Source organism: Microcoleus sp. F4-D5 (genome assembly GCF_036704885.1).
Lineage (GTDB): Bacteria > Cyanobacteriota > Cyanobacteriia > Cyanobacteriales > Microcoleaceae > Microcoleus.
The window spans coordinates 1-45,699 of record NZ_JAUBSX010000065.1 but is presented as its reverse complement, the minus strand read 5'-3'; the positions used below and the strand labels follow the sequence as shown (position 1 = coordinate 45,699).

The 45,699-nt window shown below is 45.2% G+C and carries 44 protein-coding genes and 1 tRNA gene; 30 read left to right on the top strand and 15 right to left on the bottom strand.

Going from position 1 to position 45,699, the window contains the following annotated elements; genetic code table 11:
* The first annotated feature begins 948 nt into the window (after nucleotides 1–948).
* The 4 genes from QUA80_RS24810 to QUA80_RS24795 all read left to right on the top strand — a co-directional run bounded on the left by QUA80_RS24810 (nucleotide 949) and on the right by QUA80_RS24795 (nucleotide 3,966).
* Nucleotides 949–1,518, top strand: a complete 570-nt coding sequence (locus tag QUA80_RS24810) for a sigma-70 family RNA polymerase sigma factor (protein ID WP_333427670.1) — start codon at nucleotides 949–951, stop codon at nucleotides 1,516–1,518.
* Nucleotides 1,519–1,544: 26 nt separating this feature from the next.
* On the top strand, nucleotides 1,545–2,285 hold the full coding sequence (locus QUA80_RS24805) for a cupin domain-containing protein (RefSeq protein ID WP_333427669.1): 741 nt from the start codon (nucleotides 1,545–1,547) through the stop codon (nucleotides 2,283–2,285).
* Between the two features lie 189 nt (nucleotides 2,286–2,474).
* On the top strand, nucleotides 2,475–2,948 hold the full coding sequence (locus tag QUA80_RS24800; protein WP_333427668.1) for a DUF732 domain-containing protein: 474 nt from the start codon (nucleotides 2,475–2,477) through the stop codon (nucleotides 2,946–2,948).
* A 199-nt stretch (nucleotides 2,949–3,147) separates the two neighbouring features.
* Nucleotides 3,148–3,966 carry a hypothetical protein gene (locus QUA80_RS24795; protein WP_333427667.1) on the top strand — a complete coding sequence of 273 codons (819 nt, stop codon included), beginning with the start codon at nucleotides 3,148–3,150 and terminating at the stop codon, nucleotides 3,964–3,966.
* Between the two features lie 100 nt (nucleotides 3,967–4,066).
* Here QUA80_RS24795 and QUA80_RS24790 read toward each other — a convergent pair whose 3' ends face one another.
* A complete protein-coding gene (locus QUA80_RS24790) occupies nucleotides 4,067–4,609 on the bottom strand; it encodes an acireductone dioxygenase (RefSeq protein WP_333427666.1) in 543 nt (180 codons plus the stop codon).
* 220 nt (nucleotides 4,610–4,829) lie between these two features.
* The gene (locus QUA80_RS24785) at nucleotides 4,830–4,928 is read right to left on the bottom strand and encodes a hypothetical protein (RefSeq protein WP_333427665.1); all 99 of its coding nucleotides are present in this window, start codon (nucleotides 4,926–4,928) and stop codon (nucleotides 4,830–4,832) included.
* Between the two features lie 183 nt (nucleotides 4,929–5,111).
* On the opposite strand from QUA80_RS24785, the gene der reads away from it, so the two are divergent.
* The 8 genes from der (at nucleotide 5,112) to proC (ending at nucleotide 11,850) form a co-directional block, all read left to right on the top strand.
* Nucleotides 5,112–6,473, top strand: a complete 1,362-nt coding sequence (gene der, locus QUA80_RS24780; RefSeq protein WP_333427664.1) for a ribosome biogenesis GTPase Der — start codon at nucleotides 5,112–5,114, stop codon at nucleotides 6,471–6,473.
* A 107-nt stretch (nucleotides 6,474–6,580) separates the two neighbouring features.
* Nucleotides 6,581–6,952, top strand: coding sequence for a four helix bundle protein (locus tag QUA80_RS24775; protein ID WP_333427663.1), 372 nt, complete (start codon nucleotides 6,581–6,583; stop codon nucleotides 6,950–6,952).
* A gap of 347 nt (nucleotides 6,953–7,299) precedes the next feature.
* Nucleotides 7,300–8,295, top strand: coding sequence for an energy-coupling factor transporter transmembrane protein EcfT (locus QUA80_RS24770; protein WP_333427662.1), 996 nt, complete (start codon nucleotides 7,300–7,302; stop codon nucleotides 8,293–8,295).
* Nucleotides 8,296–8,460: 165 nt separating this feature from the next.
* Entirely contained in the window at nucleotides 8,461–8,919 is a 459-nt protein-coding gene (gene acpS, locus QUA80_RS24765) for a holo-ACP synthase (RefSeq protein WP_333427661.1), read from the top strand.
* Between the two features lie 42 nt (nucleotides 8,920–8,961).
* Nucleotides 8,962–9,231 carry a transcriptional coactivator PipX gene (gene pipX, locus QUA80_RS24760; RefSeq protein WP_333427660.1) on the top strand — a complete coding sequence of 90 codons (270 nt, stop codon included), beginning with the start codon at nucleotides 8,962–8,964 and terminating at the stop codon, nucleotides 9,229–9,231.
* 93 nt (nucleotides 9,232–9,324) lie between these two features.
* The gene (locus QUA80_RS24755) at nucleotides 9,325–10,011 is read left to right on the top strand and encodes a YggS family pyridoxal phosphate-dependent enzyme (RefSeq protein WP_333427659.1); all 687 of its coding nucleotides are present in this window, start codon (nucleotides 9,325–9,327) and stop codon (nucleotides 10,009–10,011) included.
* Between the two features lie 67 nt (nucleotides 10,012–10,078).
* Complete coding sequence (locus tag QUA80_RS24750) at nucleotides 10,079–10,699, top strand: cell division protein SepF (protein WP_333240041.1); 621 nt, start codon at nucleotides 10,079–10,081, stop codon at nucleotides 10,697–10,699.
* 305 nt (nucleotides 10,700–11,004) lie between these two features.
* Nucleotides 11,005–11,850 (top strand): pyrroline-5-carboxylate reductase, encoded by an 846-nt coding sequence (proC, locus tag QUA80_RS24745; protein ID WP_333427658.1) that lies wholly within the window; start codon nucleotides 11,005–11,007, stop codon nucleotides 11,848–11,850.
* Nucleotides 11,851–11,886: 36 nt separating this feature from the next.
* On the opposite strand, the gene QUA80_RS24740 is transcribed toward proC, so the two are convergent.
* Nucleotides 11,887–14,289 carry a protein kinase domain-containing protein gene (locus QUA80_RS24740; RefSeq protein ID WP_333427657.1) on the bottom strand — a complete coding sequence of 801 codons (2,403 nt, stop codon included), beginning with the start codon at nucleotides 14,287–14,289 and terminating at the stop codon, nucleotides 11,887–11,889.
* A gap of 408 nt (nucleotides 14,290–14,697) precedes the next feature.
* Between QUA80_RS24740 and QUA80_RS24735 the strand changes: the two genes are divergently transcribed.
* The gene (locus QUA80_RS24735) at nucleotides 14,698–14,928 is read left to right on the top strand and encodes a hypothetical protein (RefSeq protein ID WP_333427656.1); all 231 of its coding nucleotides are present in this window, start codon (nucleotides 14,698–14,700) and stop codon (nucleotides 14,926–14,928) included.
* On the top strand, nucleotides 14,925–15,446 hold the full coding sequence (locus tag QUA80_RS24730; protein WP_333427655.1) for a hypothetical protein: 522 nt from the start codon (nucleotides 14,925–14,927) through the stop codon (nucleotides 15,444–15,446). The genes QUA80_RS24735 and QUA80_RS24730 overlap by 4 nt, the downstream gene beginning before the upstream one ends.
* On the opposite strand, the gene plsY is transcribed toward QUA80_RS24730, so the two are convergent.
* Entirely contained in the window at nucleotides 15,377–16,060 is a 684-nt protein-coding gene (gene plsY, locus QUA80_RS24725; RefSeq protein WP_333427654.1) for a glycerol-3-phosphate 1-O-acyltransferase PlsY, read from the bottom strand. The two genes, QUA80_RS24730 and plsY, sit on opposite strands and share 70 nt — an antisense overlap.
* 8 nt (nucleotides 16,061–16,068) lie before the next feature.
* Between plsY and QUA80_RS24720 the strand changes: the two genes are divergently transcribed.
* Nucleotides 16,069–16,242: a hypothetical protein gene (locus tag QUA80_RS24720; protein WP_333427653.1), complete on the top strand. Its 174-nt coding sequence runs from the start codon at nucleotides 16,069–16,071 to the stop codon at nucleotides 16,240–16,242.
* On the opposite strand, the gene QUA80_RS24715 is transcribed toward QUA80_RS24720, so the two are convergent.
* From QUA80_RS24715 to QUA80_RS24705, 3 genes are all read right to left on the bottom strand, one after another.
* Entirely contained in the window at nucleotides 16,229–17,560 is a 1,332-nt protein-coding gene (locus QUA80_RS24715) for a DUF3086 domain-containing protein (protein WP_333427652.1), read from the bottom strand. The two genes, QUA80_RS24720 and QUA80_RS24715, sit on opposite strands and share 14 nt — an antisense overlap.
* Nucleotides 17,561–17,619: 59 nt before the next feature.
* Nucleotides 17,620–18,012, bottom strand: a complete 393-nt coding sequence (locus QUA80_RS24710) for a DUF3119 family protein (RefSeq protein WP_333427651.1) — start codon at nucleotides 18,010–18,012, stop codon at nucleotides 17,620–17,622.
* Nucleotides 18,013–18,214: 202 nt separating this feature from the next.
* Nucleotides 18,215–19,009 (bottom strand): MlaE family lipid ABC transporter permease subunit, encoded by a 795-nt coding sequence (locus tag QUA80_RS24705; RefSeq protein ID WP_333427650.1) that lies wholly within the window; start codon nucleotides 19,007–19,009, stop codon nucleotides 18,215–18,217.
* A 186-nt stretch (nucleotides 19,010–19,195) separates the two neighbouring features.
* Between QUA80_RS24705 and QUA80_RS24700 the strand changes: the two genes are divergently transcribed.
* From QUA80_RS24700 to QUA80_RS24630, 15 genes are all read left to right on the top strand, one after another.
* A complete protein-coding gene (locus tag QUA80_RS24700) occupies nucleotides 19,196–19,483 on the top strand; it encodes a hypothetical protein (protein ID WP_333240055.1) in 288 nt (95 codons plus the stop codon).
* 253 nt (nucleotides 19,484–19,736) lie between these two features.
* Entirely contained in the window at nucleotides 19,737–20,177 is a 441-nt protein-coding gene (locus QUA80_RS24695; RefSeq protein ID WP_333427649.1) for an Hsp20/alpha crystallin family protein, read from the top strand.
* Nucleotides 20,178–20,388: 211 nt separating this feature from the next.
* Nucleotides 20,389–20,751: a hypothetical protein gene (locus QUA80_RS24690; RefSeq protein WP_333427648.1), complete on the top strand. Its 363-nt coding sequence runs from the start codon at nucleotides 20,389–20,391 to the stop codon at nucleotides 20,749–20,751.
* Nucleotides 20,744–21,184 carry a hypothetical protein gene (locus QUA80_RS24685; RefSeq protein WP_333427647.1) on the top strand — a complete coding sequence of 147 codons (441 nt, stop codon included), beginning with the start codon at nucleotides 20,744–20,746 and terminating at the stop codon, nucleotides 21,182–21,184. The genes QUA80_RS24690 and QUA80_RS24685 overlap by 8 nt, the downstream gene beginning before the upstream one ends.
* Before the next feature lie 304 nt (nucleotides 21,185–21,488).
* Entirely contained in the window at nucleotides 21,489–21,890 is a 402-nt protein-coding gene (locus QUA80_RS24680) for a fasciclin domain-containing protein (RefSeq protein ID WP_333427646.1), read from the top strand.
* Nucleotides 21,891–22,224: 334 nt separating this feature from the next.
* On the top strand, nucleotides 22,225–27,330 hold the full coding sequence (locus QUA80_RS24675) for a PAS domain S-box protein (protein ID WP_333427645.1): 5,106 nt from the start codon (nucleotides 22,225–22,227) through the stop codon (nucleotides 27,328–27,330).
* 311 nt (nucleotides 27,331–27,641) lie between these two features.
* Nucleotides 27,642–27,869: a hypothetical protein gene (locus QUA80_RS24670; RefSeq protein ID WP_333329575.1), complete on the top strand. Its 228-nt coding sequence runs from the start codon at nucleotides 27,642–27,644 to the stop codon at nucleotides 27,867–27,869.
* A 305-nt stretch (nucleotides 27,870–28,174) separates the two neighbouring features.
* Nucleotides 28,175–29,260 (top strand): amino acid ABC transporter substrate-binding protein, encoded by a 1,086-nt coding sequence (locus QUA80_RS24665; RefSeq protein ID WP_333427644.1) that lies wholly within the window; start codon nucleotides 28,175–28,177, stop codon nucleotides 29,258–29,260.
* Between the two features lie 188 nt (nucleotides 29,261–29,448).
* Nucleotides 29,449–30,663: an ABC transporter permease subunit gene (locus tag QUA80_RS24660; protein ID WP_333427643.1), complete on the top strand. Its 1,215-nt coding sequence runs from the start codon at nucleotides 29,449–29,451 to the stop codon at nucleotides 30,661–30,663.
* Nucleotides 30,664–30,713: 50 nt separating this feature from the next.
* Nucleotides 30,714–31,313, top strand: a complete 600-nt coding sequence (locus QUA80_RS24655; RefSeq protein WP_333427642.1) for a hypothetical protein — start codon at nucleotides 30,714–30,716, stop codon at nucleotides 31,311–31,313.
* A 16-nt stretch (nucleotides 31,314–31,329) separates the two neighbouring features.
* Entirely contained in the window at nucleotides 31,330–32,529 is a 1,200-nt protein-coding gene (locus QUA80_RS24650) for an amino acid ABC transporter permease (protein ID WP_333427641.1), read from the top strand.
* Nucleotides 32,530–32,600: 71 nt separating this feature from the next.
* A complete protein-coding gene (locus QUA80_RS24645) occupies nucleotides 32,601–33,353 on the top strand; it encodes an amino acid ABC transporter ATP-binding protein (RefSeq protein WP_333427640.1) in 753 nt (250 codons plus the stop codon).
* Between the two features lie 494 nt (nucleotides 33,354–33,847).
* The gene (locus QUA80_RS24640; protein WP_333427639.1) at nucleotides 33,848–38,005 is read left to right on the top strand and encodes a Calx-beta domain-containing protein; all 4,158 of its coding nucleotides are present in this window, start codon (nucleotides 33,848–33,850) and stop codon (nucleotides 38,003–38,005) included.
* 417 nt (nucleotides 38,006–38,422) lie between these two features.
* The gene (gene uvrC, locus QUA80_RS24635) at nucleotides 38,423–40,471 is read left to right on the top strand and encodes an excinuclease ABC subunit UvrC (protein WP_333427638.1); all 2,049 of its coding nucleotides are present in this window, start codon (nucleotides 38,423–38,425) and stop codon (nucleotides 40,469–40,471) included.
* 152 nt (nucleotides 40,472–40,623) lie between these two features.
* Nucleotides 40,624–40,694 (top strand) — tRNA-Gly (locus QUA80_RS24630).
* A gap of 167 nt (nucleotides 40,695–40,861) precedes the next feature.
* Here the strand turns inward: QUA80_RS24630 and QUA80_RS24625 are convergent.
* From QUA80_RS24625 to QUA80_RS24590, 8 genes are all read right to left on the bottom strand, one after another.
* Complete coding sequence (locus QUA80_RS24625) at nucleotides 40,862–41,140, bottom strand: flagellar alpha dynein (RefSeq protein WP_333427637.1); 279 nt, start codon at nucleotides 41,138–41,140, stop codon at nucleotides 40,862–40,864.
* A 32-nt stretch (nucleotides 41,141–41,172) separates the two neighbouring features.
* Complete coding sequence (locus tag QUA80_RS24620; RefSeq protein ID WP_333427636.1) at nucleotides 41,173–41,478, bottom strand: hypothetical protein; 306 nt, start codon at nucleotides 41,476–41,478, stop codon at nucleotides 41,173–41,175.
* 130 nt (nucleotides 41,479–41,608) lie between these two features.
* Entirely contained in the window at nucleotides 41,609–41,896 is a 288-nt protein-coding gene (locus QUA80_RS24615) for a hypothetical protein (RefSeq protein ID WP_333427635.1), read from the bottom strand.
* Between the two features lie 139 nt (nucleotides 41,897–42,035).
* Nucleotides 42,036–42,779, bottom strand: coding sequence for a hypothetical protein (locus tag QUA80_RS24610; RefSeq protein ID WP_333427634.1), 744 nt, complete (start codon nucleotides 42,777–42,779; stop codon nucleotides 42,036–42,038).
* A 228-nt stretch (nucleotides 42,780–43,007) separates the two neighbouring features.
* Nucleotides 43,008–43,691, bottom strand: a complete 684-nt coding sequence (locus tag QUA80_RS24605; RefSeq protein WP_333427633.1) for an ISL3 family transposase — start codon at nucleotides 43,689–43,691, stop codon at nucleotides 43,008–43,010.
* Between the two features lie 17 nt (nucleotides 43,692–43,708).
* Entirely contained in the window at nucleotides 43,709–44,161 is a 453-nt protein-coding gene (locus QUA80_RS24600; RefSeq protein WP_333427632.1) for a transposase family protein, read from the bottom strand.
* 471 nt (nucleotides 44,162–44,632) lie between these two features.
* Entirely contained in the window at nucleotides 44,633–45,013 is a 381-nt protein-coding gene (locus tag QUA80_RS33955) for a hypothetical protein (RefSeq protein ID WP_445302292.1), read from the bottom strand.
* A 77-nt stretch (nucleotides 45,014–45,090) separates the two neighbouring features.
* On the bottom strand, nucleotides 45,091–45,408 hold the full coding sequence (locus tag QUA80_RS24590; RefSeq protein WP_333427631.1) for a hypothetical protein: 318 nt from the start codon (nucleotides 45,406–45,408) through the stop codon (nucleotides 45,091–45,093).
* Nucleotides 45,409–45,699 lie beyond the last annotated feature (291 nt).

Below are 45,699 nucleotides of genomic sequence, written 5' to 3'. Positions count from 1 at the left end.
TTGATTGTCTATCCAATGTCTAAGAGTTTTATTTCGCACAAATTGAGCCGTCCGAATCATGTCGTCGATGATTCGATTTTGCTCCGCCTTGCCTTTTAATTTCAACTCTAAAACTATCATTGGAATAGTCGATCATTTTTACTACAACTTTTACCCAAAATATCTACCTATTTGATAATTACTTACAAAAGGTAGAAATTAAAGCTGTCCTATAAGGACGGGGCTTTAGACCCAATTTATTGGTAAAAAAGTGGGTAATTAAGGATTTACTCGTTCCCGGACTATGCTTGGGAATGCCTGCTCGGAGACACGGCTTCCCTCGATCCAATGGAGCCAGAGCATCGCTTATATGGGTTCCCAGGCTCTTCTTGGGAGCTATCGAACAGAGCTTATGAACGAGTTAATGGCGCGGTTTTGACCGAAAGCATCCAGGATACAAGCCCCCGGATTCATCCGTCCAGAAATAAAAAACCTGTATCCGATGAAACTTGCGCCCCGAATTTATCTGTGGGGTCAGTCGATTTTAGATTTTAGATTTTAGATTTACCCCACAGATAAATCTGGGATCTTGAACCTTAGTCTAAAATTTTTATCTTTCCACGACAGGAGTACGTGGCAGCGTATCCGCTTTTGGGCTGGGTCAATGCTTCAACTCTTTAATCTAAAATCTAAAATCTAAAATCTAAAATCGATTGACTGTTCAGGCTCATGGCATTTCTTTGTTTGCATAAAGCGGATTGCTAAGTGTCAAAAAAATTACTAATCAGGTGGTAAAATTCAAGATAACTTGGGATTTTTACAATTCAAAGCACGATAAAATTACCCGGAAAAGGCATACTCCCGCTTGTACCCCCAACTTCAAACTTACAATTATGTTCTGTAGTGATATACGCCGAATTGTTAATTTTGGATCTGTGCCGTCAAAACAAAAATTTTGGGTACACTGAAATGACAGGCCAGAAGTCAGGCGATGAATCGCTGCTTTTAGTGCAGATTGCCCGGAAAGACCAAACGGCATTAGCTAAACTTTACGATCGCTACGGTCGCCGAAGTTACGCTCTCGCTTACAAAATCCTGGGCTCGGTAGAAGAAGCTGAAGAAGTTGTACTCGATGTTTTTTCCCAAATTTGGCAAAAAGCAGCAACTTACGATCCTTCTCGCAGTCGAGCAGATACCTGGTTGTTCATGCTGACCCGCAGTCGTTCCCTCGATCGGCTCCGAGCGATGCAGCGAACAGTCCGGGCTGCTGAAGCTTGTCTGGAAGATGCGAAGGTACCCATCTCTAGCGTTGCAGAACCGATGGAAGATGCAATGTTTAAAGAACGCAGCGAACAAGTCAAAGCAGCCTTAGAAAAACTGCCAAAGGAACAGCAAGAGGCGATCGAACTCGCCTACTACCAAGGGCTGACTTGCGCGGCGATATCAGCTAAAACTGGTATTCCGACAGGTACAATCAAAACCAGAATTCGGTTGGGTATTTCCAAATTGCGTCAAGCTTTGAGCGAACAATTTTTTTAGATTGATGTTAAAAAACAAAATTTAAGTTGTTTAACATCAATCTAAAATTATGGCATCTCCTATCATCCATCTTGAGTGCGAGGGCAACAGAAAATCTCAAATTTAAAATCAACTTAGGTGGAATTACAATTATTGGCGGAAAACAGATGGAAATGATGCCAGACGAGGAGTCTATCATCCTTGCAGCCCTTCACGCTCTCGATATCCTCGACGAGTCAGAACGCGGCGCATTTGCAGAGAAATTGAAAGAGTTCGCAGAACTTAAAAGTGAATTAGCGGCTGTGGAATCAACAATTGCCGCGATCGCCTACACAGCCCCCCCAGTTCCCGTCGCACCAGACCTCAAAAACCGCCTGTTTCAGCGCATAGCCGAACTGCCTCCCACCCATGCAGAATCAGTCAATTTAAAGCCCGTTGTTACGTCCCCAACGGAGAACAATGCTCCATCTTTAATCGTGCGATCGAACGATGTAAAATGGAAATCTTATGGAGTTCCGGGCGTCTCGTTTGCCAAGCTTTATATTGACAAAAAAAAGCGCGAAATTACCTGCTTGATGCGACTAGAACCGGGAGCAACATTTCCCCTGCACCGACACGCTGCTTCGGAGGAAGTGTTTGTATTAGAAGGAGACTTAATGGTAGAAGGGGAAATTTGCCATCAAGGCGACTACATTCGCTCGCTTCCCGGTTCCATACATTCCTCCCTCACACAAGGGGGATGTTTGCTGTTAATGAAAACTTCCATAGACAACGAAATGCTCGTCTGATATTATGTTTTTTAAATTTTCGACAGTTTGGAGGGCGGGTTTATGTAGATTTTAAGTTATAATTGCAGATTGTTGGTAAAACCTGCCCTACAATTATTTTGGTTAATTTACCGGACGCTATCTGGCTCAAAAGTACCGTTTTGCTCCGCATAAGGCGCTAAAAAATCCCAAATATCTCATGTAATTCCAATGCTAAAATACTCGCTTTTAACTGCTGTGTTGTCCGCCATTATTATACAATTGATCGCCAGCGATAAAAGCGCGATCGCCCAAGAACGCGAAGGATGTTTTCTTGTCAATTCAGCGGGAGAAGTAATTAACTTAAATTTGTTGTGTTCGCCTCAAGAATCGGACATTAAACTCACAGGAAACGATGGGAAATTTCTGGAAGACTACAAACGCTTAGCAAAAAGCTACTCTCCAGAAGCCACGGACAATTTACTGCAAGCAATCCAAAGGGCTCCCGGTCAAAAAATTGCGGCCGCTAAAAGAATGTGTGCGGAAGCAAAATCGGGACTTTCTCTGCCGGAAGTTAAATTGAGAGCGATCGGGCAAGCTGCGAGTATCGAAAATCCAACTGTCAAAGAAAGTTTTCTCGCAGATGCGGATATTATTAGCACCCTTGCCGCCAACCATTATTGCCCGGAATTAGCCAGTAAGTAATATCATGAAATCTGTATAGACACGGTAAGGAATTATCTCAGTTTTGATTTTACAGGAGTGCTTGGGGGACGTTCGCACTCCTAAAAAACGCTTTTTACAAAACTGAGATTCTCCCACGCTAACGCCGCGTCTCTACTTGCAGTTACAATATTAATTGTCCTCTTGTCGCGCAACGATCGATGAAATTACCAGACATGAGATGAAGCATTTAAAATCAAGTTCCGCCGACTTGCGGGATTTATTCAAAGACAGCATTACAGTTAAATACCTTGCGGAACCGCTGAAATCTGTCCCAGCTTGCGAAGATGCAGCCAAATTGCGATCGTGGATGGAAGCCCGCGATTTTGACGTGCTCGGGATCGAAGAAAACGGCACGGTTTGCGGCTATGTAGAACGATCGCACTTAAAGACAGGCAAGTGCAGCGACTACCAGCAAATTTTTCACCCCTCACAATTAATTGCAGCCTCGACTCCTTTGATGGAATTGCTGCCGCTGCTGCGAGAAAAACCGAGATTATTTGTATTGGAAAGCAACAGGATCGACGGGATCGTTACCTGCGGCGATTTGCAAAAAGCACCGGTGCGGATGCTGCTGTTTGGATTGGTGACGCTTCTGGAAATGAATTTATTGCGGATCGTGCGGATTTACTTTCCCCAAGATTCTTGGCAAAAATTGCTTAAGGGCGATCGCATCTTAGCCGCCAAACACCTTTGGGAATTAGGGCGATCGCGAAACGAAGCAATTGACTTAATCGATTACCTGCAATTTTGCGACAAGCGAGATTTAATCCTGAGTTCGGCTGAAATAGTCGATCGGCTGGGGCTCAAATCCAAACGCTACGGGGAGCGTTTTTTAAAGTCAGCAGAATCATTGAGAAACAAATTAGCTCACGCTCAAGATTTAATTAACGGTTCTTCGTGGCCGGAAGTAATTTTTTTGGCTCAGGAAATAGAAGCACTTTTGCAGCGCTGCGAAGAAATTGAAATTGCCGAACCCAATGAATTAGATAGCATTTAATCCTTTATTTGTGAGTTTATTAGAGAGGTAATTTGTGTGTTAAATCGCCATTTAAGCCACCTATTTTTATCTATAAAGGTGCGCCTGGCGCACCATATATTTAGTTGGTAATTTTTAGTTTCCTGTTAGTATACTGAGGAACCCACCCTTGAGCAGTGGTGTAATACTGCACGGCTTTCAAGTACAGCGACGGAGTGAGATAAAACCAATGTTCGGTATTAGCCGGCACTTTAATGTATTCTTCAGCTTGCAACATTAATTGTACCTGAGAGCCGTTAGAATGCACAAACCCAAAAACACATTCCCCAGCTAAAATGTGAAGAACTTCTGGATCAGTGTGGGTGTGAGTGCGATTGCTTTGACTCATCAGCGCGTAAATCTGCGGCGAACCCGGTTGCAGCACTTTTAAGTCGCACCACTGACATCCGTCTGCACGTTTGAACTGTTCAAACTCGCTATTAAATGCGGCGAGAACCTGCTGTTTTTCTGTTACATTGAGGATGTCTTGGACTAGCAGTTCTCGAACCGCAGGACTTTCGTTCGTTGGCAGACGATCGATCTGAACATTTAAAACAGCCAGTTGGCTCGCGATCGCCTCAATATCCCTATATGTCCTACCGTCTTCTAGTTGCATAACAGCCATTGTAAACCACCTATTTATTTGGCTTTGAGGATAATTTAGTTTACTGCTTCCATCTAGTGTTACAGACTAAACTCCTGCTTATTTTCAATAATAGCCGATCGCTAAAAATAGATAGTTGGTCTAACAATTTATTAAACATTTATCACAGCTTCACTCTAAAATTTTAGATTTTAACTTTTATTTAATAACATTGAGAGTAGGGTTCGATGCACGCTGCACCTTAGTGGTTGAAAAACAGGGCGAATAAATCTCGAAAAAAATTAAAGACTGCCAAACCAGGAGCAGTTTTGAGAATCAAAATTGCAAAAATTAGCTGCAAAGCAATTCCCCACCCGTAGTGTGGCCGCTTAACAGCGCGCCGAACGACAAGAAAATGCGCAGGACAAACCGACAAAAACAGCTAACCCGAATAGATAAATAAGCCTTTCCATTTGAGTGACATTCCCTTATAATTAAAGATTAAAGCTCAAAATTACAGCGCAGCCTAATTGCTGCTACTTTTATGTCTCTACCTATAGTTGCTATTATTGGACGCCCCAATGTAGGCAAATCGACGATCGTCAACCGTTTAGCCAACACCCAAGACGCGATCGTCCACGACGAACCGGGAATCACGCGCGATCGCACTTACAGACCGGCTTACTGGGGCGATCGGGAATATCAAGTCGTAGACACCGGCGGGTTAGTATTCGACGACGAAACAGAATTTCTGCCTTTAATTCGCGAACAAGCAATGGCGGCCCTGGCAGAAGCCAGCGCAGCAATTTTCGTAGTAGACGGACAAACCGGCCTCACCGGCGGCGACGAAGCGATCGCATCTTGGCTGAGACTGCAAAAAGTCCCCGTCATTCTCGCCGTCAACAAATGCGAATCGGAAAATACAGGACTCACCCAAGCAGCCGACTTTTGGCAATTGGGACTGGGAGAACCTTACCCAATTTCCGGCATTCACGGCAACGGCACCGGCGAATTGCTAGACAAATTAATTACTTACCTTCCCACGGAAGTATTACCAGAAGTTGAGGAAATTAAAGTAGCAATTATCGGTCGTCCCAACGTCGGCAAATCGAGTTTGTTAAACGCATTTCTCGGAGAAAACCGCGCCATAGTCAGCCCGATTTCCGGCACAACCCGGGACGCGATCGACACCTTAGTAGAACGCAACGGTAAAACCTACCGCCTGATCGACACAGCCGGAATCCGCAAAAAGAAAAACGTCGAATACGGTGCAGAATTTTTCGGCATCAACCGCGCTTTCAAAGCCATCCGCCGTGCCGATGTAGTGCTGCTAGTAATTGATGCCATTGACGGCGTTACCGACCAAGACCAAAAATTAGCCGATCGCATCAGCCAAGAAGGTCGCGCCTGCATCATAGTCGTCAACAAATGGGACGCCGTAGAAAAAGACTCCGACACCATCTACGAGTACGAAAGAGAAGTAAGAACCCGACTTTATTTCCTCGATTGGGCAGAAATGATTTTTGTCAGCGCCATGACCGGACAGCGAGTTGAAAAAACAATTGAATTAATAGACAAAGCCGACAGCGAACACAAACGCCGCGTCACCACCGCCGTCATTAACGAAGTCATCGAAGAAGCAACAAGCTGGCACTCAGCCCCTGTCACCCGCCAAGGAAAACAAGGCAAAATCTATTACGGTACTCAAGTGCGATCGCAACCGCCAACCATCGCCCTATTTGTCAACGATCCCAAACGCTTTACCGAAAATTACCGCCGCTACATGGAAAGCCAATTCCGCAAACACCTCGGCTTTACCGGTACACCAATGCGGCTGCTTTGGAGAGGCAAAAAAGTTCGTGCCACAGAAATGAGTACAACAAATAGAGCACTGCGGGTCAAGTAATTGTAGATTTTAGATTTTAGATTTTAGATTGAAGAAAAAAAGGCGGTTAGATGATATAATTGCTTGCCAACTACAGCAATTTTTTTCATCTAAAATCTAAATATCGGATGAATGAACAAGAGTTTAAACAAAGAACGAAGCAGCTAGCATTAAGAGTTATTAAGCTAGTAAGTTCACTGCCCAAAAATACCGTTTCTGAGGTAATTGGCAAGCAGTTAATTCGTTCAGGAACTTCTGTAGGGGCTAACTATCGAGCAGCTTGTCGCGCTAGATCGACAGCAGACTTAATTGCTAAACTCAGAATAGTGGAAGAAGAAGCGGATGAATGTTTGTACTGGATGGAGTTGATAGTTGAAGCTAAATTAGTAGATGTCGCTAATTTGAGGAGTATCATGTCAGAAACGAATGAAATTTTAGCGATGACAGTTGCCTCGATCAAAACTTTAATTGCTAAAAACCCAACAGCAAATCGCAAATAAAATAATCTCAAATCCCACAAAATATGCCAAGCTAAAATCAAACAATCCCAACCATAAGTCAAACTACACCCAATCAAAGAATCAAATAATCCCCAATCGATCAATCAAACAATCCATCAAACAATCACAATCAAACAATACCTCAATCAAACAATCCCTCAATCAAACAATCCATCAAACAATCACAATCAAACAATCCCTCAATCAATCAAACAATCCCTCAATCAATCAAACAATCCCTCAATCAATCAATCCCTCAATCAATCAAACAATCCCTCAATCAAACAATCCCTCAATCAAACAATCCCTCAATCTAAAATCTAAAATCTAAAATCTAAAATCCCAAGATGGACTTACTTCGATCGCTCCCCATTGGACTTTACCTAGAACAACCCGTAACCTGGCTTCACCGGCTAGACTCCCGCGTAAAATTAGCCTGGTTGATGACATTTCTGATTGCGCCAATACTCGCCAATCCCATCTGGCGGTTGATTCTAGTAGGAATGTTAATCGTACTGACACTAACTGCAGCCATTCCCTTGCGCGTGTGGAAACAGCAAATGGGAATGCTGCTGCTATTCTGCCTATTAGTATTTTGCATCAGCGCGATCGCCCCCGACGCACTCCCATCAGAACACCAGCCCCGCCTCCCAGCCGACGAATTAACCTTTTCTCAACAGCCGACAACCCTCCCCCCGCCATCCCCCAAAAAACCCTGGTACAATCCCTTTAATTTAGGCGGGAAATCCCAAATCCAAAATCCAAAATCCCAAATCCAAAATTCCCTCCCCCAACCCACAAACTACAGTTACGTTTTATTCAAACAAGGCCCGATTAAAATCACCCGCAAATCCCTAGATTTAGCTATCAACGTCAGCACCCTATTTTTCACAGTCATTTACAGCACCAACCTCTACCTCCTTACTACAGCTAGTGAAGAAATCACCAGCGCGATAGAAAACTTAATGCAACCTCTGCGCCGCTTGAACTGGCCTGTTACTGAAATAGCACTAACATTAACTTTATCTTTGCGCTTTATTCCTCTAGTGTTGGAAGAAATACAAAATTTAGTGCGATCGGTCAGAACCAGAGCGATAAACTGGAAAAAACTCGGATTTCGCCGCGCCGCTCAAGTTTGGTTGATGATAGCCGAGCGGCTGTTAGAAAACTTGCTCCTGCGAGCCGAACAAATAGCCAGCGCCATGAAAGTTCGCGGCTTCACCAGTCCCGATCGACACCGTGTAGAATGGCACCAGTTGCAATTGAAAATCCGAGACTGGATCGCCCTCGGCTGCTTGATTCTCCTCTGGAGCGCCCGCTTGGTTTGGGGCTGGGACAGTTGAGATTTGAGATTTTAGATTTGAGATTTGAGATTGAATAATATTGAAAGATTGGAAACGATTGATTCGAGCGGCGTTTGGAACACCGGCCTGCATTTGAGTAAGTTGTGTCTGGTACGCGACAGTCCTGCTAAAGTAATGGAGACAAATATTTAGAGAACCAAGACCTTGAACATCTATCTTGGGACAGATATCGTATATGTTCCGCGGATACAAGCCGCATTAGACCGCTTTGGCGATCGCTTCCTCGAAAAAGTTTACACGCCGGCCGAACAAAGGGATTGCGGGTCACTAAATTCTCAACACAGCAGCATTAAAGGTAAAATGAATCGAGTTTCCTGCAACCAACTAGCGGGGCGGTGGGCGGCAAAAGAAGCTGTTGTCAAAGCTCTAGGGACGGGATGGCGGGGAATACGGTATGCAGATGTGGAAATTCGGCGCTCCGAAAACGGTGCTCCAAACGTGCAACTGCACGGAACCGCAGCAGCACGAGCCTCTGTTTGGGGAAATTGCCAGTGGCAATTGAGCCTCAGCCATGACGGAGACTATTGTATGGCTACGGCGATCGCCCTTTGTACCCCCCTCTCAAACAACCCCGTCCCCAAAAACACCGAAACTAAAATCTAAAATCGAAATCTTTAATCTAAAATTGACCGACTGTAAACCTGAATGACTACTGAAACTTACCTGAATCATCCAAACTTTGGCCTCCTCTTCAGGGTATCCCAGGTTGAAGACAGCCAAGAATTATTTACCACCCTATACGCCCAGCGCCTATTTTTTTTGGTAACAAACGGCCCTGGGGGTCTGAGATTTGAACCCATCAGTCGCTCCGACGCTCGCCTCATGGTCGAAATTCGCCTGCGAACCCTGCGTCGCAGCGGTCAATATCAGGAGTACGACCAATTGCAGGCGATTCACAAGCGCACATTTCTATAGCGAAAATCAGTAATTGGTAATCGGTAATTGGTAATTTGGTAATTAGTAACTGTCTTTATTTTCCCAACCTCTAGTTCCCAGCGTTGAGCACTCATGACCATTGCCTCTCGAATTAACAGCATTCGCCAACAGTTGCCGGAATCCGTGCGGTTAATTGCCGTTACCAAACAGGTACCGACTGATGCTATCCGCGAAGCATACGAAGCCGGCATCCGGGATTTTGGCGAGAGTAAGGTTCAAGAGACTGCCGAAAAACAAAGCCAACTGCAAGATTTGCCGGATATCAACTGGCATTTGATCGGTCACTTGCAAGCCAACAAAGCAGCCAAGGCCCTAGAGCATTTCCAGTGGATTCACTCTCTCGACAACTTAAAACTCGCTCAGCGGCTTTCGCGCTTGGCGGGCGAACGGTCCTGCTCTCCGGAAGTCTGCCTGCAAGTCAAAATGTTGCCCGACCCGGACAAATACGGCTGGAGCGTCCCACAACTGCTTGCCGACCTCCCAGAACTCAACAAATGTCAGCATATCAAAATTCAAGGTTTGATGACAATACCTCCGCTGGGATTAGATGACTCGCAAATCTTAAAATTGTTTAACAGCACCCGCGAACTTGCTGACAAAATCGACCGGCAAAATTTGCCCCGCATTCAAATGCAGCAGCTCTCGATGGGGATGTCGGAAGATTATCATTTGGCAATTCAAGCAGGTGCTACTATGGTACGGCTAGGAACAAGCTTGTTTGGCTCTAGAAGAGGACAACTTGGGTTAAAAATAGAGTAGTCAGCCACCCGCGACTAACCCGCAACGCGAGTTATAGTCGGGGCAGCACAGTCGTGAAGGAGCTTAAATGGTGAACATTTTTTCTAAGCTACGAGATTTTGTAGGCTTCCCCAATGAGCCTGAGTACGATTACGAGTACGACGAAACCGAAGGCGATCGCTTTCAGAACGTCTACCAACCGCCTGAACCGAACGCAGCCTCTGCAGCTGCAGCAGAAGAAGAACGTCGCCAAAATCGCAGAATGCGAGAGCGGTCAGTAGTAGGATCGACAGGTACGGATGTTGTTGCACCAACCGGGGGAGTAGGGTCAGTAATGAATAACGTGATTGGAATGCCTGGAGCTATGAACGGGATTTCGGAAGTAGTAGTCATGGAGCCGCGCACTTTTGAAGAGATGCCGGCAGCCATTCGAGCTCTTAAAGAACGGAAATCTGTGGTTTTGAACCTAACAGTGATGGACCCAGACCAAGCGCAAAGAGCTGTGGACTTTGTGGCGGGCGGTACTTACGCCCTTGACGGTCATCAAGAGCGCATTGGGGAAAGTATTTTCTTGTTTACGCCTAGCTGCGTGCAGGTGAGAACTCAGTCTGGTGTGGTTCACGAAGTGCCTCCGGCTCAAGGACGGCCCCGCGCTGCTGCTCCTGCACCGACAGTCTGGCCGGCAGAACAAGCTCAAATCGCTCAGTAGTCAGCAGTCAGCATTTATTAGTCATTAGTCATCTGTCTTTAGTCTTTAGTTATTAGCAAGTCAGCTTTTAACTAGCCAGCTCCTGAATTTTGTATTCCTTAGTTTTGGGCGCTTAACTCTTAGCTAAGACAGTTGACTGATAACTAATGGCAACTAATAATTAATGACTAATGACTAACATAAAATAGTAAGGTGCGTCGCTCTGAGATGTTCGATGAAACTTGCAGATTGTTTCGGACGACGCACCCTATAAATTAGCACTGTTGACTGATGACTGATGACTAATGACTAATGACAACTGACTAATGACTAACATAAAATTTGGTACGATCGGCGGCGGGGTAATGGGAGAAGCTCTCTTATCCCGTTTAATAGCAGAAAAAGTTTATTTGCCTTCAGAAATATTGGTGAGCGAGCCAGGGGTAAAGCGCCGCGAGTTTTTAACTGAGAAATACGGGATTGGAACAACAGCCAGCAATCTAGAAGTTGCTGCCGCTACAGAAGTGCTGTTTTTGGCAATTAAACCGCAAGTTTTTGATACGGTAGCTTTGGAGTTGGCCGTGGCGGCCGATCGCAAACAGGGAAATAATGGAGAAACGGCTAATTCCCAGCCAGAAGCGCTGGTAGTGTCGATTTTGGCTGGAGTGCCGCTCAGCAAGCTAGAACCGGCTTTTCCCGGGCGGGGAGTGCTGCGCGTGATGCCGAATACTCCGGCGACGGTGGGGGCGGGAATGAGCGCGATCGCTCCTGGAAAACTCGTTCAACCGGCTGATTTAGAATTGGTAAAGCGCATCTTTCAGGCGGTGGGAGAAGTGGTAGAAGTACCTGAGAGTATGCTGGATGCGGTGACGGGGCTTTCGGGTTCCGGGCCTGGTTATGTAGCAATTTTGATAGAAGCCTTGACAGATGGCGGAGTTTGTGTAGGACTGCCACGGGCGATCGCCTCTCAATTAGCAGTGCAAACAGTATTGGGTACGGCGAAACTATTGCAAGAAACGGGAATGCACCCAGCAGAATTGAAAGATCGAGTTACGAGTCCCGGCGGCACAACTATTGCCGGAATTGCTAAATTAGAGAGTAACGGCTTTCGTTCTGCGCTGATCGAAGCAGTGAAAGCAGCTTGTTTGCGTTCTCAAGAATTGGGCAAATAAGTCAGGAATTACGCACAGAAACAATCAGAAATGAGTTCAATCGCACTTTAAACCTGCCGCTTTTGCCGTCGGATACTTGACGGGAACAAATGTGACGCCAAACTTTTCTTTCTCACACTTGACAATATGCACTAACTCCGGTCGAAAATTTTTGCGATCGCCCTTGTCATCAAACTGAATAGTTCCGGTTGCTCCTGTGGCCCTAAAAGTCGGACTCGCAATAGTTTTCTGCATCCCTTCGCGACTGGGTTGCGGTTGTTTTTCTATTGCTGTAATTAGCGTCACAGTTGCATCGTAGGTTAAAGCACTGCGGTGGTTGACGTTTCCTCCCCAAAGCTTTCGAGCATTTTCGGCAAATGTGGGGTTGGGGTTGGGAGCAGCTAAGGGATGCCAAGAGGATGATGTCACCAGTTTCTCAAAAGACGGTAACTGGGAGGCAGTTTCTAACGTTTTCTGGCTGTAGATTCCCCCGGTTCCCACTACCCAATTGCGATCGCCATTGGCTTTAATTAGTGCCATCGCATTTTTGACTGCATCCGGGACATGACTCGTACTTAAGACGAGCGCTGTTTTCCCGGATCGCTCGATTTCTTGTAATGCTAGTTCAACGTTAAAATTTTTCTTACACAAATTGAATTCAGTGATGCTTAAAATATTTCCTCCTGTTTTTCTAAACTGTTTTCTGAATTCTTCCCACAATGAAGAAGTAGCTTGAATCTCAGGACAGTAGAAACCCGCCGCTTTTTTGGAACCTGCCTTTTCAATCAGATAGTTCTTGAAGTTTTCAGCAGTAATTTGATGTCTGGGGACTGTGCGAAAGAAAAATTTACGACGTTGTTCTGTTAATTGTTCCGTTGTACTCCCAGGCGAAATTAAAACTAAGTGATTTTCGTCATAAGTATCGACTGCATACACAGTCATCTCGCTAGTATAGTGACCGACGACCCCCAAAATCTCGGTTTGCTTGACGAGTGAAGAGGCCCTAGCTTTTGCCTCTGTTTTCAGATTGGCATCGTCAGCGATAATGACTCTTATACCCTTGCCCTTAATGTCTTTACCTGCTAAAAAATCTTGACCGGGAAAGTCGTTATTGCGATCGGAATTAAAGAGTCCTAGGTTGACTTCTGTTTGAGCCTGGGCAATGCCGCGCAACATTTCTCTAGCCAAATCCGAATTGACAGTACCTCCTTCACTGTTGCTAATGGGAACGGCAATTGCCAGGGTGTAGTAATCAGCTTTTTTTGCCTTCAAAAGGGCATTATTCATGTAAATTAAAGTTTCTGGGTCTTTGCGTTCTTCTTCGTTCCACGATTGTTTTAATAAACTAAAAGCTGATTGATAATTTGAATCCAAAAAGTCATTAACTCCCCTTTGTTTAAATCTAGAAGCAGATGTTTTGATGAGGATTTCCTCGCCGCAACTCACAGCATCTCCCTGGATTAAAGGACAAGTTTGAGGTGTGAAAATTTTGTGTATTAAAAATGGTGCTAGCCCGAGGCATCCTGCGATCGCCGCGAACAGGCCGATTCTCCATCGATCGGGCGGTGGTGGCCCTGGTGGCGCTGGTGGTAACGATTCCCTACGGGATAGCTTCGCTTCACGCAAATCCTGCAACACTTCAGCAACAGATTGATAGCGATCGTTAAAGTGGTAGCGCACCATCTTATTTAAAACTTTTTCCAGCTTGTCGCTAATTTGTACCATCGGGCGATCGTCACTTGAGTAGTGCCAGACGAGTTCCCCAGTTTTTTTATCATGAAAAAAGTCTTCAATGTCTAACCCTGCGATCGCTTGAATGCCGATGATTCCCACAGCATAGATATCGCTGTTAAATCTGGGCTGATTTTTCCACTGTTCGGCTGGCATATAACCGTCTGTACCGATGACGCGAGTTTGAGTTATTTGACCGTTCTCGATCGCCAAAGTGCCGATCGCTTTTACCGCCCCAAAGTCAATTAACACAATTTTGCCGTCAAGCTTGCGCCGGATTAAGTTTGACGGTTTCAGATCGCGGTGAATAATACCTTGAGAGTGGACGCAATCTAAAACTGACAAAATATCTTGCAATAAATCAATAACTTCTGACTCCTGAAACTGCCTGAGAGATGCGAGTTCTTTGTTGAGCGGATTTCCTTCGATGTATTCTTGAATTAAGTAAAATTTTCCCTGTTCAAGAAAGCTATCGATTAACTTGGGAATCTGCGGACACTTATCGAGATACTTCAGGGTTTTAGCTTCTTTTTCAAATTGCTGTTGTGCTTCCTGCAACAGCCGTTCATCGTTAGATTCAGGAGGCGGAATTTCCTTGACGACGCACAGGGGATTTTCGGGGTTGCCCAAAGCGTCGTTAGCCGTATAGGTTTTAGCAAACCCTCCCTCACCTAATTTAGCGATAATTCGGTAGCGATCGCGCAGAATATCCCCTGGCTTTAGGCACATAGATTCTCCGATTCCCCGACTCGATCGGTTAGTTAATATTGATTTTGCCGCATATTTGGGTACTGTCTATGAATATTTGGGCGAAATCAAGACTTGCGTTGCCAATTTTATGAAATTGGCTCTTTTGTCTACTTTTTGCAACATATATTTACAAATATGACTTTTATCAACTCAAGGTTATGAATTAGACCTCTTGCAAAAATAGCTGGGACGGGCTCTGGAGCCCGTCCCACAAAAAGTTTTTTCTCTTGTGGGATGGGATCTCCGGCCCGTCCGAAAATTTGATCGAAAGGACTTTTGCAAGAAGTCTATTGTATGACATAAATCCAATGAATATATAAATTGACTTTCTAAGTTGCTTATTTAATCATATTGACATCCGACGATATTTTACGGAGAGAATATTCTATGGTTTTACAAACAGATCGATCGGGAGTACCCCGCTTAGTTGGCGACAATACATCGGAATCAGTTGATTTATTCCTCCTTAATTCCAAATTCGGAGGTGTCACTAACTTCCCTTCGGGAGTGTGGATGCTCGGAGGTGAGGATACAGTCATCGGCTCAACAATCGGCGATTGGGTTTTTGGCAATGACGGGGAAGATTTTCTAATCGGAGATCCTGGCAACGATTCTTGATTTGGGGAAAAGGAAAAGACGGACTGTATGGAGATGAGGGAAATGACTGTCTCAGCGGCGGTCAAGATGCAGATGAACTTTTGGGTGATGCAGGAAATGATGTTTTATTGGGAGGTAGAGGCAATGACGTTTTATTCGGCGACGATGGCAATAACACTTTGATAGGAGGTTTGGGTCGAGACTTTTTAGTCGGCGCAAATGAGCAGAGTTTTGGCTCAGTTGAAATCAGTGAAAGCAACTTATACGTCATCCAAGCTGAACCAAGAGTTACTGATATAAATAATGCCGATTACATTGTAGGTTTCACACTCGGTGCAGATCGGATTGGATTAGCAAATGGTTTGACTGCCGATGATATAGTTTTGGAAAACTTGGCCTCCAGCAAAAGCTTAAATCGAAGATTGGACAGAGGAATAGTAATCTGCAACCAGCGGTACAACAATACTAATTATCGATCGCTAGCTGCTGTTTCCAATTTCTCCCCAATTCTCGGTTCCGTACCGTTCAACAGCCGCTGAATATTGCTGCGATGTCGGACAATTACAAACACGCCGCCCGCAATTCCAAACAATACATAAGCTAGCGGCTGATGTAAAGCAAACATCAATCCAGCAACGCTAATTGCCCCGATAATCGAACTCAAAGAGACAATTCGCGATACCGCAAACACGATTCCAAAAATTCCGAAAGTTCCCACACCAACAGGCCAGTACAAACCGAGCAAAACTCCCAAACTCGTAGCCACAGATTTACCGCCTGTAAACCCCAGCCAGATTGATTTGCTGTGGCCCAAAACAGCAGAGAAACCCGCCCAAGTTGCCATCCAAGGGATGACAGTTGCAGTATTTTCTAAACCTGCGGCGGTTGCTAGCTGCTGGGTAAAATTGAGCGAGTAAATGTAGCGGATTAGGACGATCGCACTTACCCCCTTCAACACGTCAACCAGCAACACTCCCAACCCCGGCCACTTCCCCAACGTCCTCAGTACGTTAGTCGCACCAGTCGAACCCGAACCAACCTCTCGAATATCAATTCCTAGCATCCATTTCCCCAAGGCGTACCCAGTCGGAATCGATCCCAGCAGATAAGCTGCTATTAGCAATGCGCCATTTAAAATTATCCAGCTAGCCATTTTTTAATTTGAAATTTGTTGTACAGGAGAAGGAAGTTCGGCAACGGATTCGCAAGGGCGGATGGAATAAGGAAGAAGCAATTCCGGTTCAATTTCACCTGGATGTTATTCAGTCCCCGCCGGCGGACTTTGTTTGTATAGCAGGGAATTTTATTCGCCCGGAATTGCTCAAAATTCTTTAGCCGTTGTCAAACTTTGCGGGTCAGAAGCAAAAGCCAGCCACATCGGAAATTGCAGCATTGACAAACTAATTAAATCCTCAGTTTCATCAATGACAATTAGCGGCAATTTGCCATCTTTCACCAGTCGATCGGCTTTTTGAGCCAAAGCTTCCGCAGACTCAAACAAAATAATCCCCCGTTCAGGGCCAAAATCGCTGCGAGTAATGCCCAAACAGTCCTGCAAACCCCGTCGCCACTCTCCCAAACGTTCGGGACTGTTGGCGAGCACCAAAGTCCGCACCCGTGCACCGTAGACGCTTCTGAGTACAGAAATAATTGTCGAAGTAATCAAGATATTTTGCAAGCGCGAACCCATAGTCCGCAAAGCACCTCTTCCTCCTTGAGTGAAAAACCAGTTAGAAACTCGTTCTGCGTGGATGGGTTCAAAAGTGCGGCGGAGTTGCCAAGGCGGGCCGTAGTAGTCGGGGAGAGTGCGATATTGGTCGAGGGTGCGGCGAATTTGTTTGGCTTGTTCTTGAAATCCCTGTTCGGCAAATCGGGGATTTACTGGTGCTGAGGATTGAGACTCCTCAGCAGGAATTTGGTTGGGGGTTTCTTGCACCGGTGGCGTCAAATCTAAGAATTCGGCAGTAGCGGCCAAATCCTGCAAACTGCCGACAAGATAGTCTTTGAAACCCTGGACTCGAATTGCCAAATCTTGAGAGACTCCGGCAAAAGTGGTTCGCATTTCCTTTTGAATTCGATCGCGCCGGCGTTCGAGTTTTTCTACTTCGATTTGCAGCGCTTGTTTGCGCTGATCTAATTGAATCAAGCCGTCTTGTACCAAACGCCCGATCGATGCTTGAGCCTCGCCCAACGCTTCTAAGGCCTTGGCTTTGTCGGCTTCCAAGGCGGCAATTTTTTCAGTCAAATTTTGTTCTTGCTGCTGCAATTGTTTGACTCTCTCTGCCAACTGTTCGGTAACATTTTCCGAGATGCGCGTTACCGTGTCTGCGGTTGCTGGTGGCGGGGAGTCGCTTGGAGGATCGATTTGAGCGATGGGACTTTCTGATTCGCGATCGTCGGTATTGGGCTCCATTTGGGCGAGTGCGCCTGCTTCGTTCACGAATTCGGCGATTTCGGCATCTGCCTCGCCCAGCGGCGGGTCTGTTTCGCCCGGGAGTTGGGCGGCGGACTCCTGAAGCTCGATCGACAAATCCCGTGTTTGAGATGGAAATTGGTACTCCGTCTGATTCACGGGTAAATTGACTTCGCCGTCAGCGGTGGGCGCATCTGGTTGTGCTTGCGGTTCTTGAGTTGGAGATTCGTCTGAATTCATGGGAAATTTGGTTCGGCGTAGGGCACAGAAAAGTTAAAAATTTAAAATTAACAACTTTTTTAGTCTTGACGGGGACAGCGCTGTTCTAAGCAGGTCTGTAGCATTTTACGATCGAATAGAATCGGGAAAGAGTGAATGCTGTTAATTTCTTTGAAGTAAAACCAAATCGGCACAGCGGGCCACAATATCCGCCAATTTTGCCATTCTCGGTAAGGAAAGCGGCGGATTAATTTGGACATTCGATAAATGTCCAAATCGGTTGGGGTAAATTGCAGGCGGAGGGTGGCGGCTTGGTACATCAGAAACAAGCCGAACAGCGAAACCGACAAACTCGCCCACTTCTGCACGAACAGCAGCGGTACGGCGGCCAGTACCAAAACTACGGGAAGCGCATAACTCGGAGCGAGTTCGATCGTATTTGTCGGCGCAGTCGAATCAGCAGTTGTAGTCACAGGCTTAAGTCAAACGAATTTTGGCAATAATTTATATTTTACCGTTTCCTAGCTTACCAAGTGCGCCGTAAAGTCCCTGGTTTCAAGCATGGGGATATATAGCAATCCTCGCATCATTTGTGAATTTCTTACTCCCGGACCGCGGCTTCGGGGAGGGTTGGGGTGGGGTAAAAAATTTACGACTCCTGCAAGGATTGCTACATCACAGACCTTTGAGTACGCTAGAGCCGGTCCCCTGAAACATCAGCCAAGTCATGAAAAAGTTAAAGATAAAAATAGCCAGCAAAGCTGTCACCACTGCGGTGGTAGTCGATTGACCGACGCCTTTTGCCCCGCCTGTGGTGGTCAAACCCCAGCTAGTGCCGATTACAGCAATCAAACCACCGAACACAAAAGCCTTAATTGCCGCGCTGCAAATATCCCACAGACTCAGGAAATTGCGGACTGATTCTAAAAACACGTTTTGAGAGATGCCGTACATCGTCGTAGCAATCAGCAGTCCGCCGATGATGCCGGTGACGAGACACATGATGGTTAAAATTGGCAGCATCAAACAGCAAGCCAGGACGCGGGGAATGACTAAATAGTCGATCGGGTCTGTTCTGAGCATCAGCAGGGCATCTATTTGTTCTGTTACCTGCATCGTGCCGATTTCCGCCGCAAAAGCCGAACCTACCCGTCCCGTTACGATCACGGCTGTTAAGACGGGGCCGAGTTCGCGAGCCAAAGACAAAGCCAAAACGCCGCCGACGACATTGCCGGCACCGAGGTTAATAAACTCCCTGGCTACCTGAATAGTAAATACCATGCCGACAAAACCCGCAGTCAGCAAGGCAATCAGCAGAGATTCCGGACCGACTGCTGCCATTTGGTCGAGGGTGTTGCGGCGGTGAATTTTGCCCTTCAGCAAGTGCAGCATGACTTGGCCGCCCAATAAAATTGCTGCCAGCAACCGCTGACTCCACAAACTGAGGCTCGAAGATGTAGTGGTGCTCAAGAGGATTTCGAGTATAGAACAACTGCCAAAAATGAAATCTATGTACAAATCTTAAACAAGTTTTTTCTATAACATTTAAGATTTCTGACAGAATCGGCCGCTGACGGCGATCGCTGCCTATCGTAGAAAAGGACAAGTTTTGTTTGCTTGTACCTTTCGGCAGTTTAGCTGAATTTACTGACTCTTATGAGCATTTTTCCCAATTTTCTTCGCTCTGTACTGCTAACCAGCCTGTTGAGCTTTGTCGCCCCCATATTGTTAATCGGCGCGGGATTGACTAGCTTTTCCTTGATCCGTCTTGTGCCTGCTCTCCAAGGGGTCGGTCGTTCTGGAGAAGACCTGATTTTGCAGTTCTTAGCTACTTTCGGCAGCGGATGTCCCCTCCAGGGATTTTTAGTTATCGGTCTAACTTTTGGTTTGGTGGGTGCTTTGTTTGATACCTACGCTTCTTATCAGCATTCGCGGTGGAGTTAATCGAACCTTCGATTTTGGATTTTAGATGGGAATTCCTCGCTCGAATCTAAAATCTAAAATTGCTGGGTTCGGGTTTGATCGGATACCCGCACCTGGGAGGATTTTACAATACCGATCGCGAATGTTCGGAAATGCGATCGGCTTTTTTGCGGAAAACCGACTCCCCCAGTTTTTCAAGCTGGAATATATTAAATACAAGTTGAGTCAAGTGTTTCTCAACTCCTAAAAAATTCAGATAGTCGAGGTATTAGTTATGGCACTTATTCGTTGGGAACCTTTGCGGGAAATGGACTCCTTGCAGCGAGAAATGAATCGGTTGTTTGATAGCTTGACACCGGCAACCGATCGCGCATCTAACGGTCTTGCTTTTGTACCCGCCGCCGAACTCGATGAAACTCCCGAAGCCATCCACCTTAAATTAGAAGTTCCGGGCATGGAAGCTAAGGATTTGGACGTACAAGTAACCGCAGAAGCTGTTGCTATTAGCGGCGAACGCCGTCTGGAAACTAAGAGTGAAGATCGAGGCATGACTCGCTCTGAGTTCCGTTACGGTTCATTCCGCCGAGTGATTCCCTTACCCGCACGGATTCAAAATGACAGCGTAGAAGCTGAGTACAAAAATGGAGTTTTGCACCTGAATTTGCCCAAAGCGGAAGCGGAAAAGAACCGCGTGGTTAAAGTTCAACTCGGCTAATAAATAATTGTTGGTTAATAGCTGATAGATAGGGCGTGCGGTGCGCGCCCTATTTGTTTTGGGAATTGGGAATTTGGAATTGGGAATTGCGAGTTTGAGGAATGATTCTTCCTTATTTCTTCTTCCATCCATCCATTACATCCTCAGAAAGCGAATCAGTTGCCGAACTTCCTTGTTCCGATTCTTCAACCGTGCTAAACTCCCATAAGCAATGGTTAGTGAGGAAACTTACCTGCCGAGTCAGGGAGTTGGAGGAAATGGAATTGCATCTGAGTTTGGAGACTTAACCGGGATGACTCGCCAAGAAGTCGATGATTTTTTGCGCGGATTGGGTGCAGAAATCAGAACTACTAGAGATGGTTATGTTGCATATAAATTTTTTGATAAGTCAAAAGTAACGATCCGTCCTAACGGTGAAGTTATTAGAACGCCTGCACCGAAATATTGCTCAGATGGAAGAAATATCAACAAAGGTTTGCGTCTCGATAGAGATGGTAATTTATTGCTGACTAAAGACGAATTGGGTAATTTAATTCCAGGGACTCACAATACGGGAGAAAAATTAAATGAGTGATTGGAAGGATGACTATAACTTGCTTGGATTGGGTGGTTTTACATCTTTAATCACAAATGTCAACGTATCTTTATGGGGAAACGAAGTATTAATTGAATGCGTCTACAATCCAGAAGAAAGATTACCTTATATGCTGGTATTCAAAGACTGTCGCGATATCAGTTGGACTGTACACGATGAAGAGGCTGTTGGCGAACTGGAAGCTGAATTCTTCGGAATTTCTTTGGGGGAGCCGGAACACCGCAAGCCGGCGGTGATTACTACAGACATTTTTGAAATTTCAATTTTTTACGGCAGTTTTAGCATTCACAAGGCAAAAAACCTAAATGCTGAAGTAGCAGATTTAGAAACAGAGAATTGGGGTATCACAACAATCGACAGCAGTATTGTACCAATTGTAAACCCCGGCGCGGTTAAATTGCCAAGGCGTTAGTAATATTATATCGGGTAAAATAACTATTACAGGACTTAGGCACTCCGACTCCTCGAAACTGGGTTTTTTACCTAATCTGCGGGTTTTAACTAAGTATTTTCGTAAACAACCCGGTTTCTGGGCCCATATGTAAGTCCTATATTATTAGGTTTGTAGTGAGGACTGAAGTCCTCATCAAAAATCTGAGGAGTGAAGTCCTCACTACAAAAGAATTACCAATTTTTCAAAAAAGACAGTAGGTATTGTTGCCCGTCTCAGTTTACGATACTTAATAGAACTTTTTTCCCAGATGAGGTAAAACACAATGCCTGATATTGTTGATATTGCCGTAGGTGCGGGTTCGTTCCAAACCCTCGTAACTGCCGTGCAAGTAGCTAATTTAGTAGACGCGCTCAAAAGTCCGGGCCCTTTTACTGTCTTTGCACCCAATGACGATGCTTTTGCGAAATTGCCGCCGGGAACAGTCACAACCCTAGTGCAGAACGTTCCCCAATTGACCAGGATTTTGATGTTTCACGTTGTTTCTGGCAAGTTTATGAAAGCTGATTTGGCAAAACTCGGTTTTGTTACTTCCTTGGAAGGTTCGCCGATTAAAATTGATTGTTCTGACGGTTTTGAGGTTAAAAATGCTACAGTTGTCGCTGCGGATATCGAAGCTGATAACGGCGTCATCCATGTAATCGATAACGTGCTTTTAATGGGGTAGTTTCACCATCCCTAGATTTTCAATTTTCGATTGACTCTACAGATGAATTTGAGGGTTTGAACTTTGGTCTAAAACTTTTTGATTTTAACCACGAAAGTCTGGAGCTTGCATCTGTCTTTGGGTGTAAGGTCAAGTCGGGCAATGGGAGCGAAAGCTTGCATAGAGCACTGTCTCTTTGCTCCCGATCGCGCCCTTTTTTTTAGCGGTTGAAGGTAATATCAATATAAACAAAGTAGTCTTTTGGCCGCATATGCCGCAGATATTTTCAAATCATTGTTTACAAAAGTTTGAAAATCAATAATTATAATATAAGCAAACCAGTGTGGTGAGCACTATGCAAATCCTAGCCGCCAGCCTCAAAGCAAAAGTCCGCGAGCGTACCTTGGAACTGCAAGTTCTCAACGAACTTACTGCGAAAGTACAACTCGCCGCTGACGCTGATGAAATTTGGTCAGCGTGTCTGGCACATCTCGATCGCCTGATTCCTGGCGCGGCGATCGCAATTTTAACGCCACCGGACGATCGAATATACCTGCAACAGTTACAGCCTTTAACTGCTCGCGTCAGAGCCGAAATTGAAAGGCGCTTGCAAGCTGCTCGCGCGGAATGGCTCGCCGGTAATCGGGACTGGGCGCACAACATCGCTCCGCCACCAATTGCTCAGTTTCAGTCGGTCTTGATGGCACCAGCCAACCCGGATGAAAGTGAAGAATTGTTGGGAGTATTTTTTATAGGTGCAGAGCAGACAAATGCTTTTAATTTGGAACACCTTTGTTTGCTTCACACTGTCGCTCAAGTTTGTGCCAAAGCATTAATTTATTTAGCAGCTAAAAGGGCATCTGTCAAGAAAAAATATCAAAATTATTTGGCTCGGGATGCGGAAAGTCAAGAACTCTTGTTGCGGGCTTTAATCGAAGGTATGCCGGACAGAGTTTTTGCAAAAGATAGAAATTTTAGATACATTTTTGTAAATCAAAGTTTTGCGAAATATTTGGGGAAAAATATTGAAGAAATTATCGGCAAAGATGATATTGAATTAGGGTTGTCAGCCGAATTAGTATTCGGGGATCGCAACGGCGGGGTTGGGGGCATCCGCGAGGAAGATCGAGCTGTGCTGGCGGGGGAGATGGTTCGCAATCCCTACCAGGCGATCGCCTTTGAAGGTGGCAAACAGCACATATTTGACACGCAAAAACTGCCGCTGCGCGATGCCGAGGGCAATATATTTGCTGTTTTGGGTTTTTCTCGGGAGATTTCTCCATTGCAGGTCACAGATGAAGCCAGAAATCAAAGCCAAGCCAAACTGCAAAAAATTACTGCTAGCGTACCCGGTACGGTATATCAAATTGACTTGCATCTAAACGGCTCGATGGCCTTCTCGTTTGTGAGCGCCGGCTGCCGAGAATTGTATGAAATAGAACCAGAGGCTGCTCAGCAGGATATTAATGTAATTGTTGACATGATTCATCCCGAAGATCGAGATGATTTTCTGAACTCGGTGAGGATTTCTGCTGAAAGTTTGCAGCCTTGGCGGTGGGAAGGAAAAATTGTCACTCCGTCGGGAAAACTTAAATGGGTTCAAGGAGCTTCTCAGCCAGAATTGCAAGCATCGGGGAAGATAGTTTACTACGGCTTATTCACGGATATTAGCGCCCGGAAACAAGCTGAATTGAAGCTGCAACTTTATCAACAAATATTTTTGAAATCCAACGATGCGATCGCGATCTTAGACCCCCAAGGCTATTACTTAGAAACAAATCAAGCTCACACAGCTTTGCTGGGCTACAGTTCGTCGAAATTGTGGGGGAAAACCCCTGCAACTGGGATGGGAGAACAGGCATTTGCGTCGGTACTGCAAAGCTTGGCAGAAACAGGGAGTTACCGAGGCGAAATGACCTGTATTAAGGCTTCGCAAGAGAAAACAGTTGAGGTGGAGCTTTCGGCTTTTGCGGTTCTCAATGATGCTGGGGATGTAGTTTGTTACGTAATCGTCAAAAGAGACATCACCGAACGCAAGCGAGCTGAGGAAAAACTCAAACTTTACCGAGAAATATTTTTAAACTCCAACGATGCGATCGTCATTATCGATGCTGACGGGTTTTTCCTAGAACAAAATCTTGCTCACCAAACGCTTCTAGAATACACAGACGCGGAATTAGAAGCAGAAGCTTCGCCGCTGGTTGGGGGGGAGCAATTTTCGACAATTGCCAAAAGTTTAGCGAAAACAGGAAGTTTTCGGGGCGAAATTACTAACTGCACTAAAAAAGGCCAGACGCTGACGATCGACGTTGCGGCATACTCTGTGATTAACAACGCCAACGATGTAATTTGTCACGTCTGCGTCAAGCGCGACATTACCGAACGCAAAAAAGGAGAAGAAGAACGGCAAAAATTTGTGTCGCTGATTGAAAACAGCAGCGATTTTATCGGTATGGCTACCCTAAAAGGCAAAACGCTGTTTGTCAACGAAGCCGGACGAAAACTGGTGGGTGTAGAGAATCTTTCGGCAGTGCTTTATGCCGAAATCTGGGAGTATATCGGCCCAACTTTTCAACAAAAATTCACTCAAGAGATTTTGCCAACAATTATCAGTCAGGGCCAGTGGCAAGGCGAAGGTCAAATGCAGCACTTGGTCACCGGACAACCCATTGATGTTGTGATGAATGCTTTTCTGGTCAAGCACCCTCAAACCACCGAGCCGCTGTGCTTTGCTGCGGTAATTCGCGATGTCACCGAACGCAAGCAAGCTGAGAGAATGCTGCGGGAACAAGCAGAACAAGAACGGCTGGTTTCGGCGATCGCCCAGCGAGTCCGCCAGTCTCTCAACCTGACTCAAACTCTGAGCACTGCCGTACAAGAAGTGCGGCAGTTGCTGGCAACTGACCGCACGGTAATTTATCGTTTTGATTCCGAGGAAACAGCGGTCGTGGTTGTGGAATCTGTAGGGGATGATTGGATGCCGCTGCTGGGCAGAAAAGTCCAAAGAACATCCTTTGGGGAAAGTTATGTATGGCTGTACAGTGCAGAAACAATTCAAGCAATGGCAGATATTTATACGGCCAATTTGAGCGAGGAACACCGAGATTTACTTGCTAGTTTGCAGGTAAGGGCTAATGTAGTTGTACCAATTTTTATAGGTGATGAAAGTCAGGAGTTGGCAACAGAATATTCGCCGGAAACTCAAATTGGCTCGCCGGGAAGGAGTTTGGAAACGAGTCAAAATCGGTTGTGGGGATTGCTGATTGCTCACCAGTGCAGGGCTCCGCGCGCTTGGACTGATTCTGAGGTCGATTTGCTGGGAAGGTTGAGCGTGCAGTTGGCGATCGCCATTCAGCAATCTACTCTTTTTGAACAAGCGCAGCAGGCCCGAGAAGCAGCCTTAGAAGCCTCTCGAATGAAGTCGCTATTTTTAGCAAATATGAGTCACGAAATCCGTACTCCGATGAATGGAGTGATGGGAATGACTGATTTGCTGCTGAAAACGAATCTTACTCCCGAACAGCTTGACTTTGTACAGACGCTGAAACTCAGCGGTCAAAATTTACTCTCCATCATTAACGATATTCTGGATCTCTCCAAACTGGAAGCAGGAGAAATGCGCTTAGAAACGATCGAATTTAACCTCAGTATCTGTCTGGATGAAGTGCTGGATTTGTTGGCAAGTCCCGCACAAGCAAAAGGTATAGAAGTCGTGGCACTGATTGACAGCGACGTGCCGCTGCAAATTAAAGGCGATGCAGCGCGGTTGCGGCAAATACTCACTAATTTGATCAACAATGCTATTAAGTTTACAGAAGCAGGAGAAGTGGTAATTGAGGTTTCTACTGCTTGTAGTCCAGAGTTATTGGCAGCCAGCGACGACCAGAAAAAATTAGAGAATATCGAGACGTTAAAAGTCGAAAAAACTGGCTCAATATTCCTGATTTTTAAAGTGACAGATACAGGAATCGGGATTGCTCCAGAAGACAAAAAAAAGCTGTTTCAATCTTTTACGCAAGTAGATGCTTCTACGACCAGAAAATACGGTGGCACAGGATTGGGTCTGGCTATTTCTAAGGAGTTGGTGGAGTTAATGGGGGGGGAAATAGGTGTGGAAAGTACCCCTGGCAAAGGCTCGACTTTTTGGTTTACTGTGCCGACAGTTAAGGAAAATTTAACAGCGCTAGGGACAGCGTGCAAAGTGAATTTGGAAACGGTGCTCGCGGGGCGAAAAATGTTAGTTGCCAGCGACAAGCCGACAGTGCGAAAATTGCTAGTGAGAATGGCTGTTTTGTGGGGAATGGAGGTTGAGGAGGTTGAGAACGGTTGGATGGCGATCGCATCTCTGTACAAAGCTGTCAGCCTTAATTCCCCTTACGATATCATTTTGGTTGATATTCAGTTGCCGGAAATGGTGGCGGGAAGTCTCGAACGCTTGAGAGTTTCTGAGCTGGCAATGCAGCAAACAAAGTGGGTGGTTCTGACTTCAATAACTCAGGTTGCAGAGGCGAAACGCTTGGTAAATAGCGGTTTTAGCGGCTATTTAACTAAACCTGTTAAGGCTCACCGGCTGTTTGATTGCTTGGCCAATGCGATCGCCCCGAATACGCCGATCGATCGGCCGCTGGCAAATCCAACTTCCAATCGATCCTCAGCTATTGACAACCGGGAGTTAGCAAGTTTAAAGATTTTGTTAGTTGAAGATACTCCAATCAATCAAAAAGTTGGTCTGAATCAACTCAGAGTTTTGGGATGCGCGGCGGATGTCGCGAATAACGGCGCAGAGGCCCTGTCTATGATTGCTCTGAAAAAGTATGACATTGTGTTGATGGACTGTCAGATGCCGGTTTTGGACGGTTACGAAGCAACGCGGGAATTGCGCCGCCGGGAAGCGGCAGATGCTGCTGGCAAGATGAAGCCGCATCAAAAGACGGTGGTGATTGCGATGACGGCGAATGCTTTGAAGGGCGATCGGGAAAAGTGTCTGGCGGCGGGCATGGACGATTATATTAGCAAACCTATTTCGATTGAAAAGTTAAAATCGGTACTAGAAAATTGGTCGGTCAAGCTAAAAATTAAAACTTCCAATTTTAATGGTGAGGAACTTAAAAACTCTGAGCCACCAGATATCGAATCGGTAGTCGATATGGCACGTTTGCACGAAATTTCGGGCGCTGATTTGCAGTTTGAGCGGGAAATACTGCAAGCTTTTGTGGTGGATACAGGTAGTTATTTAGAAGCTGCTAAGGGGGCGATCGCCTCGGGAGATGTGGAGACACTGGCCCGCCGCGCTCATCAAATTAAAGGTGTCAGCGCTACGGCGGCGGTGCGGTTAATGCCCGAGATGGCAGATCGGCTTCAAAGTCTGGCCGAATCAAATGATTTGGAGGGGGCTACAAAAATCATCGCTGAATTAGAAATAATTCTGGCGGGGGTTGAAAAGTTGGTCGCTATTGAGTAATCAATTTTCTTTTGAACCGGGTTCGAGAGCCCGATCCCGCACAGCTTATGGCAGTCCCCGCGATCGCTCGCGTGTAAAGATTCTTAATCTTTTATCAAGATATTTATCTCAATGTGACGGAATTGGGAACTCTTATAACATCTTGTGTGTTGTAGCTTATGACACTACTACATTAAGTTATTGTGATCAAATATAAAATAATCATTAAGCCGATCGACCTGAGGGTACTTTTCGTCGATCGGCTTAAAACACCAAGACTAGCTTTTCGCTAGACCCGCCCATTAGTGCGTATTTACGCTCAACGAGGTTTTATGACTCCAGTCATGTTACGCCAACTCTGGTCATTAATTGAGACCACCCAAGCCACTCTGTTAGTTAATTTGGACGATGCCACCCTGGTACAGTGGCTGCTGAAACAGTTAAAGACCAACTCTGCGCTTAATTGCAAAGAAGCAGATTTGTTGGACGAATACATCCAGTCTCGGCTGTCCCTAATCCGCGATTTAGCTGAGCAGCGGCTAGCACCAGAGCTACTGTGAACGCATTCAACCAAAATCGGATAAATATTCCAGGGAAGGGCGAAGATCGCTTGCGGTGGGCAAAAATAGCAGAAAAGAAACCCGGTTTCAAGGATAAATCTTGAGTTTGACGAGGAGACCTCCACCCGGAAACCGGATTTCTAGCTCTCCGCGCCCAGCTTGCTCAAAACAAACAGGCAGGTAGTCGGTGCAGTTGCCGCCATCGAGAATGGCTAATTTGAAGCCGCCGGCTTTTGTGCGCTGCCGATGCCACAGTTCTGACAGCTACAAGGTAGGATTGTCAGGAAAGCGTTCTATTAAAATCTATGCGTAAATGGGGATTTCTGCTACTAGCAAGTGTGTTGTTTTTCGCACCGTTGGCGTCTTGTAGGGATCGATCGGCACAAACCGGACAAACAACAGCAACAACTGCAGCAGGTGGCAACTCGCAACAAGGTTCCAGCCGGATAGATACAATTGTCAGCCGCGGCAAACTGATTTGCGGCGTCAGCGGCGAACTGCCGGGTTTTAGCTTTGTAGACGAAAAAGGCAAATATTCGGGATTGGATGTCGATGTGTGCAGGGCTGTCGCGGCGGCAATATTTGACGATCCCGAAAAAGTCGAGTACCGAAAACTCAACGCTAAAGATAGATTTACAGTTTTGCAGGCCGGAGAAATCGACATTCTCAGCCGCAATACCACCTACACCGCGAGTCGCGACAGCACTACCGGACTGGAATTTGCCCCGGTGATCTTTTATGACTCTCAAAGCATCATGGTCAAAAAAGACAGCGGCATCAAAAGTTTAAAAGATTTTGCGGGCAAATCTATCTGCGTGCAGACAGGTACGAGCACCGAACAAAATTTGTCCGACCAAATGCGAAAATTAGGAATTAAATACACTCCTGTGGTATTTGAAGATGTGAATACTACCTTTGCTACCTATCAAGAAGGTCGCTGTCAAGGTATTACTGCAGATCGATCGCAGCTTGTTTCTAAGCGGACAACTCTGCCGAATTCCGAGAATAATGTTGTTTTGCCGATCGTGATGTCAAAAGAACCGTTAGCCCCAGCGGTGAAAAGCGGCGATCCTAAATGGTCGGACGCGGTGAAATGGATTATTTTCGCCGCGATTGAAGCTGAGGATTTAGGAATTAATTCGGGAAATGCAGACAAAATTGTGGCAAGCACTACAGACCCGAATGTCAAACGTTTGCTAGGAACAGAAGGAGATTTAGGTAAAGGTTTGGGACTCCCGAACGACTACGCCGTCCGAGTTGTGAAGAAAGTGGGGAATTACGGGGAAATGTACGATCGCAACCTCGGCCCCAAAAGTACACTCAAGTTAGAACGGGGCCAAAACAGACTCTGGAAAGATGGCGGTTTGCTTTACTCGCCGCCGTTCCGTTAATTTTAGTTAACTGTTGACTGTTAACTGTTGACTGTTAACTGTTGACTGTATAAATGGTAAGGCGCGCCTTCCGCACCCTACAACATATTTTAGACTCCGCGCTTACCCCACAGTCAGTAGGGTGCGCATTGTGCACCGGCGCGCAATGCGCACCCTACATAATTAGTTCGATCGCTTATCAAACAGTTATGAACCCAGAACCTCAACCGGGCAAATCTCATAAATTGTCCAAATTTCAAGATATATCAAAACTGCTGCGGGACGATCGCTTCTGGAAAATAGCCGGACAGGCGATCGCCCTAATTTTAGTAATAGTTGTTATCGCCATTCTCTGGGACAATCTCAGTGCCAATTACTCGCAACTGGGGATTGCATTTGGATTTGATTTTCTCAATTCCCAAGCATCTTTTGATATCGGCGAAAGTGTCATTCCCTACAGTCCCGAAAACAGTTACAGACAAGCTTATTTTGTCGGTTTAATCAACTCGCTGCGGGTGATGGGTATCGGCATTGTTTTCGCAACAGTTGCGGGTTTGACGGTAGGAATTGCGCGCCTTTCCGACAATTGGCTGCTGCGGAGTTTGGCTGGTTTGTACGTAGAAATTCTGCGAAATACGCCGTTATTGCTGCAATTATTTTTCTGGTATTTTGCAGTTTTCATTTCCCTGCCAAAACTGGAAGACAATCAGCAGATGAGGGGGGCGATTTACTTGACAAATCGCGGTATTGCTGTACCTTGGCCGGTGGCTTTGCCGGGTTTTGAGATTTGGTTGATTTTGCTAACTGTCGGAGTTTTGGCGGCGGCGGCGCTGTGGATGTGGCGGGCGCGGGTAATGTTGGAAGAAGCTAAGCCGGGAAGACAGTTGTTTTGGGCTCTAGGTGCGATCGGGCTGAGTGCAATCTTAGCTTTTATTATCACCAAAAATCTCCCTTTTCGTCTAGATTTCCCCCGCCTGACACCAGCCTTGCAACTCGAAGGAGGATTAAAATTAACTCCTGAATTCGCAGCCTTAGTGACCGGACTCAGCTTGTATACTGGCAGTTACATTGCAGAAATTGTCCGCGCCGGAATTCAGTCAGTATCGAGAGGCCAGTGGGAAGCGGGAAAGTCTTTGGGGCTGAAGTCTGGAACAATGATGCGGATGGTAATTTTGCCGCAAGCTTTGCGGGTGATTGTGCCGCCTTTAACCAGTCAGTATCTGAATTTAGCTAAGAATTCGAGTCTAGCGGTTGCGGTTGCTTATCCCGACGTTTATTTTGTGGTGGGATCTCCGACGTTGAATCAGACCGGTCGGGCGATCGAAGCAATGTTAATTATCATGGTAACATATCTAACAATTAGTTTGATAGTTTCTCTGTTCATGAATTGGTACAATCAAACCGTACAAATCAAAGAAAGGTAACTGCTGAATATTTTATTTGAATTTTTGATGTAGGATTAAAGGAGAACAAAATGGCCTACAGTGATTTTAGTTTAGCAAAAGTATCTAAAACTTTTGAACTTAAAATTTTAGATTCAGTTAATATGTTTTCTGCTATCCCAGAGTTAGAAAGTAGTAACTTTTTAGGAGAAACTCTTCTATATACTGTGCCAGTAGCTATTAGTAGTAATACTGAAAAAGCTCGCTCCGAAATGATTATCGCACCGATTTTGATCGAACTGAGAAAACAGTTAAATTCGGAAATTAGCTTTTTTTCCGGAATAGATTTTACAATCGATCCAGAAAAAGGATTAAATGGAAATTGCGCTTTTCTGATTAGTCGTTCTCCAGAATTATTAATTATTACCGCACCAGTAATTATCATTGTAGAAGCCACAAAAGAAAATATCAATGGCGGATTGGGACAGTGCGTAGCAGAAATGCTAGGCGCTAAAATATTTAATGAATGTGAAGGCAACGATATTCCTGCGATTTTTGGCGCTGTAACTAGCGGGACTAACTGGAGATTCCTAAAATTAAAAGACCAAGTAATTGAAATAGATTTAACAGAGTATTACCTCAGAGATATTAATAAAATTTTAGGAATCTTAGCGAACAGTCTGAGAAATTAATAATAACTAAAAACTAATGAAAACAATCCCTGTACTTCCGCCCCCAGCCACCGAATCGCCCACCCCTTGGAATTGGGCGCGCAAAAATTTATTTAGTACCTGGTACAACAGCATTCTGACAGTAGTTTGCCTAATTATCGCCTTCCAAGCGATTAGAGGAATTATCGTTTGGGCAACAACAAAAGCTCAATGGCGCGTATTAGAAGCCAACTTGCCCCTATTTTTCGCCGGCAGATTTCCCCGCGAATCCTACTGGCGACTGTGGATAGTAGCCGCCATAATTGCCTTGTTGGGAGGATTAACTTGGGGAAATATTCAGCGGCAAGAACGTCTTTGGAATCCGCCTTTACTAATTATACTCGGTGCTGCGGTTGTGGGTGCGGTCATTTCGCCGATCGACCTAACCTCTCGCCTCTACGTCTTAGGAATTATTATCGCAGCCGCTGCCAGCTATGCCATCGGAAGGCAAATAAACCCAAAAATCATGGGGTGGATGCCTGCAATTTGGGCTCTTTCCTTCCCCATAATTTTGTGGCTAATTAAAGGCGGGTTGGGTTTGACCGAAGTGTCAACAAATGATTGGGGCGGTTTAGTATTGACGGTGTTTTTAGCAGTTATTAGTATTGTGCTTTCCTTTCCTTTGGGAGTATTGCTAGCACTTGGCAGACAAAGTTCTTTGCCAGTTGTGAGATTCTTATCAACATTATACATTGAAATTATTCGCGGTTTACCATTAATTGGCATTTTGTTTTTAGGTCAAATAATGCTGCAACTCTTTTTGCCGCCCGAATATCCGAAATTGGATAGAGTGATTAGAGCCATTGCTGGATTAACCTTATTTAGTGCGGCATACTTGGCGGAAAACGTGCGCGGTGGCTTGCAGGCCGTGCCCAGGGGACAAATAGAAGCAGCGAGGTCGATCGGACTCAATACACCCCTACTGACAATTCTAATTGTACTGCCTCAAGCACTGCGAACAGTCATTCCGGCGATCGGGGGTCAATTCATCGGATTATTCATGGATACATCCCTGCTATCTCTATTCGGAATGTTAGAATTAATCGGAATATCCCGCGCAGTTTTAGCAAATCCATCCTATATCGGCAGGTACGCCGAAGTTTACATCTTCGTCGGCATCATTTATTGGGTATTTTGCTACTCAATGTCCCTAGCAAGCCGCAAAATAGAGCGAACTTTAGGAGTAAGCCAGCGCTAAAAACTCATCTACGTTCATCAGCGTTCATCAGCGTTAATCTGCCTCCATCTGCGGTTAAAAAATAAAAAATTATGGAAACTAAACCCCCAATCACCGAACCAGTAATCATAGCAGAAAACGTCCACAAATGGTACGGACAATTTCACGTACTGCGCGGCGTCAGCATGACCGTAAACCGAGGCGAAGTCGTGGTCGTGATGGGACCATCTGGTTCGGGAAAATCGACCTTTATTCGCACATTCAACGCATTAGAAGAATATCAACAAGGTAAAATTACGATCGACGGAATCGAACTTTCTCACGACTTACGCAACATCGAGATCGTCCGCCGCGAAGTAGGAATGGTGTTTCAGCAATTCAACCTGTTTCCCCACTTATCCGTCTTGCAAAATGTCATGCTAGCGCCAGTATGGGTGCGCCGCTGGCCGAAGAAAAAAGCCGAAGAAGTGGCAATGCAACTGTTAGAAAGAGTAGGGATTTTGGAACAAGCAAAAAAATATCCCGGACAGTTGTCTGGGGGACAACAGCAGCGGGTCGCGATTGCGCGTTCTCTAGCAATGCAGCCTAAAATCATGCTGTTTGATGAACCGACATCAGCATTAGACCCGGAGATGGTGCGGGAAGTTTTAGATGTAATGCGAAATTTAGCTCAAACAGGAATTACAATGGTAGTGGTGACTCACGAAGTCGGGTTTGCGCGCGAAGTTGCCGATCGCATTGTATTGATGGATGGTGGCGTTTTAGTTGAAGAAGCGAAGCCGGAACATTTTTTTCAGCACCCGAAGGAAGAACGCACGCGGAAGTTTTTATCTCAGATATTGTAAAGTAGAGATATGATATAATGCCAAGCACTCCACAATTTTCTGACGAATAAATCTAATCAACAGATAGGCGCAATAGTAATAATTTTTAAGCTATTGCAGTGCGCGGAATGTGCTGAAGCAATTAAAAATTGGTTACTCCCTTCCCATCAAAAGATTTTGTATTGGTGCGCCCGCAACGATCGCGCTGGCTCAAGAGTCAGCAAAAAAAACTGCTAGGTCGGCAAATAGGTGAAAAAATTATTTTTTTTGACGAATTTGCTGTTTACGATTGTCCCAGCTTGTTTTATGGTTGGAGACCAACTTGGTCCAAATCGGCTAACTCTCAACGCCTAACTGCTGGAGTTTCTCCGGCGAAGGTTGCTGCTCAATTTCAATGCTTTTGATACTTTTCGTTGTCATTTTTATTTCGTGTAACTTTTTGTTAAATTAGCACATCTGATGCTCGCTCAATCATTAAGCTACAAAAAAAGTAGTACCAGTCTTGGGAAAAATTTATGGCCGCAACCATTACTGTTAACACCACAGGCGACTCTAATATTAGAGACACGATTCTAACCTTTAGAGAAGCTATTTTGATTGCGAATGGTACCCTCGCACCGGGAACGCTGACAGCGACAGAACAAGCACAAATCAGTGGTACTTTGGGAACAGGTGCAGCGGATAAAGACACCATTGCTTTCAATATTCCTGGTTCAGTACCCCATACAATTGCGCCCACATCAGATTTACCAACGATCGCCGATCCTGTGATTATTAATGGTACTAGCCAGCCAGGATTTACCAACAGCCCAATTATCGAACTTGACGGTACAAATGCCGCTGGATTGGATAAAGGCGTCCTAGAGATCGCTGCCGGTGATAGCATTGTGCGTGGATTAGTTATTAACCGCGCTGGATTTGCCGGTTTTGCGATCGCATTGAGGGACAAAGGGAATAATGCGATTGAAAATAATTATCTCGGTCCGAATCTTGCCGGAACTGGTACTTTTAGCAGTCGCAACGATACGGGTATTTTTATCAGTAACTCGCCTGACAATACAGTTCGTAGCAACCTGATTTCTGGCAATGAAAATATTGGGATTCGTATTGAAGGAGTCAGTGCTTCTGGCAATCAAATTCTCGGCAATAAAATCGGTACAGATGTTACCGGAACTGCTGTTTTAGGTAACAAAAGTCAAGGCATTTTTATTCGCAACGCCTCCAACAATATCATGGGTGGCAGAACGCCAGAAACCCGCAATATTATTTCTGGAAATGACTTTGAGGGAATTGGAATCAGTGGTATTCAAGCAACAGGGAACCAAATTCTTGGCAACTATATTGGGACAAATTTAACCGGAACTGCTGCATTAGGCAATGGTGCTGGGGTGCAAATTCAGGAAGGAACAAACAATACAATTGGTGGGACAACACCAGGCGATCGCAACATCATTTCTGGCAATAAAGGAAGAGGCATTTATCTGAGAAGTGGTGCAAATACTACCAAAATTCAGGGAAATTATATTGGCACAAATGCCAGTGGAGGATCTGCACTTCCTAACCAGTTATCAGGTGCAGAAATTGAAACGAGTAATAACATTATTCAAAGCAATCTTATCTCTGGAAATCAAAATAGTGGTCTCCTGATTAGCACTAGCACTGCGACTGGAAATCAAGTCACGGGTAATTTAGTTGGTACCGATTTTAGCGGGACGGTTGCTGTTAGTAACCGTGAAGTCGGTGTATTTGTCGTTCAAGGCGCTTCTAACAATATAATTGGTGGCACAACTCCTGAGTCACGCAACATTATTTCCGGTAATACAAATTGGGGAATTGCTTTTCAAACGGGGGCGACAAACAATCAGGTAATTGGCAACTTTATTGGCACAGATATTAACGGTAAAGCTGATTTAGGTAACTCCAATAATGGCGTGACTCTCTTTGCTGCACCCGGAAATATTATTGGCGGTACAATTGCTGGATCTCGTAACATTATTTCAGGTAATGGAGGTAGCGGGATTGGTTTAATTCTTGATTCTTCTGAAACGCAGATACTTTGGAATTATATCGGTACAGATATTACTGGAAATGTGGCGATCGCCAATGATATTAGTGGCATCTCAATGGACGGGTTTTCTGTTAAAAATACCATTGGGGGGGTCGGACCAGAAAGCCGCAATTTAGTTTCTGGTAATCGCGGTAGTGGACTGAATCTAGATACTAAAAATACTAAAGTTATTGGTAACTTTATTGGAACACAAGCAGACGGAAAAAGTGCGTTAGGAAATGCTGAAAATGGCATCTCAATTTCCTTGCAGGGTAGCAACAACATTGGTGGAACAGCACCCGGAGAAAGCAATACTATTGCTTTTAATGGTCTAGATGGGGTTGTCATTAGTAATGATAGCAAAAATAATAGCATTCTCTCTAATATATTTTTCTCAAATGGCGAATTAGGAATTGACCTTAATGGCACTTCTCTTAATCCTGCCGGTACAACTATTAACGATCGCGGAGACGCAGATACAGGTAATAACGATCTGCAAAATTTCCCCACTATCACTTCAGCTTCCTCTGACGGTACTAATATCGCGATCGCTGGAACATTAAATAGTCTTGCTAATACTCAATTTCGGCTAGAATTCTTCGCTAATACCACCTTAGACCCCACAAGCTTTGGCGAAGGTGAAACATTTATTGGCTTTACAACAGTCACGACTGATGCGAGTGGCAATGCCAATTTTACGGTTACTTTTCCCACAGCAATTCCCCCAGGTCAATTGATTACAGCCACTGCTACTGATACCAATAATAACACTTCAGAATTCTCAGGAGGGCAAGTTGTTTCTGCCCCGCCTAGTTTTGATTTTAGTGCTGCCACTTACACTGTTGCAGAAGGGAATACAGCAGGTTTTACAACTAATGCTGCCGTGCGAGTGAACCGCAGTGGGGATACGAGTAGTAGCAATACTATAGAGTTGCAATTGGCCAATGGAAGCACTCCCAATGCTACCGGCGGAACCACACCAACAGCAGAGATAGACTATAATAATGCGACTCTTCCTATTACTTTTAATCCAGGAGAAACGTTTAAGGATGTTAACATTTTAATTGCTGGAGATAGCGAAGTTGAACCGAATGAAAATATCGCGCTGAGTTTAGCAAAACCCAGCAGTGGTCAGATTGGGACAGTGCAACCAACGGCGGTATTAACTGTCAATAATGATGATATTCCGAGTATTAGTATTGTTTCGGGTACAGTTCCTAGCGAAACTGGCCCGACGGCGGGCTCATTTGTCCTGAATCTTAATTCCTCGGTACCGACAAATTTAACAGTTAATTATGCGATCGCCTCTGAAGGAAATGCGGCAACTCCGGGCACTGATTATATCACTTTGCCGACGAGTATTACCTTCCCGGCCGGTGCGACGACTGCAACGCTAAATCTCGTTCCCATTGACGATGCGATCGCCGATCCGGATGAAACTGTCACTATCATTTTGGTAGCGGGAAGCGGTTATGCGAGTGCGACTCCTAACACTGCTAGCTTGACTATTACTGACAACGACACCCCCACGCCAACACCAACGCTAACGCCAACACCCGTACCCACGCCAACACCAACGCTAACGCCAACGCCAACACCCGTACCCACGCCAACGCCAACACCCGTACCCACGCCAACACCAACGCTAACGCCAACGCCCGTACCCACGCCAACACCAACGCTAACGCCAACACCAACACCCGTACCGATCGCGATCGAGTTAGACAGAGACTGTTTATGCAAGTCTTTGCCTATTCCCAGTCTCAATCAACCCAACCCAGTTGAAAAGACAGTTGTCAGTAGCAAAGTCAGTCAAATTTTCCTAGGTACTGCTAACAATGAAATTTTTTATGGCAACAGCGAAGCTGATGATTTCAATGCAGGTAAAGGTAACGACAATCTCTTTAGCGGAGAGGCAAATGATTCTCTGAATGGCAATGAAGGCAACGACTTTATTTCTGGGGGACCAGGAGGCGATCGCCTTTTTGGAGGCAAGAATCGCGATATTTTACTCGGTAATGAAGGAGATGATTTTATATTAGGAAATAAAGGCGATGATTCGATCAATGGGAGAGAAGATAATGACTTAATTAACGGCAATCAAAGCTCAGATTTTCTGGACGGTGGCAAAGGCAATGATTCTTTATTTGGAGGTAAAGAAGAAGATTCAATTTTAGGCAGTCAAGGAGAAGATACCATTCTCGGTCATTTGGATAATGATACAGTCTGCGGCGGTGTCGGCGACGATTACTTGCGAGGAGATCAAAATCGCGATTCGATCGATGGTTGTGAGGGAAATGATACCGTTTATGGCGGCCAAGAAAATGATACTTTGATAGGCGGAAATGGTAATGATATTTTAATTTGTGATTTGGGAAATGATAGCTTAATTGGAGGGAGTGGGAGCGATGTATTTTTATTAGCAAATAATCGGGTCTTTGATGTAATTTCCGACTGGTATAAAGGGCAAGATTTCCTTCAGTATCAAGGGGAATGGGCAGATTTAGGCTTTGTGCAAATTCCCGAAGGAACTTTAATCGTTGGCGGTAGGAATGGGCAGGAATTGGCGTTGCTGTTGGGGGTTGAAGAAAAAACTCTAGAGAGGGGAGATTTCCTTTTTATTTAGGTAGATTCAATTTTATTTTACTCACTTCCCGCCATAAGATTTTGCATTTGGGAGGCGCTCGCCATCGCGGTTGCTCTGGTTGTCAGTATGCCCTACTGTGCGATCGACCCCGAAGTATAATACCAATTTTCCAAAATAATGCAACAGTAGTTTGTACCGCTCGAATTTAATTGTATTTGGGTACTCGGTAAACAGCGATCGGCAGCATAGAGAAATGGTAGAAATTTCGGGCATTAGCACTCAATCGTTCGAGCCAATTAATTGACGCAATCACTGGTTAAAATTTGTCAAGAATCAAGACCTTTCGATCGCCATTTTTACTGGGCAGCTTTTACCTGCACCGGTGTTCGGTAAAATAGACTCTTAACTAGGCAACCGGATGTGCTATGATGATTGTTGACTGATGACTGATGACTGATGACTACAAAAACGCTGGCGCTAGTTAAAGATGCAGAACGCTTGGAAAGCCGCCTGAAAGAAATTCCGGCGGTTCCTGGTGTATATTTAATGCGAGACGAGAGCGATCGCATCCTTTACATCGGCAAATCAAAAAAACTACGAAACCGCGTCCGTTCATACTTCCGCGAAAGTCAAAATCTCAGCCCCCGCATCGCGATGATGGTGCAGCAAGTGCGCGAAATAGAATTCATCGCCACCGACACAGAAGCAGAAGCTTTAGCCTTAGAAGCAAACCTCGTAAAACAGCACCAACCTTACTTTAATGTACTCCTCAAAGATGATAAAAAATATCCTTATTTGTGCATAACTTGGTCGGAGGAATACCCGCGCATTTTTATCACCCGCAAACGTCGCGCCGGTAGTGCCAAAGACCGCTACTACGGCCCCTACGTCGATACAGGGGCACTGCGGAGTACGCTGCATTTAATTAAGCGGATTTTCCCGCTGCGGCAGCGCCCTCAACCGCTGTTTAAAGACCGTCCCTGTTTGAACTACGACATCGGGCGCTGCGTTGGCGTTTGTCAAGGGTTAACTTCGCCGGAAGAATATCGGAAAATCATCCAAAAAGTAGCGATGATTTTTCAGGGAAGAACTCAGGAATTACTCGACTTGTTAGCACCGCAAATGGAAAAAGCTGCCGAAGATTTAAACTTTGAAACGGCGGCGCGCATTCGCGATCAAATTAAGGGTTTGCAGTCTTTGAGTGCGGGTCAAAAAGTATCTTTGCCAGACGATACGGTTTCCAGAGATGCGATCGCACTTGCAGCAGACAACCAGCACGCTTGCGTCCAATTGTTCCAAATTCGCGCCGGTCAACTGGTCGGAAGGTTAGGATTTATGGCGGAAATACCCCGCCAACCGCCTCTTGCAAATGGGGGGCAAGAGTTATCTCAATCTGTTGTAAAAGATGGGCAAGAGTTATCTCAACTTTCTGTTTCCTCCCCTCCTGGGCAAGAGGGAGAACGAGGGGGGGTAGAAGCCGGAGCGATTTTGCAGCGGGTGTTGGAAGAACATTATCAAAATGTCGAATCTGTAGAAATTCCCAGCGAAATTTCAGTACAGTACGAATTGCCAGAAGGGGAAATATTAGCAGATTGGTTGAGCAACCGTAAGGGGCGAAAAGTTACGATTTTGACGCCGCAACGGCAAACTAAAGCAGAATTGATTGAGATGGTGGAACGCAACGCTGAGTATGAATTGGCGAGAATGCAAAGATTGAGCGATCGCAATTCTCAAGCAATGGAAGATTTAGCAGAAATTCTCGATTTGCCAGAAGTTCCTCGGCGCATTGAAGGTTACGATATTTCTCACATTCAAGGTTCTGACGCCGTAGCTTCCCGCGTCGTATTTATTGACGGTTTGCCGGCCAATCAACACTACCGCCACTACAAAATTAAAAATCCTGAAGTTAAATCGGGTCATTCTGATGATTTTGCGAGTTTAGCAGAAGTTATCGGCAGACGTTTTAGAAGGAAAGAAGCAGAAGGGAAAAGCAAGAATGAAGATGAATTGAGTGATTTAGGAGAACCGCAAGAACTCAGCAATTTCTCGTCCGTTTCTCATACTATATCCGATAAACCAGACTTAATTATGATAGACGGTGGCAAAGGTCAACTTTCAGCGGTTGTGGATGTTTTGCGGGAGATGAATTTGCTAGAAGAGTTGCGCGTGGTCAGTTTGGCAAAGCAGCGAGAGGAGATATTTTTGCCGGGGGAATCCTTGCCGCTGCCAACTAATTCTGAGCAAGCGGGTGTACAATTATTGCGTCGGGTGCGGGATGAGGCGCACAGATTTGCTGTGAGTTTTCACCGGGATCAAAGAAGTCAGAGAATGAAGCGATCGCGCCTTGATGAAATTCCCGGATTGGGACACCACCGGCAAAAACAATTGTTGGCACATTTTCGGTCGATCGACTACCTGCGTTTAGCGACTCCCGAACAGTTGGCAGAAGTTTCTGGGATTGGCCCGCGTCTGGCGCAGCAAATTTACGATTATTTCCATCCGTAAAGCCTTATCCAGCATCGGAGAGAGGAATTGTAGGCGCGAGGAGGGCGATCGGGCCGCAAGTCCCGATTCAGCCAGTGTGAGGGAGGTATTCAAAAATTTTGCACAGGCCTATTGCAATCCCCAGAGACTTGTGGTATGTTTAGTTTCTGTGTGCGGGCATAGTTTAGTGGTAAAACTTTAGCCTTCCAAGCTAACTATGCGGGTTCGATTCCCGCTGCCCGCTTGCGCCTATAAAAACCTCAAACCCACGAAAAATCAACGGTTTGAGGTTTTTTATTGCCCAAAATACGGCTGAGTTAGGGGCCAGATTGATTAGAAATTGAATACAAATTGAATACAATTTGCCCCGTTTGAATACAGATTGAATACAATCCATACCTACACAGGGTTTCAGTCGTACTTTTCCGCTAAAAGCCCCAGAATAACGTCGATATCAGCTCTGACCGCCTTCGTCGTTTTGCGCCGCGCTCTCAACCGATTCAACAAGTCGGCCGGCTCTGGAAATTCTGCGACGGTCGGAACCGAGTTCTTATTTGCTTCCCGATCGCGCCGCGCCTCCTTGAGCTCTTGCTCCAGCATCTGAACCTTCAAACCCAAATCGCCGTTGCGCTCGTGCAACTGATTCAGTTCTGCATCCCATTCTGTAAGCTGCCTGTTGGCCGCTTTCAATTCCTGCCTGAGCGATTCATCGTTGCCGTCGCTCAGGCACTCAATTTTCCCAAGCGTTCTTCAATCCCTGCTAATTTAGCCGCTAGCAGTGTGTCTAGCTTGTTGTCTAGCATTTTGTCTGGCTTGCTGTCTAGCACTGGTTCAATGTCCGAAATTTCGGACACTTGTGTTTGAGGTTGAATTGGCGGCGTTGCTATTGCCTGGTTGGCCGCTTGCTCCAAGGTGCGGATTACCCAAGCGTTGACGCTCAAGCCCTCTGCTGCTGCGACATCTTTGATGGTTTCGAGCAAGTCTCGGCGGCCGTCCAATCTCAAGTTGAGCTGGCATCTGTCTGTCATGTCTAGTACCTATCTAGCATTTGTCTAGTTAGATGCCGGCATTTTGTCTAGTGGTTATCTAGTTAGATGCCGGCATTTTGTCTAGTGGTTATCTAGTTAGATGCCGGCATTTTGTCTAGTGTTTGTCTAGTTAGTTAACACCGAGTTGTTCCAGACGTTCTTCAATGGCAGCTATTCGTTGAATTAGTGGGCTGATGCGATCGGATATAAGTAGGTCTACACTTTCGGTGGCGACTGTAGACAGCGCGTTAGTGTCACTTGGCGCAGACGGTGTATACAGCGCTGTAGACGTACCTGAAACTTCCTTGAGAATCCGCTGTGCAGCTTGACTTACCGACTCACCCTCTAACCTCTGAGCTTCTATCCAGTTTAGGAAGTGACCGGAAGCCCTGAACGATACAACTTGACTTTGACTCATTGTAGATACCTGTATACGATATTTGTCTACAATAACTGACGGCTGTCTACAATGTCAACATATTGTCTACAATACTTGTAGACATGAAAATCCCCCAATCAAGGGGGATGAGATTGAGCCGTCAGTTGTCAGGTAGCGGCTAAATTTTCCGCAGGTCGCAGAAGAGCATTGAGATTACCCGTCCGCCCTTGTGTTTTTCGCGCTCTTGCCAGTCAACCTTGCAACTGATGCTTGTTGTAATCTCAGTGATGCGGCCGTGCCAGTTGTAGCTGGAAGCCTCCGGTTTGTTACCAGCCACCTTGTCGCCGACTCTGAATGCTTTGAGCGGGTCAGAGCAAGGGATGCCCGTGAGTAACTCTGTCAGTTTTTGCTTGTCGGAGAGGGTTAGTTTTGCGATCGAATTGCACACTGCCAAAAGAGTTGGGTTTTCATCCGCAGCATCCGCAGTCGCCCTCTGTGTAAGGATTGTTGCCACAGTGGCATCCGCAGAGGCATCCGCAGAAAGAGCTGTTTTCTGCGGATGTTCTGCGGATGTTTTGACGACAGAGCAAGGTTCTGCGGATGCTGCGGATGATTTCTCACTATTTTGTTTGCGGATACCCAAATAATAGGCATTACCCGTTTCTCTCCCATTTAGTTGAGATTCAGTGTGCCGATGTTTCTCCAGTTTGGGGAAAATCTCACAAAGTCGAGCGTACAACTGGTTGATAGCCTTCACGGGCTTGTCCCACTGGTTAGGCAACTCGTTCCAAATCAGCTTCTCCTTGGCGCAGCTAGTGTCTCTCTCTAGAATCCCTGCATCCTCATACCACTCTTGTAATTCACTCCATAAGTCCTTAGCATAAACACGCTCGCCCTTGCCAGCCTCATACCCTAATACCATTTTTTTAAAGATGTGATAGAGATAAAGAATGTAAAATCCAAGACCATCCGGTGAGAAAACCAATGATTCGCTCGGTACAAGATGCCAAAAATTCCTGGACTTTTAGGCGGAGTTCGTCAAGATTACTAAACACCGACTTTCGCTAAAAAATCTTTCAGATATTCCCACACTCTTTCTGTGGGATTTACCTCCGGACAGGGTCTTCTGGGTTTGCGGTGATAAGAAAGACTAATTAGAAAAGCAAGCTAATAGTCGATCTCGAAAATTATCGAAATTAACAAATCCATAGGCTTGACGCTTAATCAGTTTGAGACGATTGTTGATTCCCTCCATAACACCACTCGTTGTTCGGTTCAAGAAATAGTTACAAATTCCATCGATATGATTGCGAAGCATGGTGAGGGTATCACTGTAAGTTGGTTGTGCTTTCTTAATCCATTCAAGCAGTGATTCTTTCCCCTCTTCCACACTATGATGACTTTCAAAAATCTCTCTGAATTCTTCCTTCAATTCATAGGCAAGCTTAAGACGCTTAGATTGACTGAAAACTGTAGCCAATTTAACCCGTTCCTCTTCTTTTAAATCTACACCATTTCTCAGGACAATAAATCTACTACCTTTGACTTTAATATTGCTTTGTATTCGGATTTTATTCAATTCCTCATTCACATATTTCATCACATGAAATCTGTCATACACCACAATCGCATTCGTCCAAACTTCTTGGATTACTTTGGGAAAACCACCCCACATATCTACACTCACTTCTAACACCTGCTCGCGAACCTCAATCGGTTGCTGAATAAGGACTTCCATGATACCTTGCTGTTCATGACTGTCGATCACTTCAATCAATTGACTTTGGTCAATATCGGAAACTACAGTCACAAAATCTTGATGCCCTTTTCTCATACTAATTTCATCGATACTCAGACGTTTAACCGCTCCCCATGAGGCTTTTTTACTTGTGAACGCTTATGATTAAAAATTCCTTGAATCTGATCCCAACTTAATTCTTCCTCTCGTTTTACCTGTTCTACTGTTGTCACCTGAACACGGTGATAAATATACTCCTCATATCGTTGAGTATAGCGCCGACCAACATCTACAAAACACAGTTGCTCTGTAAAATATTTTTGACAATTCTTACAGTAGTATTGGCGACGAGGAATTTCCAATTCGATTAACTGACCTGAAATCGATAAATCTCGAATCAAGATTGGACGAATCTGATGGAGTTCATCTGTGGACTTTTGACAGTGAGGACAAGTAGCATAAGCTGTCAAAAAATTAACTTTTAGAATTGTTTTTGTATCATTTTTAATACATCTTTCAATCGTAATGTCTGGCAAATTGAGTAATCCATCAAGATGAAAATCCATTAGCTTAGCCTCTAGCATAAAGTTCCTATATTATACAGTTTCCACCGCAAACCCAGAAGACCCTCCGGACAAGCCGGAGGTTGAAACAGTAAAATGATATGATCCGGTAATTCAGATGCGCCTAAATTATGAGCGGGTGCGTTATCAACTTGAATGATGTGTAATTCGTTAGGGTATTGGATTGATAAAAGTTGTAAATATGCTTCAAAACAAACTTTGTCTAAATGCGAAAATTCCCAAAAAAAACTTTTTCCTGTCCCGATCGATACTGCCCCATACAGCCAAAAACATTCAAATTTCCATTGATGCTTTCCGAGCGGCTTTACGCCGAAAAGCGTTAGCTTGCGCCGCCGAATTGTATGCAGTCCTAGCCGAGTTTCATCACGCTCACCAAAAATTGACTTTTTTATATTTGTTTACTTGAGGTAAAGCCTTGTCTAGTAAGGCTTTTATCTGCTGATGCAGACTATTTTAAAATTCATTAATTGCCGCAGATTTCTGAGAAATACTGCGAGGTCTGGGGATTTTTAGTTTACTTTTTAATTCACCTCTCACTAAAGAATACACAGCCGGATAACTGCTGGCTATTCCTTTAATCAAACCTAGCCAGAGATGAACTTCTTTATAACTTTGAAATCCTTCGGGGTCTCTCAACTCTTGTTGCAAGGTCGCTGCCTCTTCAACTGAGAACTTTTTTGGGCGACCAAAAACCTGCCGATTTTTTAACAAATTTTCCAGACCGCCATGTTTGTATTGAAAGAGCCAGCGATGAATTGTGGCCTCACCTTTACCTAAAATTGCTGATACTTCCCGTACAGTTAATACTTGCTTTGACTGAAATAAATAAAGCATTTGGACTTTATTGTAAGCTAAAATCCTGGTTTGTTGCTTGAGAAGTCCTTGCAAAGTTTCTACAGATTCGGTAATTTTTATCTGAGGGCGACCCGACATTTTAATTTGCTCCTTGTTTTCTTCAAGTCTATCACATCTTTAAAAAAATGGTATAAGTCCCGCACGAACTGCCACAAGTGCCGGCTTTCCTCCTGAGCTTCCCGCATCGCCTCACGAGTTGCCTTGTAGTCAATGCCCTCAGCCAGCAGCAGCGGCAACCGCTCCAGCATCTTGTTAAGCATCGCCGGCGCAATCCGCTCAAGGATAAAATTCTCGTCATCCTTGAAACGCGGGTCAGCCTCTAACTCACCCTGAGACGGGTCAGCGCCGTGCTTGTAGGTCTTCTTAAAAATCAAGATGCCGTAGCGGTCATCAATGGCCGCCGTCCCCCCGGTGATGGACGGCAGTTTGTTGCAGTTGGCGAGAAAGATAGCGGCAGGCTTGTATTCGTAGCGGTAGTCATAAATATGTAGTGATCGGGGATATTACCCGGCTCTACATTCATTAGACCTCTTGCGAAAGTGCGCTCGTTCTAGGTAAAATAAAAGAAAAAATTAGATTAATAAAATAAATTACGAACAATTACAAAAGTTGAACCCCGCAGACTTTAAACGGTACTGTGGAGTACATCAAGAGACATTCAAAGA

Bases quoted from the DNA above. Each gene is read 5' to 3' on its own strand.
- QUA80_RS24795 (WP_333427667.1), top strand. From the start codon at position 3,148: ATGAAGCATTTAAAATCAAGTTCCGCCGACTTGCGGGATTTATTCAAA.
- QUA80_RS24605 (WP_333427633.1), bottom strand. From the start codon at position 43,691: ATGAGAAAAGGGCATCAAGATTTTGTGACTGTAGTTTCCGATATTGAC.
- QUA80_RS24685 (WP_333427647.1), top strand. From the start codon at position 20,744: ATGAGTGATTGGAAGGATGACTATAACTTGCTTGGATTGGGTGGTTTT.
- QUA80_RS24800 (WP_333427668.1), top strand. From the start codon at position 2,475: ATGCTAAAATACTCGCTTTTAACTGCTGTGTTGTCCGCCATTATTATA.
- QUA80_RS24675 (WP_333427645.1), top strand. From the start codon at position 22,225: ATGCAAATCCTAGCCGCCAGCCTCAAAGCAAAAGTCCGCGAGCGTACC.
- QUA80_RS24600 (WP_333427632.1), bottom strand. From the start codon at position 44,161: ATGGATTTTCATCTTGATGGATTACTCAATTTGCCAGACATTACGATT.
- QUA80_RS24650 (WP_333427641.1), top strand. From the start codon at position 31,330: ATGAAAACAATCCCTGTACTTCCGCCCCCAGCCACCGAATCGCCCACC.
- uvrC (WP_333427638.1), top strand. From the start codon at position 38,423: ATGACTACAAAAACGCTGGCGCTAGTTAAAGATGCAGAACGCTTGGAA.
- QUA80_RS24775 (WP_333427663.1), top strand. From the start codon at position 6,581: ATGAATGAACAAGAGTTTAAACAAAGAACGAAGCAGCTAGCATTAAGA.
- QUA80_RS24810 (WP_333427670.1), top strand. From the start codon at position 949: ATGACAGGCCAGAAGTCAGGCGATGAATCGCTGCTTTTAGTGCAGATT.
- QUA80_RS24670 (WP_333329575.1), top strand. From the start codon at position 27,642: ATGACTCCAGTCATGTTACGCCAACTCTGGTCATTAATTGAGACCACC.
- QUA80_RS33955 (WP_445302292.1), bottom strand. From the start codon at position 45,013: ATGCTTTATTTATTTCAGTCAAAGCAAGTATTAACTGTACGGGAAGTA.
- QUA80_RS24645 (WP_333427640.1), top strand. From the start codon at position 32,601: ATGGAAACTAAACCCCCAATCACCGAACCAGTAATCATAGCAGAAAAC.
- QUA80_RS24615 (WP_333427635.1), bottom strand. From the start codon at position 41,896: ATGAGTCAAAGTCAAGTTGTATCGTTCAGGGCTTCCGGTCACTTCCTA.
- QUA80_RS24740 (WP_333427657.1), bottom strand. From the start codon at position 14,289: ATGTGCCTAAAGCCAGGGGATATTCTGCGCGATCGCTACCGAATTATC.
- QUA80_RS24640 (WP_333427639.1), top strand. From the start codon at position 33,848: ATGGCCGCAACCATTACTGTTAACACCACAGGCGACTCTAATATTAGA.
- pipX (WP_333427660.1), top strand. From the start codon at position 8,962: ATGACTACTGAAACTTACCTGAATCATCCAAACTTTGGCCTCCTCTTC.
- QUA80_RS24665 (WP_333427644.1), top strand. From the start codon at position 28,175: ATGCGTAAATGGGGATTTCTGCTACTAGCAAGTGTGTTGTTTTTCGCA.
- QUA80_RS24715 (WP_333427652.1), bottom strand. From the start codon at position 17,560: ATGAATTCAGACGAATCTCCAACTCAAGAACCGCAAGCACAACCAGAT.
- QUA80_RS24700 (WP_333240055.1), top strand. From the start codon at position 19,196: ATGAGCATTTTTCCCAATTTTCTTCGCTCTGTACTGCTAACCAGCCTG.
- QUA80_RS24695 (WP_333427649.1), top strand. From the start codon at position 19,737: ATGGCACTTATTCGTTGGGAACCTTTGCGGGAAATGGACTCCTTGCAG.
- QUA80_RS24620 (WP_333427636.1), bottom strand. From the start codon at position 41,478: ATGACAGACAGATGCCAGCTCAACTTGAGATTGGACGGCCGCCGAGAC.
- plsY (WP_333427654.1), bottom strand. From the start codon at position 16,060: ATGGCTAGCTGGATAATTTTAAATGGCGCATTGCTAATAGCAGCTTAT.
- QUA80_RS24790 (WP_333427666.1), bottom strand. From the start codon at position 4,609: ATGGCTGTTATGCAACTAGAAGACGGTAGGACATATAGGGATATTGAG.
- der (WP_333427664.1), top strand. From the start codon at position 5,112: ATGTCTCTACCTATAGTTGCTATTATTGGACGCCCCAATGTAGGCAAA.
- QUA80_RS24680 (WP_333427646.1), top strand. From the start codon at position 21,489: ATGCCTGATATTGTTGATATTGCCGTAGGTGCGGGTTCGTTCCAAACC.
- QUA80_RS24610 (WP_333427634.1), bottom strand. From the start codon at position 42,779: ATGGTATTAGGGTATGAGGCTGGCAAGGGCGAGCGTGTTTATGCTAAG.
- QUA80_RS24735 (WP_333427656.1), top strand. From the start codon at position 14,698: ATGGTTTTACAAACAGATCGATCGGGAGTACCCCGCTTAGTTGGCGAC.
- proC (WP_333427658.1), top strand. From the start codon at position 11,005: ATGACTAACATAAAATTTGGTACGATCGGCGGCGGGGTAATGGGAGAA.
- QUA80_RS24660 (WP_333427643.1), top strand. From the start codon at position 29,449: ATGAACCCAGAACCTCAACCGGGCAAATCTCATAAATTGTCCAAATTT.
- QUA80_RS24750 (WP_333240041.1), top strand. From the start codon at position 10,079: ATGGTGAACATTTTTTCTAAGCTACGAGATTTTGTAGGCTTCCCCAAT.
- QUA80_RS24770 (WP_333427662.1), top strand. From the start codon at position 7,300: ATGGACTTACTTCGATCGCTCCCCATTGGACTTTACCTAGAACAACCC.
- QUA80_RS24690 (WP_333427648.1), top strand. From the start codon at position 20,389: ATGGTTAGTGAGGAAACTTACCTGCCGAGTCAGGGAGTTGGAGGAAAT.
- QUA80_RS24755 (WP_333427659.1), top strand. From the start codon at position 9,325: ATGACCATTGCCTCTCGAATTAACAGCATTCGCCAACAGTTGCCGGAA.
- QUA80_RS24655 (WP_333427642.1), top strand. From the start codon at position 30,714: ATGGCCTACAGTGATTTTAGTTTAGCAAAAGTATCTAAAACTTTTGAA.